The 42808-nt window shown below is 73.1% G+C and carries 33 protein-coding genes, 3 tRNA genes and 1 riboswitch; of the genes, 19 read left to right on the plus strand and 17 right to left on the minus strand.

Annotation, left to right across the window (positions count from 1 at the left end; all coding sequences use genetic code 11):
- Positions 1-429: 429 nt before the first annotated feature.
- Positions 430-978, minus strand: coding sequence for a MarR family transcriptional regulator (locus UW392_RS05495; protein WP_320773721.1), 549 nt, complete (start codon positions 976-978; stop codon positions 430-432).
- A gap of 123 nt (positions 979-1101) precedes the next feature.
- On the opposite strand from UW392_RS05495, the gene UW392_RS05500 reads away from it, so the two are divergent.
- Complete coding sequence (locus tag UW392_RS05500; protein ID WP_320773752.1) at positions 1102-2385, plus strand: MFS transporter; 1284 nt, start codon at positions 1102-1104, stop codon at positions 2383-2385.
- Between the two features lie 57 nt (positions 2386-2442).
- On the opposite strand, the gene UW392_RS05505 is transcribed toward UW392_RS05500, so the two are convergent.
- Entirely contained in the window at positions 2443-4080 is a 1638-nt protein-coding gene (locus tag UW392_RS05505) for a SpoIIE family protein phosphatase (RefSeq protein WP_320773722.1), read from the minus strand.
- Positions 4081-4253: 173 nt separating this feature from the next.
- Positions 4254-5633 (minus strand): NAD(P)/FAD-dependent oxidoreductase, encoded by a 1380-nt coding sequence (locus tag UW392_RS05510; RefSeq protein WP_320773723.1) that lies wholly within the window; start codon positions 5631-5633, stop codon positions 4254-4256.
- A gap of 373 nt (positions 5634-6006) precedes the next feature.
- Here UW392_RS05510 and UW392_RS05515 point away from each other — a divergent pair, with 373 nt between their 5' ends.
- Both UW392_RS05515 and UW392_RS05520 read left to right on the plus strand, forming a co-directional pair.
- Positions 6007-6759, plus strand: coding sequence for a helix-turn-helix domain-containing protein (locus UW392_RS05515; protein WP_320773724.1), 753 nt, complete (start codon positions 6007-6009; stop codon positions 6757-6759).
- Between the two features lie 204 nt (positions 6760-6963).
- Positions 6964-8799, plus strand: coding sequence for a sigma-70 family RNA polymerase sigma factor (locus tag UW392_RS05520; RefSeq protein ID WP_320773725.1), 1836 nt, complete (start codon positions 6964-6966; stop codon positions 8797-8799).
- A 57-nt stretch (positions 8800-8856) separates the two neighbouring features.
- Here UW392_RS05520 and UW392_RS05525 read toward each other — a convergent pair whose 3' ends face one another.
- Positions 8857-10980, minus strand: coding sequence for an asparagine synthase-related protein (locus UW392_RS05525; RefSeq protein WP_320773726.1), 2124 nt, complete (start codon positions 10978-10980; stop codon positions 8857-8859).
- Positions 10981-11749: 769 nt separating this feature from the next.
- On the opposite strand from UW392_RS05525, the gene UW392_RS05530 reads away from it, so the two are divergent.
- The 4 genes from UW392_RS05530 to UW392_RS05545 all read left to right on the plus strand — a co-directional run bounded on the left by UW392_RS05530 (position 11750) and on the right by UW392_RS05545 (position 16756).
- On the plus strand, positions 11750-13174 hold the full coding sequence (locus tag UW392_RS05530) for an MFS transporter (RefSeq protein WP_320773727.1): 1425 nt from the start codon (positions 11750-11752) through the stop codon (positions 13172-13174).
- A 102-nt stretch (positions 13175-13276) separates the two neighbouring features.
- The gene (gene lhgO, locus UW392_RS05535; RefSeq protein WP_414495615.1) at positions 13277-14506 is read left to right on the plus strand and encodes an L-2-hydroxyglutarate oxidase; all 1230 of its coding nucleotides are present in this window, start codon (positions 13277-13279) and stop codon (positions 14504-14506) included.
- 13 nt (positions 14507-14519) lie between these two features.
- Positions 14520-15350: a tRNA (guanosine(46)-N7)-methyltransferase TrmB gene (trmB, locus tag UW392_RS05540; RefSeq protein ID WP_414495617.1), complete on the plus strand. Its 831-nt coding sequence runs from the start codon at positions 14520-14522 to the stop codon at positions 15348-15350.
- Between the two features lie 38 nt (positions 15351-15388).
- Positions 15389-16756: a PrsW family intramembrane metalloprotease gene (locus tag UW392_RS05545; RefSeq protein ID WP_320773729.1), complete on the plus strand. Its 1368-nt coding sequence runs from the start codon at positions 15389-15391 to the stop codon at positions 16754-16756.
- Positions 16757-16865: 109 nt separating this feature from the next.
- Here the strand turns inward: UW392_RS05545 and UW392_RS05550 are convergent, their stop codons facing one another.
- The 5 genes from UW392_RS05550 to UW392_RS05570 all read right to left on the minus strand — a co-directional run bounded on the left by UW392_RS05550 (position 16866) and on the right by UW392_RS05570 (position 22376).
- Positions 16866-17912, minus strand: coding sequence for a M23 family metallopeptidase (locus UW392_RS05550; RefSeq protein WP_320773730.1), 1047 nt, complete (start codon positions 17910-17912; stop codon positions 16866-16868).
- A gap of 11 nt (positions 17913-17923) precedes the next feature.
- Positions 17924-18084, minus strand: a riboswitch (cyclic di-AMP (ydaO/yuaA leader).
- Between the two features lie 254 nt (positions 18085-18338).
- The gene (locus UW392_RS05555; RefSeq protein ID WP_320773731.1) at positions 18339-19541 is read right to left on the minus strand and encodes a PP2C family protein-serine/threonine phosphatase; all 1203 of its coding nucleotides are present in this window, start codon (positions 19539-19541) and stop codon (positions 18339-18341) included.
- A 179-nt stretch (positions 19542-19720) separates the two neighbouring features.
- Positions 19721-19794: transfer RNA gene (locus UW392_RS05560), tRNA-Met, on the minus strand.
- Between the two features lie 95 nt (positions 19795-19889).
- Entirely contained in the window at positions 19890-21107 is a 1218-nt protein-coding gene (locus tag UW392_RS05565; RefSeq protein WP_320773732.1) for an alginate lyase family protein, read from the minus strand.
- A 132-nt stretch (positions 21108-21239) separates the two neighbouring features.
- Positions 21240-22376: a dihydrofolate reductase family protein gene (locus UW392_RS05570; protein WP_320773733.1), complete on the minus strand. Its 1137-nt coding sequence runs from the start codon at positions 22374-22376 to the stop codon at positions 21240-21242.
- A 64-nt stretch (positions 22377-22440) separates the two neighbouring features.
- Between UW392_RS05570 and UW392_RS05575 the strand changes: the two genes are divergently transcribed.
- The gene (locus UW392_RS05575) at positions 22441-22959 is read left to right on the plus strand and encodes a MarR family winged helix-turn-helix transcriptional regulator (protein ID WP_320773734.1); all 519 of its coding nucleotides are present in this window, start codon (positions 22441-22443) and stop codon (positions 22957-22959) included.
- A gap of 149 nt (positions 22960-23108) precedes the next feature.
- Positions 23109-23753: a GTP cyclohydrolase II gene (locus tag UW392_RS05580; RefSeq protein WP_320773735.1), complete on the plus strand. Its 645-nt coding sequence runs from the start codon at positions 23109-23111 to the stop codon at positions 23751-23753.
- A 1-nt stretch (position 23754) separates the two neighbouring features.
- Here UW392_RS05580 and UW392_RS05585 read toward each other — a convergent pair whose 3' ends face one another.
- Together UW392_RS05585 and UW392_RS05590 are read right to left on the minus strand one after the other, a co-directional pair.
- Positions 23755-24663, minus strand: coding sequence for an RNA polymerase sigma-70 factor (locus UW392_RS05585; RefSeq protein WP_320773736.1), 909 nt, complete (start codon positions 24661-24663; stop codon positions 23755-23757).
- A complete protein-coding gene (locus UW392_RS05590; protein ID WP_320773737.1) occupies positions 24660-25868 on the minus strand; it encodes an NAD(P)/FAD-dependent oxidoreductase in 1209 nt (402 codons plus the stop codon). The genes UW392_RS05585 and UW392_RS05590 overlap by 4 nt, the downstream gene beginning before the upstream one ends.
- A 281-nt stretch (positions 25869-26149) precedes the next feature.
- Here UW392_RS05590 and UW392_RS05595 point away from each other — a divergent pair, with 281 nt between their 5' ends.
- Positions 26150-26674: a hypothetical protein gene (locus UW392_RS05595; protein WP_320773738.1), complete on the plus strand. Its 525-nt coding sequence runs from the start codon at positions 26150-26152 to the stop codon at positions 26672-26674.
- On the opposite strand, the gene UW392_RS05600 is transcribed toward UW392_RS05595, so the two are convergent.
- Positions 26671-26979 (minus strand): hypothetical protein, encoded by a 309-nt coding sequence (locus UW392_RS05600; protein ID WP_320773739.1) that lies wholly within the window; start codon positions 26977-26979, stop codon positions 26671-26673. The two genes, UW392_RS05595 and UW392_RS05600, sit on opposite strands and share 4 nt — an antisense overlap.
- A 311-nt stretch (positions 26980-27290) precedes the next feature.
- On the opposite strand from UW392_RS05600, the gene UW392_RS05605 reads away from it, so the two are divergent.
- The 4 genes from UW392_RS05605 (at position 27291) to UW392_RS05620 (ending at position 31296) form a co-directional block, all read left to right on the plus strand.
- Positions 27291-27548 (plus strand): winged helix-turn-helix domain-containing protein, encoded by a 258-nt coding sequence (locus UW392_RS05605; RefSeq protein WP_320773740.1) that lies wholly within the window; start codon positions 27291-27293, stop codon positions 27546-27548.
- A gap of 149 nt (positions 27549-27697) precedes the next feature.
- Positions 27698-28447 (plus strand): hypothetical protein, encoded by a 750-nt coding sequence (locus UW392_RS05610; RefSeq protein WP_320773741.1) that lies wholly within the window; start codon positions 27698-27700, stop codon positions 28445-28447.
- Positions 28444-28914 carry a hypothetical protein gene (locus tag UW392_RS05615; RefSeq protein ID WP_320773742.1) on the plus strand — a complete coding sequence of 157 codons (471 nt, stop codon included), beginning with the start codon at positions 28444-28446 and terminating at the stop codon, positions 28912-28914. Before UW392_RS05610 ends, UW392_RS05615 begins: the two co-directional genes overlap by 4 nt.
- A 201-nt stretch (positions 28915-29115) precedes the next feature.
- The gene (locus UW392_RS05620; RefSeq protein ID WP_320773743.1) at positions 29116-31296 is read left to right on the plus strand and encodes a protein kinase domain-containing protein; all 2181 of its coding nucleotides are present in this window, start codon (positions 29116-29118) and stop codon (positions 31294-31296) included.
- Between the two features lie 51 nt (positions 31297-31347).
- Here the strand turns inward: UW392_RS05620 and UW392_RS05625 are convergent.
- Positions 31348-31420: transfer RNA gene (locus tag UW392_RS05625), tRNA-Lys, on the minus strand.
- A 101-nt stretch (positions 31421-31521) separates the two neighbouring features.
- On the minus strand, positions 31522-33078 hold the full coding sequence (locus UW392_RS05630) for an amino acid permease (protein WP_320773744.1): 1557 nt from the start codon (positions 33076-33078) through the stop codon (positions 31522-31524).
- Positions 33079-33382: 304 nt separating this feature from the next.
- Between UW392_RS05630 and UW392_RS05635 the strand changes: the two genes are divergently transcribed.
- From UW392_RS05635 to UW392_RS05645, 3 genes are read left to right on the plus strand one after another with little or no spacing between them, the layout of a single operon-like run.
- A complete protein-coding gene (locus UW392_RS05635; RefSeq protein ID WP_320773745.1) occupies positions 33383-33913 on the plus strand; it encodes a (2Fe-2S)-binding protein in 531 nt (176 codons plus the stop codon).
- A gap of 2 nt (positions 33914-33915) precedes the next feature.
- Positions 33916-34905, plus strand: coding sequence for a xanthine dehydrogenase family protein subunit M (locus tag UW392_RS05640; RefSeq protein WP_320773746.1), 990 nt, complete (start codon positions 33916-33918; stop codon positions 34903-34905).
- On the plus strand, positions 34902-37187 hold the full coding sequence (locus UW392_RS05645) for a xanthine dehydrogenase family protein molybdopterin-binding subunit (protein ID WP_320773747.1): 2286 nt from the start codon (positions 34902-34904) through the stop codon (positions 37185-37187). Before UW392_RS05640 ends, UW392_RS05645 begins: the two co-directional genes overlap by 4 nt.
- Positions 37188-37372: 185 nt before the next feature.
- On the opposite strand, the gene UW392_RS05650 is transcribed toward UW392_RS05645, so the two are convergent.
- The 3 genes from UW392_RS05650 to UW392_RS05660 all read right to left on the minus strand — a co-directional run bounded on the left by UW392_RS05650 (position 37373) and on the right by UW392_RS05660 (position 40890).
- Complete coding sequence (locus UW392_RS05650; RefSeq protein WP_320773748.1) at positions 37373-39577, minus strand: DEAD/DEAH box helicase; 2205 nt, start codon at positions 39575-39577, stop codon at positions 37373-37375.
- Positions 39578-39867: 290 nt separating this feature from the next.
- Positions 39868-40413, minus strand: coding sequence for a hypothetical protein (locus UW392_RS05655; protein ID WP_320773749.1), 546 nt, complete (start codon positions 40411-40413; stop codon positions 39868-39870).
- 126 nt (positions 40414-40539) lie between these two features.
- Positions 40540-40890 carry a metallopeptidase family protein gene (locus tag UW392_RS05660; protein ID WP_320773750.1) on the minus strand — a complete coding sequence of 117 codons (351 nt, stop codon included), beginning with the start codon at positions 40888-40890 and terminating at the stop codon, positions 40540-40542.
- Positions 40891-41005: 115 nt separating this feature from the next.
- On the opposite strand from UW392_RS05660, the gene UW392_RS05665 reads away from it, so the two are divergent.
- Complete coding sequence (locus tag UW392_RS05665; RefSeq protein WP_320773751.1) at positions 41006-42652, plus strand: metallophosphoesterase; 1647 nt, start codon at positions 41006-41008, stop codon at positions 42650-42652.
- An 80-nt stretch (positions 42653-42732) separates the two neighbouring features.
- A tRNA-Glu gene (locus UW392_RS05670) sits at positions 42733-42805 on the plus strand.
- Positions 42806-42808 lie beyond the last annotated feature (3 nt).

Here is a 42808-nt window from a genome sequence, read left to right on the forward strand (position 1 = left end):
CTCAGGCTTTCCTCCGGGCGCTTCCCTTCGGTCCTGCTTGTCTTGCTGTCTTGCGTTTCCGACTCTATCAGATCTTTCCGATCCGATTTCCTCGGTGCTTTCCAGGTTCTCGCTTTCGCGTTTCCCTTTCCGGCGGTTCCGACTCTATCAGATCCTTTCGGGCCTGATTCCCAGTCAGCGGGGTTTGTCTTTGCGGCTGTTGGGCCGTTCCGACGTCTCAAACCTTAGCGGACCCGCTCCCTGTTTCCAAAATCGGAGTTCGGAATTGAAATCGGGCATGCCGAAATCGTTCCCGGGGGAGGTCGTGCTGTGGTGTGAGGTGCCGCTACTGCGGCGGAAGTGCTTCCGCAAAACCGTTACGGCTCTGCGGCAACCCGAAGAACTCTACGGATCGGGCAGGGGGCTGTCAAGCGTCCCCTGTCAAGATCTTTAATCGAGGTCGGTGAGCCGGCCGCCGGCGTCCGGCTGCGCGTGCTCCACCCTGCGCAGCAGGCGGGTGAGCACCTCACCGAGGGCGGTCCGCTCCTCGGGGGAGAGGTCCTGGAGGAGGTCCTCCTCGAAGACCGAGGCGAGGCGCATGGCCTCCAGCCACTTCCCCCGGCCCTCGTCCGTCAGCTCGACGATGACGCGGACCCGGTTGGCCTCGTCCCGCTCCCGGGTGACAAGGCCCTCCGTGACCAGGCGGTCGATGCGGTGGGTCATCGCGGCGGGGGTCAGGCCGAGGCGCTTGGCGAGCTCGCCGGGGCCCAACCGGTACGGGGCGCCGGAGAGCACGAGTGCCTTCAGTACCTCGAAGTCGGTGTTGCTGATGCCCAGGTCGGAGGTCTGACGGCCGTACGCGACGTTCATGCGGCGGTTCAGGCGGGACAGCGCCGACACGATCTTCTCGACCTGCGGGTCGAGGTCCTGGAACTCGCGCTGGTAGGCGGCGATCTGTTCTTCGAGTGTCGGCTCTCCGGCAGCTGAGGTGTCGCCCATGGCCCGCAGTATGGCACGGCGGGGCTTTGCTTTGAAGTCCTTCGCTGTGTACTCTTTAGCTTCGAACTTTACTTTCGAAGTCTTCACTCCTAACTAGTGGAAGAGGTGAACGTGACCAGGGCGATGGGCGCCGCGATGCGCCGGATCCACGTGGGCAACGCACTCAGTGCGTTCGGGCTCGGCTTCACCGTCCCCTACCTGTACGTCTATGTGGCGCAGGTGCGGGGACTGGGTTCCGTGACGGCGGGTCTCGTACTCGCCGTCTTCGCCGTGGCCGCGCTGATCGTGCTGCCGTTCGCCGGGCGGGCCATCGTCCGGCGTGGTCCGCTGCCCGTACTGCTCGCCGCTCTCGTGCTGGCCGCGGTGGGGGCGCTGAGCCTCGGTGTGTCCGGGCAGGCCCCCACCGTGCTGGCGTCCGCGGCGGCGCTGGGGGCCGGGCAGGCCGTGATGCAGCCGGCGCTCGCGACGATGATCGTGGACTGCTCCACCTCGGAGACCCGGTCGCGCGCCTTCGCCCTGCAGTTCTTCCTGCAGAACCTCGGGCTCGGCGTCGGCGGGCTCATCGGCGGGCACCTGGTCGACACCTCCAGCCCCGCCTCCTTCACGCTGCTGTTCGCGATCGAGGCGGCGATGTTCCTGGTGCTGACCGCCGTGCTGGCCACGGTGCGGATGGAGCGGGCGCCGCGCACGGGCGAGGTGCCGGAGGAGCAGTCGACCCGGAACAGCTGGAAGCAGCTGCTGGGCAACCGTGCCATGGTGCAGCTGCTCGTCCTGGGGTTCGTGCTGTTCTTCGCCTGCTACGGCCAGTTCGAGTCGGGGCTGAGCGCGTACGGCGTGGAGGCCGCCGGGATCTCGACGTCCGCGCTCGGCACGGCGCTGGCGGCGAACACACTGATGATCGTGGTCGCGCAGTTCGCCGTGCTGCGGTTCGTGGAGCGGCGGAAGCGGTCGCGGGTCATCGCGTCCGTCGGGCTGATCTGGGCGGTGGCCTGGGCGATCGCCGGGTACGCCGGGCTCGGGCACGGCAGCCAGACGATGGCGACGGCCGCGTTCGTCTCGACGTACGCGCTCTTCGGGCTGGGCGAGTCGCTGCTGTCGCCGACGCTGGTGCCGCTGGTCGCGGATCTCGCGCCGAGCGGCATGGCGGGCCAGTACAACTCCGCGTTCGCCCTGGTGAAGCAGTTGGCGCTGGCCGTGGGGCCGGCGGTGGGCGGGCCGCTCGCGGCGGCGCTGCCCGGCCCGTACATCGTGGTGTTCCTGTTGTTCTCCCTGGGGATGACGGTGCTGGCGGTGCGGCTGGGCCGGCAGCTCACGGAGGTGCAGGACCGGCCGTGGCTGCTGCGCAGCCGGGTGGTCCGGCAGGGCGTGGCGCCCGCCGGCTCCACGACCGCCCCGGCCGAGGCCTAGGACCCGGGAGCGGGGCGTAGGACCCGAGAGCGGGGCCGTAGGACCCGGAACCGGGGCTCAGGGCCGGGGCAGGGCGAACTCGCACCAGACCGCCTTGCCCCCGCCGGGGGTGCGGCGGCTGCCCCAGCCGGAGGCGATGGTCGCGACGATGGCGATGCCCCGGCCGGACTCGTCGGCGGGCTCGGCCCGGCGGCGTCTGGGCAGGTGGTCGTCGCCGTCGGTGACCTCGATGATCAGGCGGCGGTCGGTGCGGCGCAGGCGCAGCCGCATGGGCGGGGTGCCGTGCTGGAGCGAGTTGGCGACGAGTTCGCTGGCGGCCAGGACGCCAAGGTCGTGCAGGTCGACGGGGAACCGCCAGCTGGTCAGCACGCCGGACGCGAAGGCACGCGCGCGTGGGGCGGCCTCGACGCCGCCGAGCAGTTCGAGGGCGGCGTTGCGGAAGAGATCGTTCTCGTGGCCGGTGCGGGCCGGGTGCTGGAGGACGAGGACGGCGACGTCGTCGTCGTGGTCGGCGGTGACGCCGGCCGAGCGGACCAGGCGGTCGCAGATCACCTGCGGGGTGCCGCGGGCGCCGGCCAGGGCGCGGCCGAGGGCGGCGATGCCCTCGTCGAGGTCCTCGTTGCGGCGTTCGACCAGGCCGTCGGTGTAGAGGACGGCGGTGGAGCCCGGGGCGAGCGGGACGGAGCCGGAGGAGTGCACCCAGCCGCCGGTGCCCAGCGGCGGGCCGGTCGGTTCGTCGGCGCGCCGGACGGTGCCCTTCTCGTCGCGGACCAGGATCGGCAGGTGCCCGGCGGAGGCGTACACCAGCCGGCCCTCATTGGGGTCGTGGACGGCGTAGACGCAGGTGGCGATCTGGTTGGCGTCGATCTCGGTGGCGAGGCCGTCGAGGAGCTGGAGGACCTCGTGCGGGGGCAGGTCGAGACGGGCGTAGGCCCTCACCGCCGTACGGAGCTGGCCCATGACGGCGGCGGCGCGGACCCCGCGGCCCATGACGTCGCCGATGACGAGGGCGGTGCGGCCGCCGCCGAGGGTGATCACGTCGTACCAGTCGCCGCCGACGGCGGCCTCGGTGCCGCCGGGGTGGTAGGTCGCGGCGATGCGGAGGTCGTCGGGCTCTTCGAGCTCCTGGGGGAGCAGGGAGCGCTGGAGGGTGACGGCCGTCTCGCGCTGGCGCCGTTCGCTGGCGCGCAGCCGCTCGGCGGCCTCGGCGTGGTCGGTGACGTCGGTGGCGAAGACGAGCACTCCGCCGTCGCCCTCGCGCACGGGGGTGCAGGTGAAGGTGTAGGAGCGGCCGTCGGGGGCCTTGCGGGACTTGAGGGTGCGGGGTCTGCCGCTGCGCTGGACCTGGTCGAGGAGGGGGAAGAGGCCCAGCTCGGCGAGTTCGGGGAGGGCCTCGCGCGCGCGTTCACCCGTAGGGCGTACGCCGAAGGCGGCCGTATAGGCGTCGTTGACGTAGGCGATGCGGTGGTCGGGGCCGTGGACGAGGGCGACGAGGGCCGGGACGCGGTCGAGTACGTCGCGGACGGGGAGGTCGTCCACGGCGGGTACGGGCGGTGCCTCTTCGGTCAGTTGCTCGACGCGGGCGGCGGGCACGGAGCTCTCTCCCCGCCGGTCCGGGGAGACCGTGGTGTCGGTCCGCGCTGCCGCGCGGCGCTGCGTTCCGGGGAGTCGGGCGCTCCAGCGCGTGAAGTTCACGAATCCTTGCCTCGTGTAGTCGTCGGCGGCCGGCACCGGAACCGGCCGGGCCCCCGGGGGCCGTGCGGGGCGAGCGGCGGCCCGCCCTTGGTGGTGTGGACCAGTCTGGCAGGGAGCCGAACGGGCCGACATCCGTCAGACGCCGGGCCGACCGGCGGAGTTCCTGGGTCCGGTCAGGACGACCCCTTCGGGTTGCCCGGGGGTTCTGGGGAAGCATTTCCCCCGGCCGCGAGTTCGAACTCCGCGCGGGGATGTTCCAGTGAGCCCAGCGACACGATCTCTCTTTTGAAGAGCCCCGCGAGGGTCCATTCGGCGAGCACGCGCGCCTTGCGGTTGACGGTGGGGACGCGGCTGAGGTGGTAGGCGCGGTGCAGCAGCCAGGCCGGGTAGCCCTTCAGCCGCCGTCCGTGGACCTGTGCGACGCCTCGGTGGAGGCCGAGCGAGGCGACCGCGCCGGCGTTCTCGCGCGCGTAGGTGTCGAGGGGTTCGCCGCGCAGGGAGTGGGCGATGTTGTCGCCGAGGACGCGGGCCTGGCGCAGGGCGTGCTGCGCGTTGGGGGCGCACAGGGCGCCCGGGGCGTCGGAGGTGGTGTCGGGGACGGCGGCGGCGTCTCCCGCGGCCCACGCGTGCGTGGTGCCCGCCACGGCCAGTTCGGCGGTGCAGACGAGCCGTCCGTGCGCGTCCCGCGGCAGGTCGGTGGCGGCGAGGAGCGGGTGCGGCCGGACGCCGGCCGTCCAGACGACCGTACGGGTGGGGAAGCGGGAGCCGTCGCTCAGTACGGCGACGCGGTCGGCGCAGGATTCGAGGCGGGTGCGCAGGCGTACGTCGATGTTGCGGCGGCGCAGTTCGGTGACCGTGTGGCGGCCCATCTCGGCGCCGACCTCGGGGAGGATGCGGTCGGCCGCCTCCACCAGGATCCATTTCATGTCCTCGGCCGGGACGTTGGGGTAGTAGCGCGTGGCGTAGCGGGCCATGTCCTCCAGTTCGCCGAGCGCCTCCACGCCCGCGTACCCGCCGCCGACGAAGACGAAGGTGAGGGCGGCGTCGCGGAGGGCGGGGTCGCGGGTGGAGGAGGCGATGTCGAGCTGCTCGATGACGTGGTTGCGCAGTCCGATGGCCTCTTCGATGTTCTTGAAGCCGATGCCGTGCTCGGCGAGGCCGGGGACGGGGAGGGTGCGGGAGACGGAGCCGGGCGCGAGGACGAGTTCGTCGTACGGCAGTGAGCGCGGCCCGGTGCCTTTCTCGGCGGTCGCGGAGGTGGTGACGGCGACGGTCCGGTGGGCGTGGTCGACCGATTCCGCCTCGCCCACGAGGACGCGGCACTCGCGCAGTACGCGGCGCAGGGGTACGACGACGTGGCGCGGGGAAATGGAACCGGCGGCCGCCTCGGGGAGGAACGGCTGGTAGGTCATGTACGGGTCGGGTGTGACGACGGTGATCTCGGCCTCGCCGCGCCGCAGTTCGCCTTTGAGCTTCCGTTGCAGGCGCAGGGCCGTGTACATCCCGACGTAGCCGCCGCCGACAACGAGAATGCGCGCACGTTCCTTCACCATCCCATGACGCACCCGGCGCTGGAGTTTGTCCACAGCCCCGGCAATTCGTATGACTGGAGAGCGGTGATGGACGGGGTTGGCCGAATTGTCGATGTAACCGGGAGCAACGCAGGTCAGCGTGGGTGGGCAGGGGGAGAACAAGGGTCCCATCGGGGGCGTTTCGGACCCGTACTCCGATCGGGGGGCGCTCCGTGCGGAACCTGCCCCTTCTGAATTGACTCCCACTCAACTATGTTCGTCTCGACGGAGTGTAGGGGGGATGCTCTTCGGGCTCGCGACGGGCGGCCCGGGAAGCGGGCCCGTACGGACACACTCCGGCTTCCGATGACGGGGAGAGTCTCCGGGGGGAGACGTCATTACCGGGGGATTGTCTATGCATGTTCAGGACTCTCATTGGCCTTCCGCTGTCGCATCAGGCGGCACGATGAGCGCGACGGGTGGCGGACGCGGCGACAGCGCGCGTACGGCACCGCTGCGCGTGGACGCACAGCGCAATCTGGAGCACGTGCTGCGTGCGGCACGTGAGGTGTTCGGCGAGCTGGGGTACGGCGCGCCGATGGAGGACGTGGCCCGCCGCGCGCGGGTCGGCGTCGGCACGGTCTACCGGCGGTTCCCCAGCAAGGACGTGCTGGTGCGCCGGATAGCCGAGGAGGAGACGACCCGGCTCACGGATCAGGCTCGGGCGGCGCTCGGGCAGGAGGACGAGCCGTGGTCGGCGCTCTCCCGTTTCCTGCGGACGTCGGTGGCGTCCGGTGCCGGGCGGCTGCTGCCGCCGCAGGTGCTGCGGGTGGGTGTGGCGGACGAGCACGCCGACGGCGAGCCGCGGGTGCCGCAGCAGCGGATACAGCCGGGCACCGGCGAACTGCGCCTGGTGCCCGAGCAGTCGGTGGACAGTACGGCCGTCCTGGAGGACGGCACGGGTGCGGCGGCGCTGCTGGAGGTCGTCGGCCGGCTCGTGGAGCGCGCGCGTGCTGCCGGTGAGCTGCGGCCGGACGTGTCGGTGTCGGACGTGCTGCTGGTGATAGCCACGGCTGCCCCGTCCCTCCCGGACGCGGCCCAGCAGGCGGCGGCCTCGGCCCGTCTCCTGGACATCCTGCTGGAGGGCCTGCGGTCGCGCCCCGCGTGACGTAGGGACGGAGGGCGGGCGCACACCACGCCCGCCCTCCCACGCGGGGAGTGATCTCTACCCCGTCCACGACGGCCGATCCGGGTTTCCGAGTGATTCCCACGGACGGGTGACGCTCCGCCGCGTCCGTTCCTGCGGATGGGCCACTGTGACACGCTGACCCGATGTTCGGACTGGTCGGGCGGGTGTCGGGGGCGTTCCGCGATGGACGGTGAGAGGCGGGGCGGCCCGCTGGGCGACGGTGCCGCGGAGACGGGCGCCGCACCCCAGGTACCCGGCCAGGGCGGCCCGACGGCCGTGCCCCGGCGAAATGTCCCCGCGCAGCGCCGAGCGCACGGGGACGGCTCCGACGCCGACCTGATCGCCCGGATGCGCGCGGGCGACGACACGGCCTACGAGGACCTGTTCCGCCGCCACGCGGACGCGGTGCGCCGCTATGCCCGCACCTGCTGCCGGGACGCCCACACCGCGGACGACCTGACCGCCGAGGTCTTCGCCGGCATGCTCCAGGCGGTCCGGGGCGGTTCGGGCCCCGACCACGCCGTACGCGCGTACCTGCTCACCAGCGTCCGGCGGGTCGCCGCCGGGTGGTCCCGCTCGGCGCGGCGCGAGCATTTGGTCGACGACTTCGCGGTGTTCGCCGCGCAGTCGGCCCGTCCGGCGCCGGGCGCGGACGACGACACGCTGGAGCTCGGCGCGGACGTACGGGCGATGCACGAGGCCGAGCAGTCGATGGCCATGCGGGCGTTCCGTTCGCTGCCCGAGCGGTGGCAGGCGGTGCTGTGGCACACCGAGGTCGAGGAGGAGTCGCCGAGCCAGGTCGCCACGTTGTTCGGGCTGGACGCCAACGGCACGCGCGTGCTGGCGAGCCGGGCGCGGGAGGGGCTGAAGCAGGCGTACCTCCAGGCGCACGTCAGTGAGGCGCTGGCGGGCGACGAGGAGTGCGCGCGGTACGCCGACCAGTTGGGCACGTACGCGCGCGGCCGGTTGCGCACCCGGGCCGAGCGCGGGCTGCGGGCACACCTGGAGGAGTGCGCCAGGTGCCGGCTGGCGGCCCTGCAGATCCAGGAGGTCGCCGGGGGCATCCCGGCGGTCGTGCCGGTGGCGGTCATCGGCTGGTTCGGCGCGGCGGGTTACGCCAAGGCGGCCGGGATCATCGGCGGAGCCTCGGCGGCCGGCGCCGCCGGGGCGGCGGCGAGCGGTTCCTCCACGGGAGCGGGCGCCGCGTCGGAGGGCCTGGGCACGCCGGTGAAGGCAGGCATCGCGGCGGGGGTGGCGGCGGCGGGCATCGCGGCGGTCGTACTGGCACTGGCGGGCGGCAAGGCACCGGAGGCCGGCAAGCCGGAAGCCGCCCCCACGGGATCGTCGGCGGTGGCGCAGCCGACGCCCGCGCCGTCGACGCCGGCCTCGTCGCGCCCGGCACCCGAACCCACACCGACACCGACACCGACACCGACACCGACACCTGCGAAGCCGACGCCCCCGTCCGATCGCCCGACGCGTACCCCCTCCCCCACCCCGCCCCCGCCGCCGAGCCGGACACCGACACCACCGCCCGCCACACCACCGCCCACCACACCACCGCCCGCCACACCGCCCCCCGCCCCGACCGTCTACCGGTGGAGCGAGCTGGCGTACGACGTCGCAGGTGACGGGAGCGAGCCGGAGATGCGGATCGGGGAGAGCAGTTGGGCGTGGCAGCGGGGCGGGACGAAGATCGCCGGGCGGTCGTACGCGCACGGGGTCACCGTCCACGGACGGTCCTCCGTCACGATCGACCTGAACCGCAGCTGTACGGCGTACGACGCGGTGGTCGGGGTCGACGACCTCACCATGAAGCTGGGAAAGGTACGGTTCTCCGTCCACGCGGACGGGGCTCGGCTCTGGAAGTCCCCGCCGCTACAGGGCGGGGACGCCCCGGTACCCGTCCATGTGGACATCACCGGGCGCGACACCGTCCGGCTGGTCGTCGACCCGGTGGGCCCCTTCGACGCGGTCGCGCTGGCGGACTGGGCGGAGTCGAGGTTCACCTGCTCGTAGCAGGTCTCGTCGCGCACCCCACCCCACCCGCACACGCGCCGCAGGCACGGGACCCGCTCACCCCCCGGAAGCCACCGCCCCCAGCTCCCCCCGCCGGCGCACGATCCCGCCGGGCACCGCCCGCGCCCGCGCGGGTGTGCCCGTCCAGCACGTCCCCCGACGGGCCAGCAGCCGCCCCAGCCACAGTTCCAGGGAGACGAGGTCCGCCAGGCCGTCCAGCGGCAGGGACTCGCCCGCCGCGGCCGCCCGTACCGCCTTCCGCACGACCCGCGCCTCCACCAGCCCGGCCTCCGCCAGCAACGGCCGGTCGAAGACCTCCATCAGCGAGTCCGCGGCCCCCCGCAGCCCCGCCCGAGCAGTCGCCGCCGCGACCCCCTGCGTCGGCGTGCCCCAGCCCCCCGGCACCTCCCGCACCCCGGCCTCCTCCAGCACGGTCCGCAGGATCGCCGCCCGCGCCCCCGGCCGCACGCGCAGCGCCTCCGGCAGCGCCCGGCACGCCCGTACGACCTGGTTGTCGAGGAACGGCGTGTGCAGCCGCTGCGAGCGGATCTCCGCGACCTGTTCAAGCACCCGCACCTCCGCCGCCTGCCGAGCCAGCGTCGCCCGCGCCCGGAAGTCCCCGGGCCGCTGCCCGGGACCGACCCCGGACCGCTGCGTCGCCGCCATCAGGCGAACCGATACTTCTGCGAGCGCCTCCCCGGTCAGCCACCGCGCGGCGGGCCCGGGTCTCCCCCAGCTCAGCGCCGCCAGCGAGGCCCCCACCGCCCCGTCGTCCTCCCAGGACTCCTCCGGCGCCCGCCCCCGCAGGCCGCGCAGCTGCTCCGCGAGCCCCTCAAGGCCCGCGCGGTACGGCGTACGGGACAGCCGCCGCGCGGCGGCGTACACCCGCGCGGGCACCATCACCGACCCGTCCGCCCTGGCCAGCGCGGCCACCGGCCGGACGAGGTGCCGCCGCCGCCGGTCCACCAGCAGGTCGGCCAGCCGGGCCGGATGCGCGTCGAGGACCTGCCGCGCCCCGTACCCGGTGAAGTGGTCCGCGCTGCCGGCCGACAGCCGCGCCCGGTGCCGCGCCGCCGAGACGAGCACCGCGCCGGGTTCGTCGGTCAGCGGCCCGTCCAGTTCGGCGTAGGGCAGTGACTCCTCGCGGCCGGCGACGACGACGTGGTGCAGCCGCGGGTTGGCGGCGACGGCCCCGGCCCGCTCCAGTTCGGCCTCGCGCCCGCCGACGGCGAGGTCGTTGAAGGTGACGGCGAGCAGCCGCTCGCCGGCTCCCGTGCCGTGACCGAGCACGGTCCCCGGCATCCCGGGCAGCCCGGCGGCGAGCAGCGCGAGCGTCGCGGAGGCCGGCCCGCCGGAGAGGTCCGCGCCGATCCCGGGCACGGGCCTCCCGCGCGCGGCGCGCCGCGCGGCCGGTCCCATGCCGGGTACGGGCCCGGGGTCTATGCCGTCGCCGGGCACGTGCCGCGGCGCGGCGAGCCGGGTGCGTACGGCCTCGACGAGCGCGTCCCGTACGCCGTCCACCGCGCTGTCGGGGTCGGCGGGCGGCGCGGCGACGGCGAGCGAGGCGACGGGCTCGTACCCGGCGATCTCGCGTGCCCCGGCGCGCAGGATCAGCGCGTGCCCCGGCGGCACCCGCTTCACCCCGTCGTACGGGGTGGAGTCGTCCAGCGCGGCCGGCACGTCGGGGGCGGCGAGCAGCGCGGCGAGGTAGGGGAAGTCGAGGTTGGCCTCGACGAGGTCGGCCAGCGGCAGCGCGGCGGTGGCGTAGGCGGTGCCGGCGGCCCAGGGGGTGTGGAAGACGGGGCGCGCCCCCGCGAGGTCGCCGCAGACGGTGATCCGGCGGCCGACCTGGACGACGGCGGTGTAACTGCCGGGCCAGGCGGTCAGATGGCGCAGCGCGCCCCCGCGCGCTGCGAACAACGCGACCCTCAACTGCTCGTCGGACGCGCCGCACAGCCCGAGGACGGCGATCCGGGTCTCGGCGTCGGCGCTGACGACGCGCACCTCGTCGGGGCGCCAGTCGCCGACCGCCCAGAGCGGATCGGGGTCGCCCCACAGGAGATGGGAGCCCACCGGGTGCACGGTCTCGCCGTCGTACCCGGTGGCTCCGGCGGTCGCCCCGCCTCCGAGGGCACCCGCGTTCCCCGCGGCGGCGCTGCTCCACCCCACCAACCACCGCATCGACGCCTCCACAGCCTGTGGACAACCAGTGCAAGGTATGAACTGGTCCCCATGCTGCCATGAAGGGAGCGCGCCGGAGGGGCGGCGGAGCCGCTTGTGCTCCTGTTCATGCGCCCCCGCCGAGCTGCGCGCGAGGTTCCCGGCGCCTGCCGCCCGGACGACGGGCGGCTGCCCCGGTCGACCGGCGTCCGCCGCGCGGACGGGCGGCGTCCGCCTCGTCCCGGTGGATCTCCGATGCGACTGCGACGCTCCCGCGACGCGAATGCGCCCCCGCTTCACGCCCCAACAACACCTGATGCGCCCTCAAGTGCCGTGGTGAGAGGGGTAGTACGCGAATACGACCGGGAACTGTTTTCGGCCAAATCGCAAACCTGCCGTCGCGTTCGAACACGCTCCGTACAGGGCCCGCGCACCACCCGATCGCGTACGGTCCGGGAGGCGGGGCACGCCCCCCGGACCGGTCCGCCGCCCGCGGGGATATGAGGCGGCGGTGTCCCCCAGCCCGCTGGATCCAGTACAGCGGGCCGACCCACGCAAGACTCATGGAACCGCTCCCGAGGTGGCCGGAGAAGAGCGCACGGACGGGCGCACGGCCACACATCGGGAGCACACGGCAACAGTCCGTACAGACTCCGCACTTCAGTACGGACCACAATCCCGCCATCCGGAACAATGCCTCTTAACGCTTGGGATGCGGCGAACTACGCTGGGTTTACGAATGCCGCGTGGTTATGCCAGCGCGGCAGCCGTCTGTGTCGAGGGGTGGCGCATGTCCAGGGAGCAACGCGGGCCGAACGAAAAGCTCGGCGCGGTTCTCGCCCTCGCGGGAATCAGCAACGCAGGACTCGCGCGACGCGTCAACGACCTCGGCGCGCAACGCGGGTTGACTCTTCGCTACGACAAGACGTCGGTGGCGCGCTGGGTGTCCAAGGGCATGGTGCCGCAGGGCGCCGCGCCGCACCTCATCGCCGCCGCCATCGGCCAGAAGCTGGGCCGCCCGGTGCCGCTCCACGAGATCGGCCTGGCGGACGCGGACCCCGCACCGGAGGTGGGTCTCGCCTTCCCGCGCGACGTCGGCCAGGCGGTCAGGACGGCGACCGAGCTGTACCGGCTGGACCTCGCCGGCCGCCGGGCCGGCTCGGGCGGCATCTGGCAGTCGCTCGCCGGTTCGTTCGCAGTCAGCGCATACGCAACGCCCGCCTCGCGCTGGCTGATAACCCCGGCGGACAGTTCCGTGGCACGTGACGCGAGCCCCGCCGAAGGTACCGGCGCGCCGCTCAAAGTCGGCCACAGCGACGTGCGGAAGCTGCGGGAGGCCGCGGAGGACGCCCGCCGCTGGGACTCCAAGTACGGCGGCGGCGACTGGCGTTCCTCCATGGTCCCGGAGTGTCTGCGCGTCGAGGCCGCTCCCCTCCTCCTCGGCTCGTACTCCGACGAGGTGGGCCGCGCCCTGTTCGGCGCCTCGGCCGAACTGACCCGGCTGGCCGGGTGGATGGCGTTCGACACGGGCCAGCAGGAGGCCGCGCAGCGCTACTACATCCAGGCCCTGCGCCTGGCCCGCGCGGCGGCCGACGTCCCCCTCGGCGGCTATGTCCTGGCATCGATGTCGCTCCAGGCCACCTACCGCGGCTTCGGCGACGAGGGCGTGGACCTCGCGCAGGCGGCCCTGGAGCGCAACCGCGGCCTGGCGACGGCCCGCACCATGAGCTTCTTCCGGCTGGTGGAGGCGAGGGCGCACGCGCGCGCGAGTGACGCCCACGCGGCCGGCGGCGCGCTGAAGGCGGCCGAGAGCTGGCTGGAGCGCGCCCGCCCCGGCGACAACGACCCGAACTGGCTCGGCTTCTACTCCTACGACCGCTTCGCCGCCGACGCCGCCGAGTGCTACCGGGATCTGAAGGCGCCCCGCCAGGTCCGCCGCTTCACCGAGCAGGCGCTCTCCAAACCCACGGAGGAGTTCGTCCGCAGCCACGGCCTGCGCCTGGTGGTCTCGGCCGTCGCGGAGCTGGAGTCGGGCAACCTGGACGCCGCCTGCGAGCAGGGCGTGCGCGCGGTCGAGGTCGCCGGACGGATCTCCTCCGCCCGCACCACGGAGTACGTCAAGGACCTCCTGCACCGGCTGGAGCCCTACGGCGACGAACCGCGCGTGGCCGAGCTGCGCGAGCGCGCCCGCCCCCTGCTGATGGCTCCCGCCTGACGGCACTGATGGCTCCCGCCTGACGGCACGGGCGACGCACGGGTTCCGTTTCCCGGGTTTGAGGGCGTTGTCAGTGGCGCAAGGCACTATCGGACCCGGGAGGTGGAGCAGGTGCGGCCAGGAGGATCGTTCGCGTACGACTGCGACGTGCTGGTGATCGGCGGCGGGATCGTCGGCCTGTCGACGGCGTACGCCATCACGCGCGCCGCGCCCGGCACCCGGGTCACCGTGCTGGAGAAGGAACCGGGCCCGGCCCGCCACCAGACCGGACGCAACAGCGGCGTGATCCACAGCGGCGTCTACTACCGTCCGGGCTCGCTGAAGGCGCGGTTCGCGGTGCGCGGCGCCGCCGAGATGGTGAAGTTCTGCGCGGAGTACGGCATCGCGCACGCCGTCACCGGCAAGCTGATCGTCGCCACGGACCGCGCGGAGCTGCCCCGCCTGCACGCCCTCGTCCAGCGCGGCCGGGAGAACGGCATACCGGTCCGGGAGCTGGGCGCGGCCCAGATCGCCGAGTACGAGCCGCAGGTCAAGGGCGCGGCCGCGATACACGTCGCCACCACCGGCGTCTGCGACTACGTGGCCGTCGCCCGGCAGCTCGCCGAGGCCTCAGGGGCGGAGATCCGCTACGGCGCGCAGGTGCTGCGCGTCGACCGCCGCCCGGAGCTCGGCGTCGCGGTCCGTACCCGCTCCGGAGACGTCGTCCGCGGCAGGGTCCTGGTCAACTGCGCGGGGCTGCACTGCGACGCGGTCGCCCGGCTCACCGGCGACGACCCGGGGATGCGGATCGTGCCGTTCCGCGGCGAGTACTACGAGCTGGCCCGCCCGGAGCTGGTGCGCGGGCTGGTCTACCCCGTGCCCGACCCGGCGTTCCCGTTCCTCGGCGTGCACCTCACGCGCGGCGTCGACGGCAGCGTCCACATCGGCCCGAACGCGGTGCCGGCCCTGGCCCGCGAGGGGTACGGCCGGCTGACGGTACGCCCGCGTGAGCTGGGTTCGACCCTCGCCTGGCCCGGCTCCTGGCACCTGGCCCGCCGGCACTGGCGGTACGGCGCGGGCGAGCTGCGCCGGTCGCTGTCCGGAGCGGCGTTCGCGGCGGCGGTGCGCAGGCTGCTGCCCGCGGTGACGGAGGACGACCTGGTGCCGGCGCGGGCCGGGGTGCGGGCGCAGGCCGTACTGGCGGACGGGACCCTGGTGGACGACTTCCTGATCCGGGAGACGCCCCGCGCGGTGCACGTGCTGAACGCGCCGTCGCCGGCGGCCACCGCGTCCCTCCCCATCGGCCGCGAGGTGGCCCACCGCGCCCTGACAGCGCTGGGCGACGCCCCGTAAAATCGATTCCACTGTGTCTGATTCGCACCCCGCCCCCGCAGCTCCCCAGGGCCCCCGCCGCAAGGGTGAGCCCCGTTTCCCGGACGGTCCCCGGGCCGATCCCGCCGGGTCCCACTTCGAGCGGCGCATCCGCAGCTTCCAGCCGCGCCGGAGCCGGGTCACCGCCGGACAGGCCGACGCCCTGCAACGGCTGTGGCCCCTGTGGGGCCTGGACATCGACGGCAAGGAGGTCCTCGACCTCCCCGCGCTGTTCGGCGACGACCGGCCGGTGGTCCTGGAGATCGGCTTCGGCATGGGCGAGGCCACCGCCGAGATGGCCGCCGCCGACCCGGAGACCAACCTCCTCGCCGTCGACGTGCACACCCCCGGCCAGGGCCACCTGCTGGCGCTCGCCGAACGCGCGGGCCTGGGCAACGTCCGCGTGGGCAACGGCGACGCGATCATCCTGCTGCGCGAGATGCTCACCCCCGACTCCCTGTCCGGGCTGCGCGTCTACTTCCCCGATCCCTGGCCCAAGGCACGCCACCACAAGCGCCGCCTGATCCAGCCGGAGTTCCTGGACCTGGCCGCGACCCGTCTGGCACCCGGCGCGGTGGTGCACTGCGCCACCGACTGGGAGCCGTACGCGGAGCAGATGCTCCAGGTCCTCACCGCGCACCCGGCGTTCGAGAACACACGGCCCGACGGCGGTTTCGCGCCCCGTCCCGCCCACCGCCCGCGGACCCGTTTCGAGGGCCAGGGACTGGACAAGGGACATGTGGTGAACGACCTGCTCTTCCGCCGCGTACCGCACCGGGTGAGGCACCGGCCTCAGCACCAGGACCAGCCCCCCACCGGCGCCTGAAGCCCGGGAGGCGCCCCCGTCTCGTCAGGATCGATGCCGTGGCCACCAGTTCCCCGTATCCGACGCCCGCCGGTGGGCCGCCCGGTGCCGCGCTCCGCGTCCCGCGCCGGCACTGGTGGCAGCGCCGCTGGGTGCGGTACGGCGCTTTGATCACCCTGCTCGCCCTCTCCGGTCTGGTCATCCTGGCCCTGGTGCGCGAGCAGACCGGCACGGAGGGCTTCCTGGTCGGTCTCGGTCTCGCGGTCCTGCCGGTGCCGCTGCTCCTGGCGGCGTTCCGCTGGCTGGACCGGGTGGCGCCCGGACCCTGGGGCCACCTGGTGTTCTCGTTCGCCTGGGGGGCCTGCGCGGCGGCGCTGATAGCCATCGTCGCCAACAGTTTCGCGACCCGCTGGATAGCGACGGCCACCGCGGACCCGGCGGGCGCGGACACCCTGGGCGCCACGGTGATAGCGCCGGTGGTGGAGGAGTCCGCGAAGGCCGCCGCGGTCCTGCTGGTCTTCCTCTTCCGGCGGCGGCACTTCACCGGGCTCCTCGACGGCGTGGTCATAGCCGGGGTCACCGCCACCGGCTTCGCGTTCACCGAGAACATCCTCTACCTCGGCACCGCCTTCGGCACCGACCAGATCACCGGCGGCCGGGGCATCGCCTCCGTCACCGCGGCGACGTTCTTCGTGCGCATCGTGATGTCGCCGTTCGCGCATCCGCTCTTCACGGTCCTCACCGGCCTCGGCTTCGGTCTCGCCGTGCTCGGCGGGGCCGGCCGGCGCGTCCGCCGCGTGCTGCTGCCCTTCGCCGGTCTGCTGCTGGCGATGGGCACGCACGCGCTGTGGAACGGTTCGTCGGCCTTCGGCGAGTACGGCTTCTTCGCGGTGTACGCGGTGTTCATGGTGCCGGTGTTCGGCCTGCTGACCTGGCTCGCGGTGTGGACCAGGCAGCGCGAGCTGGTCACCGTACGGACCGAGCTGCCCGTCTACGCGGTGGCGGGGTGGCTGACGCCGGCCGAGCCGTACGCGCTCGGCTCGATGCGGGCGCGGCGCGTCGCCCGGGACCACGCCCGCCGGTACGCCGGGAAGGAGGCGGCGCGGGCGGTGGCGGAGTACGAGGCGTACGCGACGTCGCTGGCGTTGCTGCGGCACCGGGCCCGGGGCGGCCGGGTGGGCGCCGACTTCGCCGTACGGGAGCGGGAGCTGCTGGAGCGGCTGTGGAGCCGGCGCGAGGTGGCGCGTCCGGCGCTGGACCACGCGGCGCGGGCCACGGCTCCGCCGGTTCCGGTGACGGTCCCGCCCTGGCCGGTGTACGGCGTGTACGGGCAGCCGGCCGCGCCGCCCGCGGCGTACCGCCCGCCGCCGTACGTGCCCCAGCCGTATGTGCCCCAGCCGTACGCCTGCAACCCGTACCGGCCGTGAACCGCCACGGACCGCGACGACCGCGGGACGGCGACGGCCCGCCGAACCGGCAGCCCTGACGTCGGGGGGTCGTCGCCAGGACCGCCGGGGTTCTCGGGGCGGGACGGTCCTACGGGTTGAGGCCCTTGCTCTGCAGCCAGGCCATCGGGTCGATGCCGGAGGCCGCGCCGTCGGGGTGGACCTCCAGGTGGAGGTGGGCGCCGGTGACGTTGCCGGTGGCGCCGACGCGGCCGATGACGTCGCCGGTGTTGACCTGCTGGCCGACGCTGACGCTGATCGAGGACTGGTGGCAGAACCACAGCTCGGTGCCGTCGTCGAGGGTGAGGATCGTGCGGTAGCCGTAGGAGCCGGCCCAGCCCGCCTCGGTGATCGTCCCGGTGTGGACGGCCTTGATGAGGGTGCCGGTGGGGGCGGCGAAGTCGAGTCCGGTGTGGTAGCCGGAGGACCAGTACGCGCCGGCCTGCCCGAAGGTCGAGGAGATCGTGTACGAGGAGGTCGGCAGGGCGTACTGCGCGGCGAGCTTGGCGAGCCGCTCGGCCTCGGCCTTCTTCGCGGCCTCCTCCTCCGCCTTCTTCTTGGCGGCGGCGGCCTTGGCCTCGGCCTTCTTCTCCGCCTCGGCGGCGGCTTCGGCGGCCTTCTTCTCGGCGGCCGCGGCGGCCTCCTCGGCGGCCTTGGTGTCGACCTGGTCCTGCTGCTGCTCGGCCTGCGCCATGATCCGCCCGACCAGTGCCTGGCCGGCGTCCGCGCTCTCCTCACCGCTGTCGGAGGCGACGGCGCCGACGGCGGCGATGGAGCTGAGCGGGGCGACGGCGGTGTCGTCGGCGGCCGCCTCGTCGTCGTCCGAGATGAGCGAGCCGACGTTCGGCAGGTCGGGCATGGATATCGAGACCGGCGGCTTGCCGGTCTGCGCGCTGGCCATGCCGCCGGCGCCGACGGCGGCTATGACACCGACGCCGAGGACGGTGGAGCTGCGGGCGAGTCCGCCGCGCTGCTTGGCGACGCGGTGCTTGCCGCGCACGGGCCGGATGGACTCGGCGGTGGGGTTCCACTCCTCGAAGGGACCCTCGTCGGGGCGGTAGCCGCCGTAGCCGAAGGTGTCGCCCTCGTGCTGGGCCGGCAGGAACGGGGCCTCGGGGGCAGGCCGGTTGGACGCCACGTGGGCGTACTCCTTTCCTTCCTTCTCGCCTACCGGGTTAGCTGACGGGTTCGGAGCAGGAAGGTCTCCTACGCGCGTATACGGGCTGTGGTCTCCACAGCCGTGGACGAGCGATTCACCCCAAGGTGGTGGTTCCCCGGTTCCCTTTGACGGGATTCGGCGCGTGCGCACGGAGCCGCCTTCTGTGACGGCTGGGACGACCGCGCTGCGTTATCGAACGTTAATAGACACGAGGTGCGTATTCCAAGCCGTTCCCCTTGATCATTAAGGGATCCCGCCGGAACCAAGGCCGCACGACCGGCGAAAACCGGGCGAGTTGACCCGGTACCGCCACACCACGGAATCGATCTACGCCACCCCTTGAAGCTGACCGTGCCTCAGTTGTTATGCGGAGGGCGCTCGGCACGTCACCCCCGGTGACAACGGTCAGGGACGGCGTACGGCGAGCAGCGCCATGTCGTCCGCCATGCCGCCCCCGGAGTGCCGGCGCACGTCCGCGGCGAGGACGTCGAGGAGCGCCTCGGGGTGCCGGAAGCTGCGGCCGGTGAGCCGGACGCACGGGTCGTAGAACTCGCCGTCGGCGTCGCGGGCCTCGGAGAGACCGTCGGTGTAGAGCAGCAGGGTGGCACCGCTGGGAAAAGTGGTCTCCTCGGCGCGGTCCGGCCAGACGCCCAGTTCGCCCATGCCGAGCGGCAGCGCGGGCTCGCGGGCGCTGAGCATGCGCAGGCGGCCGTCGGCGTAGAGCAGCAGCGGTGGCGGGTGGCCGCGGTTGACGACGCGGACGACTCCGTCGCCGTGCGGGAGTTCGACGAGGACGGCGGTGGTGAACCCCTCGAAGGCGTCGAGTCCCTCGCGGCGGGTGCCCTCGCGGGCCAGCGCCCGTTCGAGCCGCTGGGCGACCGCCTCCAGGGACGCCTCCTGCTCGGCGGCCTCGCGGAAGGCCCCGATGACGACGGCGACGGCGGCCACCGCGCCCATCCCCTTGCCGCGTACGTCCCCGACGATCAGGCGGATGCCGCGCGGGCTGTCCTGCACCGCGTAGAGGTCGCCGCCGATGAAGGCGTCGGCCTGGGCCGCCTCGTAGCAGGCGGCGATCTCGAAGCCGCCGAGCCGTTCGACGGGCTGGGGCAGGACGGCGCGCTGGGCCGCCTCGGCGATCTCGCGGGCGGTGGCGAGCCGCTCGTCGGTGCGGCGGACGAAGCCGTTGACGAGGACGGCGAGCGCGGCGACGGTCGCTATGGTCACCAGCTCGGTGATCGAGTCGATGTAGTGGGCGACGCCCTTGGAGAGCTGGAGGCCGATGACCGCGCCGACGACGGCGATGCCGGTGAACAGGGTGCCGCGCCGGGAGTAGAGCGGCGCGGCGAGCAGCGGAGCGGCGGTGTAGAGGGGGCCCGCGGTGAAGTAGCGCGGGGTGAGGAGGTCGTAGACGACGGCGACGACGACGAGGAGCAGGGGGAGCAGGCGCACGAGGGTGTGGGCGGAGGTGAACCGCCGTCCTTCCGCGCGCCCCGGGAGCCGGGTCGCTCCGGAGCCGTCGTCGCCGAGGCCGGGGTCGGGCACCGGATCGCCGGGCAGCCGGCCGCCGGCCCTGGCGTACGGTCCCTCGCCCACGTCACCAGGCCGCACGTCTCGCCTCCCGCCAACCTGTACCCGCCGCCGCTTCCCGTCCCGCCAGTCCAGGGTTCCCGGAGCGGGGGCGGGCGGCGAGCGCAGAGGGCCGTACGGATGAACGCGGGCGCGTGGGAGCCTGCGGGGAAACGCACCGGAGGCCGGAACCCTGTCGGATTCCGGCCTCCGGCCTTCAGTAGCGGGGACAGGATTTGAACCTGCGACCTCTGGGTTATGAGCCCAGCGAGCTACCGAGCTGCTCCACCCCGCGTCGTTGTGTCTTCAGTGTACGCCATCCGCGGGGTGCTCGTCACACGCGTATCGCGCGCCCCTCGTCCGCGGTATCCGCCGGGTCGTCCGGCGGGGTCATCGGCCCGGGTTGCCGGCGTGGGTGAGGGTCTCCCAGGAGACGAAGAGGTCGTCGGTCCCGGCGGGGCGGGTCCTGGCCGCGAGCCTGTGCGCGGCGGGCACGGAGGTGCCGGCCCGGTTCTCCAGGTGGTTGAGGGCGACCTCCAGGTCGGGCCCGAGGTTGCGCTCGACCTTGCCGCCGCAGAGCCAGCGGGGCGTGGTGCCGGCCGCCTGCTGCCGGGCGTGCAGCGCCAGCGCGGCGGTGAGCCGGTCCTGCACCTCGCCGTACAGGTCGACGCCCTGGTGCCAGGCGGTCTCGGCGATGTGGGCGGTGGCGGCGATGGAGTAGCCGACGTGGGCGAAGTTGCGGCAGGTCTCCTGGGTGACGCCGTCCTTGAACGTCTTCTGCTCGTGCCAGTACGAGACGAGCCGTTTCTGGGTGGCGATGCTGCTGCCGGCCGGGGTGAACGGCAGCTCGCCGTCCTTCTCCAGGTAGAAGTAGGCGGGCACCCGGTCCCGGAACCGTTTGAGGGCCCGGTCGAACGTCTTGTGGTCGTCGAGGAAGACGGCGGCGGAGATCGCGCCGTCGGTGGCGATGAGGTCCCAGTTGCCGTTGTGGTCGGGGACCTTCTCGGTCAGCTCGGGCAGGTGCGCGGTGCGCAGCATGGTCCCGAACCGCCGGACCCGGCCCTCCGGCCAGCCCGCGCCGGGCGTGTGGCGGACGAGTTCGGCGGCCCGCGCCCAGGTGGAGGCGGTCCAGCCGGCCTGGAGACCGGCGTTGTCCCCGGTGTGCTCCGTGAGCTTCGCCGACCAGGCGTCCATGATCTGCCGGGCCTTGACGGCGTGCCGCTCCTTGCCGGTGACGCCGAACAGCAAGGCCTGCGTGTAGGCGGCGATGGCGTCCTCGCGCTCCTCCTCGCAGCCCCGTCCGGCCTTCTTCCCGCCGGGACAGTGGACGGTCGCGAACGGCCGCGCCTTGTGCCGGTACGACCCGTACGGGCTGTCCCGCATGGTCAGGTAGGCGGAGAGCCACGGCTGCCGCCCGGCGGTCGTGTTCTTCCGTACGGTGTCCAGCTGGGCCTCGCTGACGAGGACACCGGGATGGGTGAACTCGGCGTCGGCGGCGAGCGCCCGCGTCATCGCGCGGCCGGACTCCTGCCCGCACCCGGCGACCGCCACCGCGACCAGCCCCGCCACCACGAGTGCCGTTCCTCTGCGCACTGCCGTCCTGCCCACCGCCCACCTCCGCGTCGTCGGTCACTGGCAGCGTGCCGGTGCGGGCGGGCCGGCGCAGGGCGGGTTGGGCCGATCGGCCCCTCGGTCAGTCGTCCCCTCGACCAGTCGTCCCCTCGGTCAGTCGTCCCTCGGTCAGTCGTTCCCGAGGAGGTGGCGGTTGGGTGCCTTGGCCGCCGCCTCGTACTCGGTCAGTTCGAGCACCCGCACCCCGGCCGCGGCCAGGAGTCCGCTGCCGTCGGCGTCCGTGACGAAGGTGTCCGGCTCGCGCCAGGCCGTGACGACCCGCCCGATCCCCGCGTCGAGGATCAGCCGGGCGCAGGGCGCGGGCCGGGAGGCGCGGCGGGCGCAGGGTTCGAGGCTGGAGTAGACGGTGGCGGTGGCGAGCCGCGGGTCGGTGGGGTCGGCCTTGGCGAGGGCGGCCTCCTCGGCGTGCACGACGGGGTCGTCGCCCTCCCGGGAGTGGCCGCGGGCCAGTTCGGTGCCGTCGGCCGCGACGACGACCGCGCCGACGCTGAACGCCGTACGGGAGGGCGGGCAGAGTGCGGCCAGTTCGCAGGCGAGGGCCAGCCAGTGCCGGTCGGCGGCGGTGACGTGGGCGCCGGTGCCGGGTGCGGTGGGCCGGTAGGTCATGAGGACGACGTCCTCGATCTGCCGGCTCTCCACGAGCCGCAGCCGTCCGCGCTGGTAGTCGCCGGGGCCGAAGAGGCGGGGGGCGCCGGGGTCGCCGACGAGCAGCGGGGCGACGACGAGCTGGAGTTCGTCGGCGAGACCGGCGCGCAGGAGCTGGGTGTGGACGGTGCCGCCGCCCTCGACCATGAGCCGCCGGACGCCGTGGTGGGCGTGGAGGTGCTCCAGTACGGCCGACCACTCGACCGCCGTCCCCAGCGGCACGATGTCGGCGGCGATCCCGAGGGAACGGGCCCGCGCGGCGCCCCGGTCGGTGGTGTACAGCACCTTGTCCCCGCCCGTGTGCCAGAACTTCGCCGCGGGGTCCAGTTCACCCGACCCGCTGACGGTGACTTTGAGGGGGTACGGGGGCCGCCCGTCCTCGGCACGGGCGGCGCGTCGCCCGGCGTCGTTGACGAGCAGCCGCGGGTTGTCGGCCCGGATGGTCCCCGCGCCGACGAGGATCGCGTCGGCCCCGGCGCGGACCTCGTCGACGCGGTCGAAGTCGGCCGGGGAGGAGAGCAGGAGGCGCTCCGGCCCGGTGTCGTCCAGGTAGCCGTCGAGGGAGACGGCGGCGGAGAGGAGGACGAAGGGGTGGGGCATCGGCGCGTTCCCTCTGGTCTCTGGGGTGCTTGGTTCAAGTTTTAAGCAAACCTACACTGGACGTATGACGACTCGCTGGCTCACTCCCGCGGAGCAGCGCGCCTGGCGCGCGTACGTCGCCGCGACGCTCCTGCTGGAGGACGCGATCGACCGGCAGCTCCAGCAGGACGCCGGGATGCCGCACCTGTACTACTCGATCCTCGCGCACCTGTCGGAGGCGCCGGAGCGGCGCCTGCGGATGACCGATCTGGCCGAGCGCTCGAAGATCACCCGCAGCCGGCTGACGTACGCGGTGACGCGCCTCGCCAAGGACGGCCTGGTCCGCCGGGAGGCGTGCCGCGGGGACGGCCGGGGCAGCGTGGCGGCGCTGACCGACGAGGGGATCGCGGCGCTGGAGCGGTCGGCGCCGGGCCACGTCGAGACCGTACGGTCCCTCCTCTTCGACCGGCTCACCGAGGAGCAGGTGGGGCAGTTGGAGGAGATCTGCGGGTCCGTGGCCCGGGGGTTGCAGGGGGACGACGGGGAGCGGGCGGCGGCGGACGAGGTGCCGTGGCGACGGCGGTCGTCGCCGCCGTGTTCGTGACGACGGTCGTCACCGTCGTGTTCGTGACGGCGGTGTGGCAGCTTTTCCGGGATCTCCTGGAAGCGTTGCTTCAACTTTCAAGCAGGAGGTAGGGTCCGGAACACGGTGATGCTTCAAAACTGAAGCACATGCAGTTCTGCGGAGGCCCCATGCCCGACTTCCCCGCCGCCTCGCAGCGTGCCCGCGTCCGGGTGCCGCTGCGCTTCCACGACGGCTACAGCGTCGACACCGAGATGGTCACCTTCCACGACCTGGTCGACGGCCGCGAGCACCTGGCGGTCGTCCTCGGCGATCCCGGCCCGGTGCCGCTGGTTCGACTGCACTCCGAGTGCCTGACCGGCGACGTGTTCGGCTCGGCGCGCTGCGACTGCGGTCCGCAGCTGCGCGAGGCGGTCGAGCGCATCGCCGAGCGCGGCGGCGTGCTGCTCTACCTCCGTCAGGAGGGCCGCGGCATCGGCCTCTACAACAAGCTCGACGCGTACGCGCTCCAGGACCGCGGCCTCGACACCTACGAGGCCAACGCGGCCCTCGGTCTGCCGGAGGACGCCCGCGACTACACGGCGGCGGCGCAGATGCTGCGGGCGCTGGGGATCAACTCCCTCGACCTGCTCTCCAACAACCCCGACAAGGCGGAGCAGTTGCGGGCCCTCGGGGCGGAGGTCCGGGACCGGGTGCCGACGGGCGTGTTCAGGACCGACCACAACGTGCGCTATCTGCGGGCGAAGGTGCTTCAGACCCAACACACGCTGCCGTTGGCGGACTTGAGTGAGCTGGGGGAACGGACCGCGGGGTGACTCACCGCCTCCCCATGTCGTGTGCGGTGCCGTCCGCGACGGCCCGGAGCTTGTCCGGGTTGGCCACGTTGTGGACGGCGGTGATCCGGCCGTCGGCGCCGAAGGCGAGGGTGACAGTGGCGATCACGCGGTCCGGGGCCCGGAAGACGATGCCCGGACCGCCGTTGACCTCGGCGATCTCGGCACGCATGTCGGTGGGCTCGACGCCCTGGTAGGTGACGGTGCCGATGGCCGCGAACCAGGAGGCCACCGTCTGCGCGCCCACCACCGGGCGCAGCGCCTGACGGACCTTGCCGCCGCCGTCGGTCCACAGGGTGACGTCCGGGGCGAGCAGCTCCATGAGCGTGTTGATGTCCCCGCCGGTCGCGGCGGCGAAGAACCGCTCCGTGGCCCGGCGCTGCCGCGAGCGGTCGGCGGTGAAGCGGGGCCGGCGGGCCTGGACGTGTTCCCGCGCCCGGTGCGCGGCCTGCCGTACGGCGGCCTCGGAACGGTCCACGGCCTGCCCGATCTCGGCGTGGCTGAAGCCGAAGACGTCCTTGAGCACGAAGACGGCGCGCTCCAGCGGGCTGAGCGTCTCCAGCACCACGAGCATCGCCATGGACACCGACTCGGCGTCCACCGCGGGGTCGCCCGCGTCACCGGTCGTCAGGATCGGCTCGGGCAGCCACGGGCCGACGTAGGTCTCGCGCTTGTGCCGGGCCGAACGGAGCCGTTCGAGGGCGAGGTTGGTGACGATCCGGGTCAGGTACGCCTTGGGTTCGGCGACCTGGGAACGGTCGGCGGCGGACCACTTGAGCCAGGCGTCCTGCACGGCGTCCTCGGCATCGGCGGCGGAGCCGAGGACCCGGTAGGCGACGGAGAAGAGCAGGGTGCGGTACTGGTGGAAGACGTCCTGTCCGGCCGCGTTCACCGGGCCTCATCCGTCCCCCGCGTGAAACGGCCGCCGCGCGGCCAGAACGCGCCCGAGGCGGGCATCTTCTTCATACGGCCGTAGGTCGGCCAGGGGGAGGCGGTCACCGTCTCCTTGTACCGGACAGCCGTACGACCGGTCAGGTGAATGCGCCGGGGGCTGTCGTCGGAACGGGTGAACTGCACCACGGCGTCGTTCCGTCCGAGGCTGACCGGCGTGTGGTAGTGGCCGAACCGGAAGGGCTTGGGCCGCTTGCCCTTCAGTGTGCGCAGGATCGAGACGGCGGCGTGCACGCCGGTCGGCATGCCGCTCTGGCAGGTGCCGTGCAGGACGCCGTACCCCTGGCGGACCGCGGCCGCGTCGCCGACGGCATACACCTCGGGGTGAGAGACCGACCGCAGCGCGCTGTCGGTGAGGATGCGGCCGCTCCCGTCGACGGCGAGCCCGGCGGCGGCCGCGAGCGGCGAGGTCCGCGTCCCGCCGGTCCACAGGACGACATCGGCCGCGACGGTCTCCCCGCCGGCCAGCTCGACCGCGTCGGGCAGCACCTTGACGACCTCGGTCGCGCCGCGAACGGTCGCACCGAGCCGGTCGAGGGCGGCTCGCAGGTGGGCCGCGGCCCCGGCCGTCATGGCGGCGCCGGGCTCGTCCCGCCCCACCAGGAGGACGTCGGCGGCCGGGTACCGCTCGGCGATCTCGGCGGCCGACTCGACACCGGTGAGCCCGGTGCCCACGACGACGACCGTGCCGCCGCCGATTTCCGCGAGCCGCGCGGCGAGCGTCTCCGCCTCCGGTACGCCGGCCAGGGAGTGGGCGTGCTCCTCGACGCCGGGCACGGCGGAGGCGTCGGGCACGCCGCCGAGCCCGTACACGAGGGTGTCGTAGCGCAGCACCCGATCGTCGTCGATCCGTACGGTCCGCGCGGCGGCGTCCACGGCGGTCACCCAGCCCTGGACGAACTCCGCGCCCGTGCCGTCCAGCAGTTCCGGGACGCTCAGCTCGGCGAGCGGCTGTCCGGTCGCCGCCATGTGCAGCCGGAGCCGCTCGGTGAAGCGCTCCGTGGCGTTGACGAGGGTCACCTGGACGTCGGGGCGCCGCCGGGTCCGGGCGGCGAGCTGGACGGCGGCGGCCAGACCGGCGTATCCGGCGCCGAGGACGAGGACACGGTGGGGGGTTGTCACGTCGGCTGTCTGCTGCTCGTTCATGGCTTGGCCTCTCCCTGGGGCGGTTGACGAGCAGGGGATGGAAGAGGGGCCGGTGTTCGTGACATGAACGGGCTGTGACGCCCGTCACCAGGCTGTCGGCGGGGTGGGACCGTCCCCGCCCTCCGTCCCAGGGGACTGCCATCCCTCCAGGTCAGACCCCGTTCGACCGTCCCAGCGTCCCGGAGTGACCGTCATCCGTGGCGGCTGGGACGAATCACCGCACAAGCTGCGGTCAGGCCGGTGACCCGCCGGCCACGACACCTCAGCTCCTGGAGTCCTCGATGCTGCGTTCACGCCTCACCACCCGTTCCGCCCGCCTCTTCCTCGCCACGGCCGCGGCGGCGGTGGCCCTCACCGCGACGGCGACGACGGCGGCCACCGCGGGCACCGCGAGCACCACCCCCCGGGCCTGCACGACCGGCGACCTGACCTTCAAGGTCACCGCCCAGACGCAGGCCGGCGGCTACGACCTCGTGACCGCCAAGGCGAAGAAGGGGGTCACCTGCGTGCTGGAGGGCGTCTACCCGTCGGCGTCCTACGGCTCGTCCGCCGCCACGGAGGTGGGCCCGGCCGAGCAGGCCGTCTCCGACGACATCGTCCTGACCGGCTCCAAGGCGGCGTACGCCGGCATCAGCCCCAAGTCGACCAACAACAACCACGGCATCGAGTTCGACCGCATCCACCTGTCGGTGACGGGCGACGAGGCCAACGCGGTGACTCTCGTCCTCCCGGACACGGTGCTGGTGGACCGCCCGGTCGCGACGAACTGGCACGCGGACCGGGCGGACGCGGTGCCGTTCGTCTAGCCGAGCCGCGCACCCCGGGACTCCGCGACCCGCAGAACGTCGGTCAGACACTCGGCGAGGCGGAGTCCCGCGTAGCGCAGTTCGGTGGACGGGGAGTCGGGCTCGTCGAGCAGCGGCCGGGCGAGCCCCAGCACGTCGCCGGCCGTGCGGAGCTGCATGGCCTCCATGTCATCAGCGAGCCGAGCCAGCCGCCCACCGCCGTCCTCACCGGTGACGAGGTAACAGGCTCTGCCGTCGGGGGAGGGCCAGGGCAGGAGACGGGGGGTGGATGCGGGGCGGCTGTCGTCGTGGGGGAGGTAGCGCATCAGGCGGCCGCCTTCCCCGCGAAGGGCGGCGCACAGCGCGGGCAACGTTCGATCCGGCGGTCCGCGCGGCGCCGCTTCCCGGTGCCACGGGCGAAGAGAAGGCGCATCCCGTGGAGGGGGCGGCGGATAAGGTCGTACACGTCGGCGCTCCTGATAAGCGTTGGCCACGCCCCGGGAGGTCTGGTCACCTCGCCGGGGTCTGTTCTTTCGACCATATCGGTAACCGCGTCCCCCTGCACCCCACTACGTGCCACCGCGTCGGGACGCGTTCTGCCACTGCGGTCCGCAGCAAGCTGCGGCACGGTGGGGGGATGAGTGAGCTTCCGCGCTACGAGTACGTGAAACTCGCCGATGCCCTTGCGGCGGACATGGCGTCCGGGAAGTTGCCCCAGGGCGCTGCGCTGCCGGGCGAGCGCGCCATGACGGAGTTGCACGGGGTGAGCATCGGCACCGTGCGCCGCGCCATCGTCGAGCTACGGAAACGAGGACTGGTGGCGACGTTGCCGGCGAAGGGGACGTACGTGATCGGAATGCCGAAGGAAGCTGACAGCTCCGCCGAGGGCACGTAACCGGGGAGTCCTCGAATGTCGGCCAGTACGCCTTGCGGCTGCTCATACCGTGAAGTTCCGCCCGCACAGGCGTCTTACGGCTACTGTGCGGGCACTGACCGGTCGCCTGGAAACGGGCACAGTGGGAGTAGGCGAGAAGGAGGTGGATCGTGGCGGACATCGACGCTCTGATCGGCGCGTTCCTCGACACGGACACCCGTTTTGACGTACCGCTGTACTCCCAGGAAGCTGCGGCCCGCTACCTCCGCACTCCGTCATCGACGTTCCGTTCATGGGCGCGCGGTTATCGCAATCACTTCCCTGACCGCCCGGATGTCACCGGTGCCCCTCTGATCACCGCGCTGGGGGATCCGCGTACCGGCGCGTCCGTCCCCTTCATCGGACTCGCCGAGGGCATGTTCCTCTCCGCGTTGAGGGCAGCCAACGTGCCCATGCAGAAGATCCGCCCGGCACTGGAACTGGTCCGAGACGAACTCGGAGTGGAGCACGCCTTGGCATCCCGGCGTCTGTACACCGACGGGGCCGAGCTGCTCTACGAGGTGAGCGACCACCTCGACGGAGAGGAACGCATCGAACCTCGCAAGGTGGTCGTCCTGCGCAACGGGCAGTACGTGTTCCGCGAGGTGGTCGAGCGGTACATGCAGCAGATCAGCTACGACTCCGACGGGGTGGCCGGCTACGCCAACCGGGTACTGCTGCCCGGCTGGGAGGTCGCGAGGATCGCGGTCAAGCCGGACGTCAACTTCGGGCAGCCCTACTTCGTGCACAACGGCGTCCCGCTCTCCCTGGTCGAGGCCGCACTCACCGAAGGCGTTCCGTACGAAGAAGCCGCCGCCGCTCAGGGACTGCCCGAGGACCAAGTCGCCGAGGTCGACCACTACATTCGACTCGCCGGATGAGGGGCCTGCCGCAGCTCCGGCTCTTCCTGGACCGCAGCACCAACGGCGACGACTTCGTCAAAGGGGTCAAGGATCTGTGCCCTGACACGATGTCCATCGGCGAGAGGTACGGCGTGAAGGCCGCTGAGAGCGTCGGTGACGAGACCTGGCTGGCAGAAGCTACGGCGGAGGGACGGATCTGCGTCGGAGCCGACAAGAAGATCCTTTCCAGCTCCCGCCCGACCGAGATCGCCGCGGTCCTCAAGCACCGCTCCCGCTACCTGGTCTACGCCAATAACAATCTGCGCACTGTCGACCAGTTGCAGATCTTCAACAACCTGCTGCCCGAGATTCGAGAGCTCACCGGTACGCCGGGGCCCTGGGCGTACACAATGTCCCGGAACGGGATGAAGTTCACCTCCAGGGAAGAACTGGAGCAACGACTTGTCCGCGCCGCTGAGCGCATGGGCGTGCGTCCCCGCCCCTGATCCGGTCCGCGTGATCGTCGAGCGGGCCCGGCCGGAACGGCCGGCTGACGCCCCGGTCTGTCCCGTACCCGGGATTTGTCCCATACTCTCCCCATGGGCGACCGCGCCGGCACCGCCGGGCGTCGTCCGAGTCGCGGGGTGGGCCCGTAGATTCCAGCAGCAACGGAGTTCCTGGCGTCGCCCCGTGTAAGGGGGATGCTCATGCTGCACACGCTGAAGGCGGGCGATCCGCCGCAGGTCGGGCCGTTCGTCCTGTTGGGGCGGCTGGGGGCGGGCGGCATGGGGCGGGTCTTCCTCGGGCGCTCGCCCGGCGGGCGGCTGGTCGCGATCAAGGTCGTCTCCGGGGAGCTGGCCGACGACGACCGCTTCCGGCAGCGGTTCGCGCAGGAGATCACGGCGATGCGGAGGGTCGGCGGCTTCTGGACCGCCGCCGTGGTCGACGCCGATCCCCTGGCCCCGGTCCCCTGGCTGGCCACCGAGTACGTGCCCGGTCCCTCCCTCGCCCAGGCCGTCCACGCGTACGGACCGCTGCCCGAGCACAGCGCGCTCATGCTCGCCCGGGGACTGGCCGAGGCGCTGGCCGCCGTCCACACCGCCGGGCTCGTCCACCGCGACCTCAAGCCCTCCAACGTGCTGCTCACGGCGGACGGTCCCCGCGTCATCGACTTCGGCATCGCCCGCGCCGTGGAGGAGACCGCCCTGACCGGCACCGGACAGGTCGTCGGCACCCCCGGTTTCGCCTCCCCCGAGCAGGCCAAGTCCGAGCCGGTCGGGCCGCCCAGCGACATCTTCTGCCTCGGGCTGGTCGTGGTGTACGCCGTCACCGGCGCCAACCCCTTCGGCACGGGCGGCAGCCTCGAACTGCTCTACCGCGTCGTCCACGAGGATCCCGACCTCACCGACGTACCGGCGCCCCTGTATCCCCTGGTCTGGCACTGCCTGGCGCGTCGACCCGAGGCCCGGCCCACGCCCGCGCAGCTCCTCGCCGGGCTGCGCCGCCCCACCGCCGACGAGGCCGCGGGGTGGCTGCCGCCGCCGGTGACCCGGCTGATCCGGGACCACGCCGAGGGCGTACAGACGCAGAGCGCGCGGGCCGTACCCGTACCCGTGCACGAGGCCGTCACCGCCACCGACCCGTCGGGCGGCGCGGCACCGCCGGACGCGCGCACGCCCGTCGACGGCCCGCCGTCCGGTCTCACCCGGCGCCGGCTGCTGACCGGGATCGCCGGCACCACGGTCGTCGCGGCGGCCGGGATCGCGGGGTGGCAGCTCCTCGCCGACGGGGACTCCCCGGACGGCGACGGGCGGAAGCGGGGGGCCTCCGCCGGTGCGGCCGCCGTCCGTCCGGGCCGCGCGCGCTGGACGTCGGTCCTCGGGGAGGACATCGTGTCGCTGGCGGTGGCCGACGGGGCGGTCTACGCGGGCGGCAGCATCGACGACGGCGAGAAGGGCAGCGTGTTCGCGCTCCGCGCGGCGGGCGGGAAGCGGCGCTGGAAGGTGCCCGCGGCGGGAAGCGTGGGCCCGCTGGCGGTGGCGGGCGACGTGCTCTACCTCGCTCCCTACCTCGCCGGCAGCGGCGCGTACGCCCTGAACACCTCCGACGGCAGGCAGCGCTGGAAGGCGGACGGCGGCCGTCCCGGCTGGAGCGTGCAGACGCTGGCGGTGGCCGGCGACACCGTCTACCTCGGCAACATCGACGTCTTCGGCGGCAGTTCCGACGCCGTGATCGCCCTGGACGCGGCGGGCGGGAAGCAGCGCTGGTCGTTCCCGACCGACGGCGCCGCGGTGGGCGAGACGGTGGTGGCCGGCGACACCGTGTACGCCGCCGTGGAGCGCGGCGGAGCCGTCGCCCTCGCCGCGGCCGACGGCGAGCTGGTCTGGAGGTTCGCCCCCTCGGGCTGGCTCCTGTGGACCGTGGCGGTGGCCGACGGCACGGTGTACTCCGGCGCCACCCCCGCCGACGGCGTCGCGACCGAGGGAATGATGTTCGCCGTCGACGCGGCCGGCGGCGAGAAGCGGTGGGAAATCCCCGTCGAACAGGGCGGCAGCGTCTTCGCGGTGGCCGGCGACACCGTCTACACCGACACCGCGGCCTCCGCCGACAAGGGGGCCGTGATCGCCGTGGACACCGCCAGCGGCAATCAGCGCTGGTCCTTCCCCACGGGCAAACCGGTCAACGCGCTCGCCGAGTCCCGCGGCACGCTCTACGCGGGCAGCGGGCCGAGCGAGGGCGCGGGCAGCGGGGCGGTGTTCGCGGTGGACGCGGCGAACGGCAGCCGCCGCTGGAAACTCCCCACCGCCCGCGGCGTACGCGACCTGGCGGTCACCGACGGCACCCTCTACGCCGCGACGGGCGACAAGGTCATCGCCATCCGCACCTGAACACGCCGACGGCGCCCGGCCCGGCCGAAGCCGGCCCGGACGCCGTGTCCGTAGGCCCTGTGGGACTCGAACCCACAACCAATGGATTAAAAGTCCACTGCTCTGCCAATTGAGCTAAGGGCCCAGGCGATGTTGCCTCCCCGAGCATAGCCCCACGTGGCCCCGGAGCCGATCGGGTATCAGGGTCGTGGCCGCGTCGCGGGGGTGCGTCGCGGGGGTGACGGGTCAGGGATCGACCGGTTCGGGGGCGTTCACGTGGGCCGCCGCGCGGGCCCGGGTCCGTTCGTGGTCCGGGTTGAGGAACCAGTGGCGGGCCGACGCCCACCACCACGTCGCCGCGGAGCCGAGGACGACCAGGACCGCGATCGGCGCGTAGTTGAAGGTGTCCCGCGTGACCGGGGAGACCTGCGGCAGCATGAACAGCACCGTGATGAAGGCGACCCACACCACCGCCGTCACACCGACCACCTGGGACCAGCGGCCCAGGTGCCACGGCCCCCGCTCGAAGGCCGCGCCCTTGCGGACGCGCAGCAGCGTCGGGACGACGTAGGCGATGTAGAGGCCGATCACGGCGATCGACGTCACCGCCGCGTAGGCGGTCACGTTGATCAGGTACGGCAGTCCCAGGACGAGCGCTCCCAGGGCCGCCAGCCAGACCGCCGCGACCGGTGTGCGGGTGCGCGGGCTCACCGTGTGCCAGACGTGGGAGAAGGGCAGCGCGCCGTCCCGGGAGAAGGCGTAGATCATGCGGCTGTTGGCGGTGACGGAGGCCATCCCGCAGAAGAGCTGCGCGCCGATGACCACGAGCAGCAGGAGCTTGCCGGCCGTCGCGCCGAGGGCGTCCAGGAGAATCTGGGCCGGTGGCGCGCCCGTCGGGGACGTGCGGGCCCCCTCGTAGGACTGGATCGCGAAGGTGAAGCCCAGGAGCAGGACGAAGCCGGCTATCCAGGACGTCCAGATGGAGCGGACGATGCCCCTCGGGCCGGCCGTCGCCGCGTTGCGGGTCTCCTCCGTCATGTGGGCGGAGGCGTCGTAGCCGGTGAAGGTGTACTGGGCCATCAGGAGACCGAGAAGGACCACGTACGGGCCACTGCCCCAGCCCGTGTTGTTGACGAACTCGCCGAAGACGAAACCCGCCGACCGGTGGTGGTCCGGCGCGAACGTCAGCGCGCCGACGATGACGGCCACGCCCACCACGTGCCACCACACGCTCACGCTGTTCAGCAGGCCGACGACGCGGACGCCGAAGGTGTTCAGCAAGCCGTGCAGGATCAGGATCGCGGCGAAGAGGAGGATCGTACGGCCGGGAGTGACCTCGAAGCCGAACTGGAGGTTCAGGTACGCCCCCAGGAACGACGCCGCGCCGAAGTCGATGCCCGCGGTCACGGCGACCTGGCCCAGCACGTTGAACCAGCCCGTGAACCACGCCCAGGCCGCGGCCGTACGGGGCGGCGCCAGGCGGTGCGCCCAGAAGTACAGGCCCGCCGAGGTCGGGTACGCCGAGCAGATCTCGGCCATCGCCAGGCCGACGAGGAGCGTCATCAGGCCGACGGCGACCCAGCCCCAGGTGATGACGGCGGGGCCGCCGGTGTTCATGCCGAACAGGTACAGGGTCAGGCAGCCGGACAGGACCGAAATGATCGTGAAGGAGACCGCGTAGTTGGAGAACGCCGACATGCGCCGGGCCAGGACCTGGGTGTAGCCGAGCTGGGCCAGCCGTTCCTCGTCCGAGAGCCCGCCCGCTCCGGCCGGACCGGCGCCGCTTCTGCCGTCATCTGTCATGCCCCCAGCAATTCCCAGCCCGCGGGTGCGACACACTTCGGAGCAGTGGCCGGGCGGGTCCCGCGGCGGACGGTGCGAGCGGCTCCGCGCCGGTCTCCTTTTCGGCCGACGTACGTCGTGACGCCGGGCGCGGCGCCGGGCAGACTGTCGGCCGCTCGGCCAGTTCCGCCCAGCGTCAGTTCCGCCCAGCGCCGTCTCCGCCCAGTTCCGTCTCCGCCCAGTTCCGCTTTCGGTCAGTCACCCGGCACCCGGCACCCGCACGCGCGCCGTCGACGTTGTCTCCCGGACGTAGAAACGAGGCCCGATGAAGCAGGCAGCAACGGGTACACACCCCTCCGGACAGTCGCCACCCGACCCACCGCACGTCGACATCACCCTCACGGTCAACGGCGTCTCCCACGCCGTCCGTATCGACACTCGCGTCACCCTCCTCGACGCGCTGCGCGACCATCTCGGGCTCACCGGCGCGAAGAAGGGCTGTGACCAGGGCGCGTGCGGCGCCTGCACGGTGATGGCCGACGGCAAGCGCATCGTGGCCTGCCTCGCCCTGGCCGCCCAGTACGAGGGGCGGGAGATCACCACGGTCGAGGGGCTGCCCGCCGACGGCGCGCCGCACCCCATGCAGACGGCCTTCGCCCGGCACGACGCGCTGCAGTGCGGTTACTGCACACCGGGCCAGATCGTCTCCGCCGTCTGTCTGGTGGCGGAGGGGCGGGCCGGCTCGGAGGAGGACATCAGCGAGTTCATGAGCGGCAACCTGTGCCGCTGCGGCGCCTACCCGAACATCCGCGCGGCGATCCGCGAGACGGCGGCGACAGCGACGGGAGGGCGCTGACCATGCGGCCCTTCAGCTACGTCCGGGCCAGCGGGGCAGAGCAGGCCACAGCCCTGGTGAGCGCCGATCCGCACACCTCCTTCCTCGCCGGCGGCACCACCCAGCTCGACCTCATGAAGGACGGGGTCCTGGCGCCCGAGCGGCTCGTCGACATCACCGCGCTCCCGCTCCACGGCGTCACGCACACCGACTCGGCCGTCCGGGTCGGCGCGCTGACGACGATGGAGGAACTCGCCGCCGACCCCGTCGTCCGGGACCGGCTGCCCTTCGTACGCGAGGCCCTGCTGCTCGGCGCGTCGGTGCAGCTGCGCAACATGGCCACCGTCGGCGGCAACCTGCTCCAGCGGGCCCGCTGCCGGTACTTCCGCGACCCCACCGTCGAGGCGTGCAACAAACGCTCCCCCGGTTCCGGCTGCGCGGCCATCGTCGGCGCGGCCCGTATGCACGCGATCCTCGGAACCAGCGACCACTGCGTCGCCCTGCACGCCTCGGACGTCGCGGTGCCGCTCACCGCCCTCGACGCGGTCGTGCACGTCCAGGGCGTGGACGGTACCCGGGCCGTCCCGCTGACGCGGTTCTACCTGCCGCCGGACGACACCCCGCACGTCGAGAACGTCCTGCGGCACGGTGAGCTGATCACCTCGGTGGAGATTCCGCTGCTGCCCGCGACGGCCCGCTCGCACTACCTCAAGGTGCGCGACCGGATGTCGTACGAGTTCGCGCTGACCTCGGCCGCGGTGGCCCTGGTGCACGACGGCGAAGTCGTGCGGGAGGCGTTCGTGGCACTGGGCGGAGTCGGCACCGTGCCCTGGCGGTGCTGGGGCGCCGAGGACGCCCTGCGCGGGGTCCGGGCGGGCGAGGACGTCTTCCGGGCGGCGGCCGAGGCGGCGCTGGAGGGCGCCAGGCCGCTGCCCGGCACCGCGTTCAAGGTGGAGCTGGCCAAGCGCACTCTCGTACGCGCCCTGGAAACCGCCTCTGGAGTGCCGTCATGACTACAGACCGCAGCACCGACACAGGCACGGGCACCGACACAGGCAGCAGCACCGGCACCGGCACCGGCACCGGCACGGTCCTCGGCACCGGCACGGTCCTCGGCGCCGGGATCGACCGCGTGGACGCCCCGCTGAAAGTGACCGGCGCGGCCCGCTACCCGAACGACTTCACCCTGCCCGGCACGGCGCACGCCGCGCTGGTGGGCAGCACCGTCGCCGCCGGGCGGATCACCGGCATCGACGTGTCCCGGGCGCTGGCGGAGCCGGGCGTCCTGGACGTCATCACGCATCTGACCGCACCGCGGCTGGAGCGCGGCCCGATGACGCTGCTGGGCCCGTCGCCGCCGGCGCCGCTCCAGGACGACCGCGTCCTGTACCACGGGCAGCACGTGGCGATCGTCGTCGCCGAGACCGCGGAGCAGGCCCGGCACGCCGCACGGCTGGTGGACGTGGCCTACGAGACGGGCAAGGCCGTACTCGACCCGGCCGACCCCCGCGCCGAGACCGTCACCGACCCCTGGGGACTGGACACGGAACGCGGCGACGTCACCGCGGGGTTCGACCGCGCGGACGTCGTCGTGGAGGGCACCTACACCACCCCCGACAACACCAACAACCCCCTCGGGCTGATGACCACCCTCGCGGCGTGGCAGGGCGACACGCTCACGGTGCACGACTCCACGCAGGGAACGCACAACGTACGTACCTCACTGGCCGCGATCTTCAAGGTGCCCGAGAGCGGCGTCCGGGTCCTCGCGCCCTTCGTCGGCGGCGGTTTCGGCGCCGGACTGCGGGTGTGGCCGCACGTCCTCCTCACCGTGCTGGCCGCGCGCGAGCTGGGGCGTCCGGTCAAACTGGTCCTGACCCGCCCCCAGATGTTCACTTCGGTGGGCCACCGGCCCGACAGCTCCCAGCGGATCAGGATCGGCGCGAGCCGGGACGGTGAGCTGACCGCCGTGGAGCACCATGGCCTGTCGTCGGCGGCCATGGAGGACGACGACTTCGAACCCGTGTCCCTCTGCTCGGCGGTCGCCTACGCCTGCCCCGCCGCGCTGACCCGGGACCGGCTGGCGCGGCTCCACATCCCCTCCCCCGGTTCCATGCGCGCGCCCGCCATCGGACAGGGCAACTTCGCCCTGGAGACCGCCATCGACGAACTGGCCCACGCCCTCGGTACGGACCCGCTCGACCTGCGGCTGCGCAACCTCGCGCGGGTGGACCCGCTCTCCGGCCTGCCCTGGTCGAGCAACGCCCTGCGGGACTGCTACCTCCTGGGCGCGGAGCGGTTCGGCTGGTCGCGGCGTACCCCTGAACCGGGGTCGATGCGGGACGGCCACCGGCTCATCGGCTACGGCCTGGCGTCCGTGTCGTACCCGTACTGGCCGTGGACGAGCCAGGCCCGCGCGTCCGTCCGCCGCGACGGCTCGGCGTACGTGCGCAGCGCCGCGACCGACATCGGCACCGGGACGTACACGGTCATGACCCAGCTCGCGGCCGAGCTGCTCGGGCTCGACACCGGCAGGGTGCGGTTCGGCCTCGGCGACTCGGACATGCCGTACGCGCCGTCGGCCGGCGGCTCCGGGCTCACCGGGGCGCTCGCGGACGCCGTGGACGCCGCCTGCCGGCGTCTGGTGCGGGACTTCCTCGACGTGGTGCGCGACGACGACGCCTCCCCGCTGCGCGGTGCCACGCCCGAGCAGGTGACCGCCGCCGGGGGGCGCCTGCACCTCGCCGGGCGGCCCGACCAGGGGGAGTCGTACGCCGAGATCCTGGCCCGGCACGGCCTGGAGGAGCTGAGCGCGGACGGCCGCAGCACGCCGCCCGAGGCCGAGAAGCTGGGCATGGCCCCCGCCGGGGCGTTCGCGGCGAAGTTCGTCGAGATCCGGATCGACCCGGAGCTGGGGCGGCTGCGGGTGGTCCGGGTGGTCTCTGTCGTCGACGGCGGCCGCATCCTCAACGTGAAGACCGCCACCAGTCAGATCATCGGCGGCACCGTCGGCGGGATCGGTCAGGCCCTGTTCGAGGAGACGGTCACCGACCGGGACACGGGGCGCATCGCCAACGCCACGTTCGGCGACTACCTCGTGCCGGTCAACGCGGACGTCCCCGATCTGGAGGTGCTCTTCGTCGGCGAGCCCGACCGGGCGACCACCGTGGGCACCAAGGGGGTCGGCGAGGTGGGACTGGTCGGGGTGGCCGCGGCCATCGGCAACGCGATCCACCACGCCACCGGGCGCCGGCTGCGCTCCGTTCCCTTCACGATCGATCAGCTCATGCTCTGACAACGGCTGTGGCCCCCACCCGGGAACTCGCCGAACCCGGGTGGGGGCCACAGTGCTCAATGCCGCCTGGCCGCCTGGCCGCCTGGCCGCCTGGCCGCCTGGCCGCCTGGCCGCCTGGCCGCCTGGCCGCCTGGCCGCCTGGGCGCCTGGGCGCCTGGGCGCGTCAGCCGCCGTCGGCCGCGTGATCAGCCGTTGCGCTTCCAGCGCGGCTTGTCGTCGCGGCGGCCGAAGGACGCGCCGCCGCGGTGGTCACCGCGGTGGTCGTCACGGCGGCCGTAGGGACGGTCGCTGCCGCCGGCGCGGTAGCCGGGGCGGTCGCCCTGGCGGTCGCGGTTGAACGGACGGTCGCTGCCGCGGTGGCCACCGCGCTCGTCACGGCGGTCACGGTCGCGGTTGAAACCGCCCCGGTCGTCACGGCGCTCGAAGGACCGGCCATCGCGGTCGTCACGACGCTCGTCGCGGCGGTCGTCGCGACGGAAGCCACCACGGTCGTCACGGCGCTCGAACGAACGGCCGCCACGGTCGTCACGACGCTCGTCGCGACGGAAGCCACCACGGTCGTCACGGCGGTCGCGGTTGAAACCGCCCCGGTCGTCACGGCGCTCGAAGCCACGCCCGCCACGGTCGTCGCGGCGGTCACGGTTGAAGCCACCGCGGTCGTCACGGCGGTCACGGTCGCGGTCGCGGTTGAAACCGCCCCGGTCGTCACGGCGCTCGAACGAACGGCCCTCACGGTCGTCGCGGCGGTCACGGTCGCGGTCGCGGTTGAAACCGCCACGGTCGTCACGGCGCTCGAAGGACCGGCCACCGCGGTCGTCGCGGCGCTCGGGCCGCTCGATCCGCTCGACGTCCCGCGCCGCCGGCTGCTCCGGCAGGGAGACCTCGGCCGTCTCGGTCGTCTCGGCCGCGGCCGCCGCCTCGGCGATCGCCGTCTCGGGGTCCTCGCCGCGCTCGCGCGCGACCCGGGCCACGAGGCGGTCGGCGTCCTCGCGCAGTTCGTTCGCGCGGCGCTGCGCCCGCTCCAGCTCCTTGGTGAGGGACGCGACCTCGCGCTCGGCCTGCTGCGCGGCGTTGCCCGCGGACTCGGCCTGGACCTCGGTCATCGACCGGGCGCCGGTGATCTCGGCGACCTCGGGGTCGAAGGCGGCGCCGCCCTGGATGATGTGGCGCCCGGCGTCGACGCCCGCGTCCTCCATCAGCCGGAAGATCTGGCGGCGCTGGTGCGGCAGGGAGAGGGAGACGACCGTGCCGGTACGGCCCGCGCGGGCCGTACGGCCGGCCCGGTGCAGGTAGTCCTTGTGGTCGCCGGCCGGGTCCACGTTGAGGACCAGGTCGATGCCGTCGACGTGGATGCCGCGCGCGGCGACGTCGGTGGCGACGAGGACGTTGACGTAGCCGTCCTTGAAGTCGGCGAGGGTGCGGGTACGGGCACCCTGCGTCATGCCGCCGTGCAGCGCGTCGGCCTTCACCCCGGCCTCGCGCAGCTGGTCGGCGACGCGGTCGGCGCCGAGCTGGGTGCGGACGAAGATGATGGTGCGGCCCTTGCGGGAGGCGATGGCCGCGGTGACCGGCGCCTTGTCCTTGGGCTTCACGACCAGGATGTGGTGGGACATCGTGGTGACGGCGCCCTGGGCGGCGTCGACCTCGTGGCTGACCGGGTCGGTCAGGTACCGGTCGACGAGGGTCTTGATCTCGTTCTCCATGGTCGCGGAGAACAGCATCCGCTGGCCGCCCGCCGGGACCTGGTCGAGCAGCTCGGTGACCTCGGGCATGAAGCCCAGGTCGGACATCTGGTCGGCCTCGTCGAGAACGGCGATCTCGACGTTCTCCAGGGAGCAGGCGCCGCGGTTGATGATGTCGCGCAGCCGGCCCGGGGTGGCGACGAGGATGTCGACGCCCTTCTCCAGGGCGTAGATCTGGTTGCCCATGGAGGTGCCGCCGCAGACGACCTTCATCCGCAGGCCCACGACGTCGCCGTAGGGCTGGAGCGCGTCGGCGACCTGCATGGCCAGCTCGCGCGTCGGGGTCAGGATGACGGCGCGGGGCTTCTTCTTCTCGGTACGGCCGCCGGCCAGCGAGGCCAGGGTCGGCAGACCGAAGGAGAGGGTCTTGCCGGAGCCGGTGCGGCCACGGCCGAGGATGTCCTTGCCGGCCAGGGCGTCCGGGATGGTCGCGGCCTGGATCGGGAAGGGGGTGGTGACGCCGTTCTGCGCGAGCTTGCGCACGACGCCCTCGGGCAGACCGAGCTCCGCGAAGGTGATCTCGGGAGCCGCGCCGGCCTCGACGGCCTCGTCGGCTTCAGTGACCTCGGGAGCCTCGACGGCCTCGACGGCGGTGGTGTCCTCGGTGCTCTCGGGCACGACGACGTGATCAGTACTGGCGATGGACATGCGAATGCGAAACCTTCCGGAGTCTCGTCGGCACGCGCCCGTCAACTCCGTGATTCGCGATTCGCAATACGACCGCCTCAATGCGGTCCACCACGGCAAGGGAGAGTACGCGCCACACGGCGCGCTCTGCGTTGGCGCCGGGCAAATGGGATCAAACGATCTACCACCATACGCACCCACCACCCCCGAATGCAAACCGGCCCCCGGCACCCGGTGCACGCCGGGTCGGCGGACCTGGTGCGCGTCGGGTCGGCAGACCAGTACGCACCGGGTCGGCGGACCGTTGCGCGTCAGACCGGCGCGCCCGCGCGCGGCGCCGGTTCCCGCTGCTCAAGCTGCGGATTCGGCGGCTCGTGCGCCGACGAGGACGGCTCGGCGACGGTCGGCTCCGGCGTCGGTTCCGCCGGCGGTTCGCCGGTCGGCTCCGGTACGGGATCGGGCGTACGGGTGGGCTCCGGGTCGGCGGGCCGGGGCGGCGTGGGCCCGTCGGGCTCGTCGTGGGCCGGGACGGACCCGGCGGCCGGCTCGGACGGCCGGGGCGAGCGGGACGAGCCGGACCCGCCGTCGTCCTCGTCGTCGTCCCCGCCCCTCTTCCCGTCCCCGTCCTTGCCCTTCTCCCCCTTGCCGCGCCCGGCCCGGTCCGCGCCCGCCGCGGTTCCGGCCCCGGCGCCACCGCCCGGCAGGACCCTGCCGTCCTCGGAGACCTCGGCGCCGCGCTCCCCCGCCGAGTGCGGGGACCGGCCGCCCGCACCCGGCGCGTCCTCGCCCACGCTCATGCAGCCCGCGGCGGCGGCGACGGCCACGGCCGTGGCGGCCAGACGGACGGGAACATACAAGCGGACGGGCACGTACAAGGGGCGCACGGGCGGCCACCTCCGGGGCGTCAGGGGGTCGTGGTACCCAACTCCCTTCACCCGCAAGAGGACACGCGGCCCGGCGTGGCGGTGCTGAGCCGTAGCTGCTCAGCCGTAACCGAGGGCGTGCAGCCGCTCGTCGTCGATGCCGAAGTGGTGCGCGATCTCGTGGACCACGGTCACCTCGGTCTCCGCGACGACGTCCTGGCGGGTCTCGCACATCCGCAGGGTCGGCCCCCGGTAGATCGTGATCCGGTCGGGCAGCACGCCCGCGTACCACTCGCCGCGCTCGGTGAGCGGCGTCCCCTCGTAGAGCCCGAGCAGCTCGGGGTCGTCCGCCGGCGGTTCGTCCTCCACGAACACCGCGACGTTGTCCATGAGCCGCGTCAGCTCCGGCGGGATCCGGTCCAGGGCCTCGGCGACCAGTTCCTCGAACTCCTCGCGCGTCATCTCCAGCACGGACCCATTGTCGAACACGGGTCCCCCGTCGGGCACGCCTTGTCGGGTACGACACAGCCGCGGCGAGCGGAGCGCCTCCCGCATATCCCCCGGGGGACGTGGGCATACGCGACCAATGGCCCGCGTCCCCGCCGCTGCCCTGCACGTCCTCCACCGCGCCGGGAGGGCGCCGCTCGCTCTCGTCCGGCGTTCCCGGACCCGTCCCCGGCCCCCCGCGCGGACGGCCGCCCTCGGCCCGGCGGCCACCCTCGACCCGGCGACCGCTCTCGACCCGGCGGCGGTCCGTCCCCACCCGCTGGTCCGCGCCCTGGGCCTGACCGCCGTCGTCCTGCTCGGCGCCTGGCTGGGTCTGCTGGTGGTGGGGAACGTACGGGTGCCGGTCGGGCCCATGGACACGACGATGACCCTGCGCCCCTCCTTCTCCGGCGGGACGAAGATCAATGTGTCGCCGCTGGGGGCGCTGGAGCTGGACAGCCACGTCGCGCCCGTACGGCTCGACGTCAACGTCGACCAACTCGACCCGGACCGCGCCCAGGCCCTGGTCGACCACCCCGAACGGCTCTCCGGCCTCCAGGACGAGGTCGCCGACGACGTCGCGCGCGGCACCCTCGGCCTGGCGCTGCGCTCGGGGGTCGCCGTCGTCACCGGCGCCACCGCCCTGGGCCTCGCGGTCTACCGCCGCCCGCGCCGCGCCCTGGCGGCCGGCGGCCTCGCCCTGAGCCTGCTGCTGGCGTCCGGCGGGACGGCGTACGCGACCTGGAAACCGGACTCGGTCCTGGAGCCGAAATTCTCCGGCCTGCTCTCCTCCGCGCCGTCCCTGGTGGGCAACGCCCGCTCCATCGTCACGGAGTTCGACGTCTACCAGAAGGAGCTGGCCCGCCTGGTGACGAACGTGACCAAGCTCTACGACGTCACCTCCACGCTCCCCGCCTACCAGCCCGACCCGACCACCCTGCGCGTGCTGCACGTGTCGGACATCCATCTCAACCCGGCCAGCTGGAAGATCATCGCCTCGCTGGTGGAGCAGTACCAGGTGAACGTGATCGTCGACTCCGGCGACACGATGGACCACGGCACGGCCGCCGAGAACGGCTTCCTGGACCCGATCGAGGACCTGGGCGCCCCGTACGTCTGGGTCCGCGGCAACCACGACTCGATGGAGACCCAGCGCTACCTGGAGGACATGGAGAACGTCCACGTCCTGGACGACGGCCGGGCCCGCACTGTGGCCGGCATCCGCTTCGCGGGCATCGGCGACCCCCAGTTCACCCCGGACCGCTCGAACCGGCCCGGCGCGGAGGCGTCCCAGGAACTGGCCGGCGCCCGCCTGGCCTCGGCCCTGCACGACCAGTCGGCGGCGGGCACGCCGGTGGACGTCGCCATCGCCCACGAGCCGTCCGCCGCCCGCGAGGTGGACGGCGAGGTGCCGCTGGTCCTGGCGGGCCACATCCACCACGAGAAGACGGAGGTCATGAAGTACGGCACCCGGCTGCGGATAGAGGGCTCCACCGGCGGCAGCGGGCTGCGCGCCGTCGAGGGGAAACACCCCGACCCGATCCAGGCGTCGATCCTCTACCTCGACCGGGACAGCCGCCGTCTCCAGGCGTGGGACGAGATTGAGCTGGGCGGGCTCGGCCTGACCACGGCCGAGGTCAGCCGCCACCTCCCGAAGGAGAACCAGCCGGGCGCGTCCCCGTCCCCCACGGACTCGCCCACGGGGTCTCCCACGGCCGAAGGCACCTCCCCGACCCCGTCTCCGTAAACCGTTTTGGCGATCCCTCCCGCCATCCCATATGCTTCTCACGTCCCCGACGCGCTGAGAAGCGCCCAGGCGGGCCGATAGCCCTCATCGTCTAGCGGCCTAGGACGCCGCCCTTTCAAGGCGGTAGCACGGGTTCGAATCCCGTTGGGGGCACGC

It is taken from the genome of Streptomyces sp. CRN 30 (assembly GCF_034105845.1).

Coding starts and splice junctions, on each gene's coding strand:
- UW392_RS05495 (WP_320773721.1), bottom strand. CDS start 978: ATGGGCGACACCTCAGCTGCCGGAGAGCCGACACTCGAAGAACAGATC.
- UW392_RS05500 (WP_320773752.1), top strand. CDS start 1,102: ATGGGCGCCGCGATGCGCCGGATCCACGTGGGCAACGCACTCAGTGCG.
- UW392_RS05510 (WP_320773723.1), bottom strand. CDS start 5,633: ATGGTGAAGGAACGTGCGCGCATTCTCGTTGTCGGCGGCGGCTACGTC.
- UW392_RS05515 (WP_320773724.1), top strand. CDS start 6,007: ATGCATGTTCAGGACTCTCATTGGCCTTCCGCTGTCGCATCAGGCGGC.
- UW392_RS05520 (WP_320773725.1), top strand. CDS start 6,964: ATGGACGGTGAGAGGCGGGGCGGCCCGCTGGGCGACGGTGCCGCGGAG.
- UW392_RS05525 (WP_320773726.1), bottom strand. CDS start 10,980: ATGCGGTGGTTGGTGGGGTGGAGCAGCGCCGCCGCGGGGAACGCGGGT.
- UW392_RS05530 (WP_320773727.1), top strand. CDS start 11,750: ATGTCCAGGGAGCAACGCGGGCCGAACGAAAAGCTCGGCGCGGTTCTC.
- UW392_RS05570 (WP_320773733.1), bottom strand. CDS start 22,376: ATGCCCCACCCCTTCGTCCTCCTCTCCGCCGCCGTCTCCCTCGACGGC.
- UW392_RS05575 (WP_320773734.1), top strand. CDS start 22,441: ATGACGACTCGCTGGCTCACTCCCGCGGAGCAGCGCGCCTGGCGCGCG.
- UW392_RS05580 (WP_320773735.1), top strand. CDS start 23,109: ATGCCCGACTTCCCCGCCGCCTCGCAGCGTGCCCGCGTCCGGGTGCCG.
- UW392_RS05590 (WP_320773737.1), bottom strand. CDS start 25,868: ATGAACGAGCAGCAGACAGCCGACGTGACAACCCCCCACCGTGTCCTC.
- UW392_RS05595 (WP_320773738.1), top strand. CDS start 26,150: ATGCTGCGTTCACGCCTCACCACCCGTTCCGCCCGCCTCTTCCTCGCC.
- UW392_RS05600 (WP_320773739.1), bottom strand. CDS start 26,979: ATGCGCTACCTCCCCCACGACGACAGCCGCCCCGCATCCACCCCCCGT.
- UW392_RS05605 (WP_320773740.1), top strand. CDS start 27,291: ATGAGTGAGCTTCCGCGCTACGAGTACGTGAAACTCGCCGATGCCCTT.
- UW392_RS05615 (WP_320773742.1), top strand. CDS start 28,444: ATGAGGGGCCTGCCGCAGCTCCGGCTCTTCCTGGACCGCAGCACCAAC.
- UW392_RS05620 (WP_320773743.1), top strand. CDS start 29,116: ATGCTGCACACGCTGAAGGCGGGCGATCCGCCGCAGGTCGGGCCGTTC.
- UW392_RS05630 (WP_320773744.1), bottom strand. CDS start 33,078: ATGACAGATGACGGCAGAAGCGGCGCCGGTCCGGCCGGAGCGGGCGGG.
- UW392_RS05635 (WP_320773745.1), top strand. CDS start 33,383: ATGAAGCAGGCAGCAACGGGTACACACCCCTCCGGACAGTCGCCACCC.
- UW392_RS05640 (WP_320773746.1), top strand. CDS start 33,916: ATGCGGCCCTTCAGCTACGTCCGGGCCAGCGGGGCAGAGCAGGCCACA.
- UW392_RS05645 (WP_320773747.1), top strand. CDS start 34,902: ATGACTACAGACCGCAGCACCGACACAGGCACGGGCACCGACACAGGC.
- UW392_RS05650 (WP_320773748.1), bottom strand. CDS start 39,577: ATGTCCATCGCCAGTACTGATCACGTCGTCGTGCCCGAGAGCACCGAG.
- UW392_RS05665 (WP_320773751.1), top strand. CDS start 41,006: ATGGCCCGCGTCCCCGCCGCTGCCCTGCACGTCCTCCACCGCGCCGGG.